Source organism: Methylobacterium oryzisoli (assembly GCF_046557895.1).
Classification (GTDB): domain Bacteria; phylum Pseudomonadota; class Alphaproteobacteria; order Rhizobiales; family Beijerinckiaceae; genus Methylobacterium; species Methylobacterium oryzisoli.
Map to the genome: position 1 here is coordinate 1,856 of NZ_JBKIBX010000016.1, position 55,681 is coordinate 57,536.

The 55,681-nt window shown below is 73.2% G+C and carries 49 protein-coding genes (1 of these 49 only partly in view); 23 read left to right on the forward strand and 26 right to left on the reverse strand.

Going from position 1 to position 55,681, the window contains the following annotated elements; translation table 11 throughout:
- Positions 1-162: 162 nt before the first annotated feature.
- The 3 genes from ACKUB9_RS16840 to ACKUB9_RS16850 form a co-directional block, all read right to left on the reverse strand.
- Positions 163-1,992 (reverse strand): DEAD/DEAH box helicase, encoded by a 1,830-nt coding sequence (locus tag ACKUB9_RS16840; RefSeq protein ID WP_407524645.1) that lies wholly within the window; start codon positions 1,990-1,992, stop codon positions 163-165.
- Positions 1,993-2,079: 87 nt separating this feature from the next.
- Positions 2,080-2,730 carry an OmpA family protein gene (locus ACKUB9_RS16845; protein ID WP_407524643.1) on the reverse strand — a complete coding sequence of 217 codons (651 nt, stop codon included), beginning with the start codon at positions 2,728-2,730 and terminating at the stop codon, positions 2,080-2,082.
- Between the two features lie 363 nt (positions 2,731-3,093).
- Positions 3,094-3,498: a helix-turn-helix domain-containing protein gene (locus ACKUB9_RS16850; protein ID WP_407524641.1), complete on the reverse strand. Its 405-nt coding sequence runs from the start codon at positions 3,496-3,498 to the stop codon at positions 3,094-3,096.
- A gap of 431 nt (positions 3,499-3,929) precedes the next feature.
- On the opposite strand from ACKUB9_RS16850, the gene hmuQ reads away from it, so the two are divergent.
- On the forward strand, positions 3,930-4,259 hold the full coding sequence (gene hmuQ / locus ACKUB9_RS16855) for a heme-degrading protein HmuQ (RefSeq protein WP_407524639.1): 330 nt from the start codon (positions 3,930-3,932) through the stop codon (positions 4,257-4,259).
- Between the two features lie 163 nt (positions 4,260-4,422).
- On the opposite strand, the gene ACKUB9_RS16860 is transcribed toward hmuQ, so the two are convergent.
- Entirely contained in the window at positions 4,423-5,664 is a 1,242-nt protein-coding gene (locus ACKUB9_RS16860; RefSeq protein ID WP_407524637.1) for an MFS transporter, read from the reverse strand.
- A 220-nt stretch (positions 5,665-5,884) separates the two neighbouring features.
- Between ACKUB9_RS16860 and ACKUB9_RS16865 the strand changes: the two genes are divergently transcribed.
- Positions 5,885-7,381: an undecaprenyl-phosphate glucose phosphotransferase gene (locus ACKUB9_RS16865; RefSeq protein ID WP_407524635.1), complete on the forward strand. Its 1,497-nt coding sequence runs from the start codon at positions 5,885-5,887 to the stop codon at positions 7,379-7,381.
- Positions 7,382-7,460: 79 nt separating this feature from the next.
- Positions 7,461-9,182, forward strand: coding sequence for a calcineurin-like phosphoesterase C-terminal domain-containing protein (locus ACKUB9_RS16870; RefSeq protein ID WP_407524633.1), 1,722 nt, complete (start codon positions 7,461-7,463; stop codon positions 9,180-9,182).
- A gap of 336 nt (positions 9,183-9,518) precedes the next feature.
- Here the strand turns inward: ACKUB9_RS16870 and ACKUB9_RS16875 are convergent, their stop codons facing one another.
- Positions 9,519-10,367, reverse strand: a complete 849-nt coding sequence (locus ACKUB9_RS16875; RefSeq protein WP_407524631.1) for a chemotaxis protein CheA — start codon at positions 10,365-10,367, stop codon at positions 9,519-9,521.
- A gap of 182 nt (positions 10,368-10,549) precedes the next feature.
- On the opposite strand from ACKUB9_RS16875, the gene recO reads away from it, so the two are divergent.
- Both recO and parC read left to right on the forward strand, forming a co-directional pair.
- Positions 10,550-11,290, forward strand: coding sequence for a DNA repair protein RecO (gene recO / locus ACKUB9_RS16880; protein WP_407524629.1), 741 nt, complete (start codon positions 10,550-10,552; stop codon positions 11,288-11,290).
- A 54-nt stretch (positions 11,291-11,344) separates the two neighbouring features.
- Positions 11,345-13,591, forward strand: coding sequence for a DNA topoisomerase IV subunit A (parC, locus tag ACKUB9_RS16885; protein ID WP_407524627.1), 2,247 nt, complete (start codon positions 11,345-11,347; stop codon positions 13,589-13,591).
- A 120-nt stretch (positions 13,592-13,711) separates the two neighbouring features.
- Here the strand turns inward: parC and rpe are convergent, their stop codons facing one another.
- The 9 genes from rpe to ACKUB9_RS16930 all read right to left on the reverse strand — a co-directional run bounded on the left by rpe (position 13,712) and on the right by ACKUB9_RS16930 (position 21,300).
- Positions 13,712-14,395, reverse strand: a complete 684-nt coding sequence (gene rpe, locus ACKUB9_RS16890) for a ribulose-phosphate 3-epimerase (RefSeq protein ID WP_407524625.1) — start codon at positions 14,393-14,395, stop codon at positions 13,712-13,714.
- Positions 14,396-14,471: 76 nt separating this feature from the next.
- Positions 14,472-14,750 (reverse strand): translation initiation factor IF-1, encoded by a 279-nt coding sequence (gene infA, locus ACKUB9_RS16895; RefSeq protein WP_012335131.1) that lies wholly within the window; start codon positions 14,748-14,750, stop codon positions 14,472-14,474.
- A 345-nt stretch (positions 14,751-15,095) separates the two neighbouring features.
- Positions 15,096-16,226 carry a branched-chain amino acid ABC transporter substrate-binding protein gene (locus ACKUB9_RS16900; RefSeq protein WP_407524623.1) on the reverse strand — a complete coding sequence of 377 codons (1,131 nt, stop codon included), beginning with the start codon at positions 16,224-16,226 and terminating at the stop codon, positions 15,096-15,098.
- Positions 16,227-16,353: 127 nt separating this feature from the next.
- A complete protein-coding gene (locus tag ACKUB9_RS16905) occupies positions 16,354-16,707 on the reverse strand; it encodes a DUF6867 family protein (RefSeq protein ID WP_407524621.1) in 354 nt (117 codons plus the stop codon).
- Between the two features lie 28 nt (positions 16,708-16,735).
- Positions 16,736-17,512: an ABC transporter ATP-binding protein gene (locus tag ACKUB9_RS16910; protein WP_407524619.1), complete on the reverse strand. Its 777-nt coding sequence runs from the start codon at positions 17,510-17,512 to the stop codon at positions 16,736-16,738.
- Positions 17,509-18,123, reverse strand: a complete 615-nt coding sequence (locus ACKUB9_RS16915) for a LysE family translocator (protein WP_407524617.1) — start codon at positions 18,121-18,123, stop codon at positions 17,509-17,511. The genes ACKUB9_RS16910 and ACKUB9_RS16915 overlap by 4 nt, the downstream gene beginning before the upstream one ends.
- Positions 18,120-18,968 (reverse strand): ABC transporter ATP-binding protein, encoded by an 849-nt coding sequence (locus ACKUB9_RS16920; protein WP_407524615.1) that lies wholly within the window; start codon positions 18,966-18,968, stop codon positions 18,120-18,122. Before ACKUB9_RS16920 ends, ACKUB9_RS16915 begins: the two co-directional genes overlap by 4 nt.
- Complete coding sequence (livM, locus tag ACKUB9_RS16925) at positions 18,968-20,383, reverse strand: high-affinity branched-chain amino acid ABC transporter permease LivM (protein WP_407524613.1); 1,416 nt, start codon at positions 20,381-20,383, stop codon at positions 18,968-18,970. The genes ACKUB9_RS16920 and livM overlap by 1 nt, the downstream gene beginning before the upstream one ends.
- Entirely contained in the window at positions 20,383-21,300 is a 918-nt protein-coding gene (locus ACKUB9_RS16930) for a branched-chain amino acid ABC transporter permease (RefSeq protein WP_407524611.1), read from the reverse strand. The genes livM and ACKUB9_RS16930 overlap by 1 nt, the downstream gene beginning before the upstream one ends.
- Before the next feature lie 255 nt (positions 21,301-21,555).
- Here ACKUB9_RS16930 and ACKUB9_RS16935 point away from each other — a divergent pair, with 255 nt between their 5' ends.
- Positions 21,556-22,008, forward strand: a complete 453-nt coding sequence (locus ACKUB9_RS16935; protein ID WP_407524609.1) for an SRPBCC family protein — start codon at positions 21,556-21,558, stop codon at positions 22,006-22,008.
- A gap of 437 nt (positions 22,009-22,445) precedes the next feature.
- On the opposite strand, the gene ACKUB9_RS16940 is transcribed toward ACKUB9_RS16935, so the two are convergent.
- Genes ACKUB9_RS16940 through ACKUB9_RS16950 form a run of 3 tightly spaced genes read right to left on the reverse strand, consistent with a single transcriptional unit; the run spans position 22,446 to position 29,178 of the window.
- Entirely contained in the window at positions 22,446-23,414 is a 969-nt protein-coding gene (locus tag ACKUB9_RS16940; protein WP_407524607.1) for a transglutaminase family protein, read from the reverse strand.
- Entirely contained in the window at positions 23,411-25,936 is a 2,526-nt protein-coding gene (locus tag ACKUB9_RS16945) for a circularly permuted type 2 ATP-grasp protein (RefSeq protein ID WP_407524605.1), read from the reverse strand. Before ACKUB9_RS16945 ends, ACKUB9_RS16940 begins: the two co-directional genes overlap by 4 nt.
- A complete protein-coding gene (locus tag ACKUB9_RS16950; RefSeq protein ID WP_407524603.1) occupies positions 25,933-29,178 on the reverse strand; it encodes a transglutaminase family protein in 3,246 nt (1,081 codons plus the stop codon). Before ACKUB9_RS16950 ends, ACKUB9_RS16945 begins: the two co-directional genes overlap by 4 nt.
- Positions 29,179-29,438: 260 nt before the next feature.
- Between ACKUB9_RS16950 and ACKUB9_RS16955 the strand changes: the two genes are divergently transcribed.
- From ACKUB9_RS16955 to ACKUB9_RS16965, 3 genes are all read left to right on the forward strand, one after another.
- The gene (locus tag ACKUB9_RS16955) at positions 29,439-30,572 is read left to right on the forward strand and encodes a zinc-binding metallopeptidase family protein (protein WP_407524601.1); all 1,134 of its coding nucleotides are present in this window, start codon (positions 29,439-29,441) and stop codon (positions 30,570-30,572) included.
- 358 nt (positions 30,573-30,930) lie between these two features.
- On the forward strand, positions 30,931-32,664 hold the full coding sequence (gene ilvD, locus ACKUB9_RS16960) for a dihydroxy-acid dehydratase (protein WP_407524599.1): 1,734 nt from the start codon (positions 30,931-30,933) through the stop codon (positions 32,662-32,664).
- Positions 32,651-33,523 (forward strand): tetratricopeptide repeat protein, encoded by an 873-nt coding sequence (locus tag ACKUB9_RS16965; RefSeq protein ID WP_407524596.1) that lies wholly within the window; start codon positions 32,651-32,653, stop codon positions 33,521-33,523. Before ilvD ends, ACKUB9_RS16965 begins: the two co-directional genes overlap by 14 nt.
- Positions 33,524-33,556: 33 nt before the next feature.
- Here ACKUB9_RS16965 and ACKUB9_RS16970 read toward each other — a convergent pair whose 3' ends face one another.
- A complete protein-coding gene (locus tag ACKUB9_RS16970) occupies positions 33,557-34,180 on the reverse strand; it encodes a glutathione S-transferase family protein (protein WP_407524594.1) in 624 nt (207 codons plus the stop codon).
- A 243-nt stretch (positions 34,181-34,423) separates the two neighbouring features.
- Here ACKUB9_RS16970 and fliF point away from each other — a divergent pair, with 243 nt between their 5' ends.
- Genes fliF through ACKUB9_RS17000 form a run of 6 tightly spaced genes read left to right on the forward strand, consistent with a single transcriptional unit; the run spans position 34,424 to position 41,517 of the window.
- Entirely contained in the window at positions 34,424-36,139 is a 1,716-nt protein-coding gene (gene fliF, locus ACKUB9_RS16975; protein WP_407524592.1) for a flagellar basal-body MS-ring/collar protein FliF, read from the forward strand.
- Positions 36,139-36,807 (forward strand): hypothetical protein, encoded by a 669-nt coding sequence (locus tag ACKUB9_RS16980; protein ID WP_407524590.1) that lies wholly within the window; start codon positions 36,139-36,141, stop codon positions 36,805-36,807. Before fliF ends, ACKUB9_RS16980 begins: the two co-directional genes overlap by 1 nt.
- A gap of 1 nt (position 36,808) precedes the next feature.
- Positions 36,809-38,092 (forward strand): MotB family protein, encoded by a 1,284-nt coding sequence (locus tag ACKUB9_RS16985; RefSeq protein ID WP_407524588.1) that lies wholly within the window; start codon positions 36,809-36,811, stop codon positions 38,090-38,092.
- A 56-nt stretch (positions 38,093-38,148) separates the two neighbouring features.
- Complete coding sequence (locus ACKUB9_RS16990) at positions 38,149-39,333, forward strand: chemotaxis protein MotC (protein WP_407524659.1); 1,185 nt, start codon at positions 38,149-38,151, stop codon at positions 39,331-39,333.
- Between the two features lie 2 nt (positions 39,334-39,335).
- Positions 39,336-41,009: a flagellar hook-length control protein FliK gene (fliK, locus tag ACKUB9_RS16995; protein ID WP_407524657.1), complete on the forward strand. Its 1,674-nt coding sequence runs from the start codon at positions 39,336-39,338 to the stop codon at positions 41,007-41,009.
- Positions 40,960-41,517 (forward strand): transglycosylase SLT domain-containing protein, encoded by a 558-nt coding sequence (locus ACKUB9_RS17000; protein WP_407524586.1) that lies wholly within the window; start codon positions 40,960-40,962, stop codon positions 41,515-41,517. Before fliK ends, ACKUB9_RS17000 begins: the two co-directional genes overlap by 50 nt.
- Positions 41,518-41,546: 29 nt before the next feature.
- Here the strand turns inward: ACKUB9_RS17000 and ACKUB9_RS17005 are convergent, their stop codons facing one another.
- Together ACKUB9_RS17005 and ACKUB9_RS17010 are read right to left on the reverse strand one after the other, a co-directional pair.
- The gene (locus tag ACKUB9_RS17005; RefSeq protein ID WP_407524584.1) at positions 41,547-42,224 is read right to left on the reverse strand and encodes a response regulator transcription factor; all 678 of its coding nucleotides are present in this window, start codon (positions 42,222-42,224) and stop codon (positions 41,547-41,549) included.
- Between the two features lie 395 nt (positions 42,225-42,619).
- Positions 42,620-42,829: a hypothetical protein gene (locus tag ACKUB9_RS17010; RefSeq protein WP_407524582.1), complete on the reverse strand. Its 210-nt coding sequence runs from the start codon at positions 42,827-42,829 to the stop codon at positions 42,620-42,622.
- Positions 42,830-43,008: 179 nt separating this feature from the next.
- Between ACKUB9_RS17010 and ACKUB9_RS17015 the strand changes: the two genes are divergently transcribed.
- From ACKUB9_RS17015 to ACKUB9_RS17025, 3 genes are all read left to right on the forward strand, one after another.
- Entirely contained in the window at positions 43,009-44,214 is a 1,206-nt protein-coding gene (locus tag ACKUB9_RS17015; protein WP_407524580.1) for a hypothetical protein, read from the forward strand.
- A 114-nt stretch (positions 44,215-44,328) separates the two neighbouring features.
- Positions 44,329-44,898, forward strand: a complete 570-nt coding sequence (locus ACKUB9_RS17020) for a DUF4865 family protein (protein WP_407524578.1) — start codon at positions 44,329-44,331, stop codon at positions 44,896-44,898.
- A gap of 293 nt (positions 44,899-45,191) precedes the next feature.
- The gene (locus ACKUB9_RS17025; protein WP_407524576.1) at positions 45,192-45,989 is read left to right on the forward strand and encodes an SGNH/GDSL hydrolase family protein; all 798 of its coding nucleotides are present in this window, start codon (positions 45,192-45,194) and stop codon (positions 45,987-45,989) included.
- A gap of 3 nt (positions 45,990-45,992) precedes the next feature.
- Here the strand turns inward: ACKUB9_RS17025 and ACKUB9_RS17030 are convergent, their stop codons facing one another.
- Positions 45,993-46,784, reverse strand: coding sequence for a GntR family transcriptional regulator (locus ACKUB9_RS17030; protein WP_407524574.1), 792 nt, complete (start codon positions 46,782-46,784; stop codon positions 45,993-45,995).
- Positions 46,785-46,893: 109 nt separating this feature from the next.
- Between ACKUB9_RS17030 and ACKUB9_RS17035 the strand changes: the two genes are divergently transcribed.
- Both ACKUB9_RS17035 and ACKUB9_RS17040 read left to right on the forward strand, forming a co-directional pair.
- Entirely contained in the window at positions 46,894-47,826 is a 933-nt protein-coding gene (locus ACKUB9_RS17035) for a ribokinase (RefSeq protein WP_407524655.1), read from the forward strand.
- Between the two features lie 30 nt (positions 47,827-47,856).
- Positions 47,857-49,098 (forward strand): adenosylmethionine--8-amino-7-oxononanoate transaminase, encoded by a 1,242-nt coding sequence (locus ACKUB9_RS17040; protein WP_407524572.1) that lies wholly within the window; start codon positions 47,857-47,859, stop codon positions 49,096-49,098.
- A 17-nt stretch (positions 49,099-49,115) separates the two neighbouring features.
- Here ACKUB9_RS17040 and ACKUB9_RS17045 read toward each other — a convergent pair whose 3' ends face one another.
- Positions 49,116-49,772 carry an HAD hydrolase-like protein gene (locus tag ACKUB9_RS17045; RefSeq protein ID WP_407524570.1) on the reverse strand — a complete coding sequence of 219 codons (657 nt, stop codon included), beginning with the start codon at positions 49,770-49,772 and terminating at the stop codon, positions 49,116-49,118.
- Positions 49,769-50,392 (reverse strand): hypothetical protein, encoded by a 624-nt coding sequence (locus tag ACKUB9_RS17050; protein WP_407524568.1) that lies wholly within the window; start codon positions 50,390-50,392, stop codon positions 49,769-49,771. The genes ACKUB9_RS17045 and ACKUB9_RS17050 overlap by 4 nt, the downstream gene beginning before the upstream one ends.
- A gap of 238 nt (positions 50,393-50,630) precedes the next feature.
- Between ACKUB9_RS17050 and ACKUB9_RS17055 the strand changes: the two genes are divergently transcribed.
- Positions 50,631-51,338, forward strand: coding sequence for an NAD-dependent deacylase (locus ACKUB9_RS17055; RefSeq protein WP_407524566.1), 708 nt, complete (start codon positions 50,631-50,633; stop codon positions 51,336-51,338).
- 65 nt (positions 51,339-51,403) lie between these two features.
- On the opposite strand, the gene ACKUB9_RS17060 is transcribed toward ACKUB9_RS17055, so the two are convergent.
- Together ACKUB9_RS17060 and ACKUB9_RS17065 are read right to left on the reverse strand one after the other, a co-directional pair.
- Entirely contained in the window at positions 51,404-51,643 is a 240-nt protein-coding gene (locus ACKUB9_RS17060) for a hypothetical protein (RefSeq protein WP_407524564.1), read from the reverse strand.
- Positions 51,625-52,209 carry an RNA polymerase sigma factor gene (locus ACKUB9_RS17065; protein WP_407524562.1) on the reverse strand — a complete coding sequence of 195 codons (585 nt, stop codon included), beginning with the start codon at positions 52,207-52,209 and terminating at the stop codon, positions 51,625-51,627. The genes ACKUB9_RS17060 and ACKUB9_RS17065 overlap by 19 nt, the downstream gene beginning before the upstream one ends.
- Before the next feature lie 147 nt (positions 52,210-52,356).
- On the opposite strand from ACKUB9_RS17065, the gene ACKUB9_RS17070 reads away from it, so the two are divergent.
- Entirely contained in the window at positions 52,357-53,208 is an 852-nt protein-coding gene (locus ACKUB9_RS17070) for a protein-L-isoaspartate O-methyltransferase family protein (protein ID WP_407524560.1), read from the forward strand.
- 6 nt (positions 53,209-53,214) lie between these two features.
- On the opposite strand, the gene ACKUB9_RS17075 is transcribed toward ACKUB9_RS17070, so the two are convergent.
- Positions 53,215-54,945: an AsmA family protein gene (locus ACKUB9_RS17075; protein WP_407524558.1), complete on the reverse strand. Its 1,731-nt coding sequence runs from the start codon at positions 54,943-54,945 to the stop codon at positions 53,215-53,217.
- A gap of 346 nt (positions 54,946-55,291) precedes the next feature.
- On the opposite strand from ACKUB9_RS17075, the gene ACKUB9_RS17080 reads away from it, so the two are divergent.
- Positions 55,292-55,681: the 5' portion of a CoA transferase subunit A gene (locus ACKUB9_RS17080; protein WP_407524556.1), read on the forward strand. Its footprint extends 348 nt past the window's final position; only the first 390 of its 738 coding nucleotides appear in the window; it begins with the start codon at positions 55,292-55,294; the stop codon falls past the right edge of the window.

Sequence of the window (55,681 nt, forward strand, 5' to 3'; positions counted from 1 at the left end):
CCGCCGCGGCCCTGCGCAGGGCCGCCGAGGAACTGGTCGAGGAGGCGCTTGGCGTCGAACATCGGGATCGGGCTCCGGCACTGGCGTTCGGGAGGTTCGAACGTGGGATGCCGGGGCGCCCGGACAAGGGCGGGATTCCGGGGCCGCGGCGGCGCCCTGCGGTCAGCGGGCGGCCGTCCGGCGCTCCCCGGCCCAGCGGCGCCGGGCCGTCCAGGCGTAGCGCGCGTCCCCCTCCAGGAGGTGGAGGTGGTCGCCGAGGCGGTTGCGCTCCAGCCACGCCAGCGCGGCTTCGAGGTCCTCGGCCGTCATCGCGGCCCGGGCCTTGTTGCCGGAGAGGCGCTTGAGCACGGCGTTGTAGCGGTGGGCGAGGCGCCCGCCCGCCGGGGCGCGCAGCTCCGCCTCGTCCTCCACCGCCTGGGCGGTGACCATCGCGGCGACGCGGGCGCGCAGGTGCCGCTCCACGGCGGAAGGGGGCAGGGCCGGGGCGGGCACGGCCTCGGGGCGCACCAGCGCCAGGGCGGGGCCGGGCCGCAGCATGGCGTAGCGCAGGCCGAGCGCATTGCTCTCCAGGGGGACGATGCCCTCGTCGGTCTCCGGCATCGGGCGGGGCTCGCGCGCCGCGCCCGGGCGCTCCGCTTTCGGGCGCCGCAGGGCGGTCAGCTGCTCGGCCTCGATCCGGTCGCGGAAGCGCGCGAACAGGGGATCGTCCGGGTGGAAGACCAGCGCGTGCTGGTCCTCGTAGGGGCCGGCCTGCGGATCGACGCGGGTGGCCCGGGCGATCATCTGTTCGAGCCAGGGCCGACTGCGGATGTGAGTGAGGGCGGCCACCACCGCCACCTCGGGCGCGTCCAGCCCCTCGTAGGCCATCGCCACGGTGACGAGCACGGCGGGCTCGGGCGTCAGGCGGAAGGCCGCGAGAGCCGCGGCGGCGTCGGGCTCCGAGGAGACGGCGAGGCGCACGTCGCGCTCCGCCTGGGGGCCCGGCATCCAGCCCCGCAGCATCGCGCAGTAGCGCTGCGCGCTCGCTTGGTCGGGGGCGACGACGAGGAGCTTGCCGAGGCCGCGCGCCGGCTCGGCGGCGGGCAGCCCCCGGGCGAGGCGCCGCGCGGCGCGCAGCCGGCGCGTGGCGAGGAAGGCCTCGTGCAGGAGGTCGCGGGCGAAGCCCGTGCGCAGGGCGGTGAACAGGGCCGGGCGCGTGGTCGGGCCGGGGACGGGGCCCGAGAGGCGGTGGGGGCCGACCCGCGCCTGCCCGTCCGCCCGGCCGCCCTCCAGCCAGCTCGCCTCGCCGTCGAGCGCGCCGAAATTGACCGGCAGCACCGCCCGCTCGGCGAGCGCCTGCGCCCGCGAGTAGCCGATCACCGCCCAGCCGGGCGCCGCGATGTCCGGCACGGGTGCCCGGCCCGGCTCGTCCCGGTAGGGCAGCCAGAGGATGCGCCGGCCGTCGGCCCGCTCCAGGGTGCCGGAGAGGAGGAGGCGCAGGCTTGCGTGGCGCAGGAGGGGCGCCAGCGCCCGGCTCCAGGCCGTGGCCTCGCTCGCCGGGTCGCCCTCCGCCAGCGCCGGCAGATGGTGGATCTCGTCCACGACGAGGAGCGTGCGGCGGCGGGTGATCTCGGCAAGGTGGAGCGCGGGGGCGGCGGCCACCGCCTGGTAGGTCGTGACGTAGCCGGCCAGCCCCCGGGCGGGATCGGGCGAATTGTCGGCGGCCCGCACCGAGAGGGCGTGGCCGAGGGCGGCCCGCCAGAGCGGATCGGCGAAGGCTTCTTCGGCCTGGAGGCGCAGGGAATCGCGCGGCACCACCCAGACGACGCGTTCGACCACGCCCGCCGCCATGAGCCGCGCCGCCGCGATCACCGGCAGCAGCGATTTGCCGCCGCCCGGCGTGACGGCGGCCAGGATGTCGGAGACGCCGCCGGCCTCGCCGCGCGCGAGGGCGGCGACGAGTTCGGCGAGGCTGCGCTGGTGGCTGCGCAGGGGACGGGACGGGGCGCTCACGGCGCGGCGACGCGATTCATCCCCGCCAGCATGGCGAAGCCCGCCGCGCTTGTGAATCCCGTGACGCGCGCGCCGGGAGGGTAGGCCTCAATCGCGCGAGGCCGACTTCACGCTCGACAGGTTGACCGCGACGACGCGGCGGTTCCTGGCCGCGAGCGGGTCGCCCGCGTCCTTCGGCCGGCTCTTACCGTAGCCGATGCTGATCAGGTTGGCGGCGGGCACGCCGTAATTCTCGACGATGTAGCGCTTCACCGCGATCGCGCGTCGCTCGGACAGGACCTGATTGCCCCGGTCCGAGCCCTTGCCGTCGGTGTGCCCGGCGATCAGGAAGGTGCTGCCGCTCAGCTCGCGCCGGGCGAGGGTCGCACCCAGCATCTTGACCACCGGCAGCGCCTTGGCGTCGAGGCGGGAGGAGTTGAACGCGAAGGGCACGTCGAGGTCGATGTGGGGCCGGCCGTCGGAGGCGGCGGCGAGCTGCTCGCGCTCCAGCGCCGAAAAAGAGGTCCGGTTGCGGAAGAGCTCCAGCCGGGGCGGCTCGTCGGCGCCGTTGCGGATCGCCGTGGACAGGCTGCGGGTCTGCGCCGGGGGCAGCAGCGCGCGCAGGATGTCCTCCTCGGTGAGCGCCTGAGCCCGCGCGCCGACCGCAGATCCGGCCAGCGCCGCGCCGGCCACGATCAGACCGAGGAGCCCGTGACGGGCGAGGAGGCGGGGGATCGGCAGGCCGGCGAATCCAGTCACGGGACGCTCCTGTGCAGAACCTGCGGCGCGGACGCGCCTCCGGTCCACCCTAGCACCATGTCACGGCGGACACGGCGCGCATGTGCGTCAGCGCACGCGAGGGGCGCCCGTGCAGGATCCGGCTCGGATCGGCTCAGCACCCGCCCTTGCATTGGACGCGCGCTTCGGCCGGCACGGACGCGCCCGTGAGGGCGGTTCCGGCCCCGAGGCCCAGGAGCGCGAGGACGAACAGCAGACGGACGCGACGCATGACCAGGGCCTCCGGCGCGGGGTGGAGCGGGTCGGCCCAGCGCCGACGGTGTGGCAGCCAGTAAGCCCGCCCGTCCGCCGGCCGGCAGTGCGTCCCCGCACCCGGCACGCCCGCTACTCGGCGGAGAGGACGTCCGGGGCCTGCGGGCGGCTCAGGCGCGCGGCGGATCGCACGATGGCCAGCACCTCGCGGCGCAGCTGGTCGTCCTCGATCTGCACGTAGGCGCGCAGCACGTCGATGGCGCCCTGCGTGCTCAGGAAGCCGAACACGTTGTCGTCGCGGCCTGACCCGTCGCCGGGCTCCTCGAAGAACGCGGAGACCGGCACCTCCAGGAGGCGGGCGATCTCGCGCAGGCGGCCGGCGCCGACGCGATTCTGGCCCTTCTCGTACTTCTGGACCTGCTGGAAGGTCACGCCCACGGCATTGCCGAGGGCGGTCTGACTCAGCCCCTTCGCCTTGCGCAACGCGGTGATGCGGATGCCGACGAGGCGATCGACCTCGGTAGTCTGCTTAGGCATAGAATCCCGACACCCTGTCCCACAGTCCGCACGGCACTGCCGCCGGCCTTCCGAAACCCTGCCGCGCCTCAACGGATCCCGCGAGCCGGCGCGGAATCATACGTCCCGCGCCGATGCCGGATTCGGTCGCCGCCTCGGCCCCGCCGCGACCCGATGCCGCCTGCACGGTCCGGGATATCCGCCCGCCGCGCCAAGCTCCGCCTCGATGGATCTGCCATGCAACCTAGCCTCCGTCTACACGCGACGGGTGAATTCCCAAGAGGAATACTCCCGAAAAACTACCGAGGCGACCGCTGCCGGGCGAGTCAGCCTTGACGGGGGCCGCCCGGAACCCGGCGCAATGGCCGCTTGATCGACCGAGCGGAATCGCCTTGATTCGCCCGCACCCGGGACGCGACCGTCAAGCTTCGCTCCCGCGAAGGAGAAACGCGATGTTCATCGCCATGAACCGGTTCAAGGTCTACAAGGACGCCACGGCGGAGTTCGAGCAGGTCTGGCTCGGCCGCGACAGCCATCTCGGCGAGATGCCGGGCTTCGTGAAATTCCACCTGCTGCGCGGGCCGGAGCACGACGATCACGTGCTCTACGCCTCGCACACGGTCTGGGCCTCGCGCGCGGATTTCGAGGCCTGGACCCGCTCCGAGCAGTTCCGCAAGGCGCACAGCCGGGCGCCCAGCACCAAGCCGCTCTACCTGTCGCATCCCCAGTTCGAGGGGTTCGAGGCGGTGCAGACCCTCGGCAGCGCCGCGGCGGCCGAGTAGCGCGCGGCCCCGCGCCGCCGCGCCGAGAGCGGGTCCGCTCGATCGAGCGGACCCGGTGACATACGAAATCCGATTGATCGCTTCGCGATGCGGATTTCGGCTTCGCTCAGGCGCCGCGCTGGCTGCCTGATACGAGATCCGAACTGATCGTCCGGATGTCGTATCAGGCGACCCGCGGCGGCGCGATTCGCGGCAGGAAGACCGCCAGGAGGCCGATCGCCGGCAGGAAGGCGCATAAGGCGTAGACCTGCTCGATGCCGACGCGGTCGGCGAGTTCGCCGAGCAGCGCCGCGCCCAGCCCGCCCATGCCGAAGGCGAAGCCGAAGAACAGCCCGCCGACCAGCCCGACCCGGCCGGGCAGCAGTTCCTGCGCGTAGACCAGGATCGCCGGCATGGCCGAGGCGAGGGTCAGGCCGATCGGCACCGTGAGCAGCACGGTCCAGAGAAGGTTCGCGTGCGGCAGCGCCACCGTGAAGGGCAGCACGCCCACGATCGAGATCCAGATGACCACCTTGCGCCCGAAGCGGTCGCCGATCGGCCCGCCCAGCACGGTGCCGGCCGCCACGGCGCCCAGGAAGACGAACAGGTAGATCTGCGCCTCCTGCACCGACACTCCGAAGCGATGCAAAAGATAGAACGTATAGTAGGACGTGAAACTCGCCATGTAGAAGTATTTCGAGAAGATCAGCCCCAGCAGGATCGCCACCGTGCCAACGATCCGGCCGCGCGACAACGCACCCTGGGGGCTCGCCCCGCTCCGGCGCAAGCGGGATGCGCCGCGGGCGAGGCGATCGCGGTACCAGCGCCCGACGAGGCTCAGCACCACGAAGCCGGCGAGCGCCGCGAGGGCGAAGAGCGCGATGCTGCGCTGGCCGTGCGGCACCACGATGAAGGCCGCCAGGAGCGGACCGAGCGCCGTCCCGGCATTGCCGCCGACCTGGAACACCGACTGCGCGAGACCGTAGCGCCCGCCCGAGGCGAGGCGGGCCACCCGCGACGCCTCGGGATGGAAGATCGCCGAGCCGGTGCCGACCAGCGCCGCCGCCGCGAGCAGGACCGCGAAGCTCGACGCTTGCGAGAGGAGCAGCAGCCCCGAGAGCGAGACCAGCATGCCGCAGGCGAGCGAGAACGGCAGCGGGTGCCGGTCCGTGAGCAGCCCGACCATCGGCTGGAGCAGCGAGGAGGTGAGCTGGAAGCCGAGCGTCAGCAGGCCGATCTGGCCGAAATCGAGGGCATAGGCCTGCTTGAGCAGCGGATAGATCGCCGGCAGAAGCGACTGGACCAGGTCGTTGAGGAGATGCGACAGGCTCAGGCCCGCGAGCACCGCGGCGGCCGGACCGGCCGGTGGCGGCGGCGACGCCCGCACCTCGCCCGGCATCCCGCCCCCGCTCGCCCGCGCATCCATCCGACAACCGCCCCTCTCGCGATCCTCCGACCCGGCTTCTCTACACCGGCGGCGCCCCTCGGGCTCCGCTGGCCGCCGCAGGGCAGGGTTGCCGCGCGCGGCACAGCCGTCGCGGCCCGGCGCTTGCCCCGATGGTTCCGCCCGGCCGGCGCGACCCGCGAAAGCGTCCTGTTTCGGCACGGGCGGCCCAGCGCGGCACAGCAGGCAGACGACGCGGCCCATGCGACACGAGCGGTTCCCGACCTTCGTCACACCCGGCCCGACCAGGCCCGAGCGGCGCGCCATCTGGACCGCGCTGCTGCCGCGCCGCCGCCGCGGCGCCAAGCGGCTCGCCATCGGTGGCGCGGCGGCGCTGGCCGACCTCGCGGTGATCGTCGCGACGGGTCTGGCGGCCCACCTCCTCTATCACCTGCCCTTCGCCGAAGGGGCGGTTCCGCTCGCCTCGACCCTGCAGGTCGCCCTGCTCCTCGGCCTGCTCGTCCTCGTGCCCAACGTGGCGCGCGGGGAGTACAGCATCGAGGCCTGCCTGTCGGGCCAGCCGCACCTGCGCCGCACCGCCACCCTGTGGCTCGTCGCCTGGACGCTGGTGCTCCTCGTCGGCTTCCTCACCAAGACGAGCGGCGAGTTCTCGCGGGTGGTAGCGGTGGCCTATTGCCTGGCCGGACTGCCGCTGCTGCTCGGCACCCGGATCCTGACCCTGCGCCTCGTGCAGCGCCTCGTCACGGCGCGCTCGGACACGGCCCGCCGCGTCCACTTGGTCGGCTACGAGGACGACATCCGGAGTTTTTACGCGACCCACGACAGCGCGGCGCTCGGCCTGCGGGTGATCGGGGCGAGCTACCTGCGCGCGCCGCCCCCCGGCGCGGACGAGGCGGCGCGCCGTCGCCAGTTCGGCGAGGACCTCGACCTCGCGGTGTCGGTGGTGCGCTTCCTGCGCCCCGACGACCTCTTCGTCCTCGTGCCCTGGAGCGACGGCGAGGACGTGGAGCGCTGCGTCGACGCCTTCCTGCGCGTCCCGGCCGCGCTCCACCTGCGGCCCGGACGGGTGATGGACCGGTTCGCGGATCTGCGCCTCGCGCGGGTCGGGCGGCTCACCGGCATCAATGTCGGGGGGGCGCCCCTGAGCCTGCTCGACGTGGCGCTCAAGCGCGCCTTCGACCTCGTCCTGGCGAGCACCGGGCTGGTGCTGCTCTCACCGCTGCTGATGCTGATCGCGATCCTGATCCGGCTCGACAGCCCCGGCCCCTGCCTCTTCCGGCAGAAGCGCCACGGCTTCAACCAAGAGGCGTTCTCGGTGTTCAAGTTCCGCAGCATGCGGACCGAGGCGGGCGCGACCTTCCGGCAGGCGACCCGGGGCGACGACCGCATCACCCGGGTGGGCCGCTTCCTGCGCCGCTCCAACCTCGACGAGCTGCCCCAGCTCCTCAACGTGATCCGGGGCGACATGTCCCTCGTCGGCCCGCGGCCCCACGCGCTCGCCCACGACCGCAGCTTCGAGCGGCGCATCGCGCTCTACGCCCGGCGCCACAACGTGCGCCCCGGCATCACCGGCTGGGCGCAGGTCAACGGCCTGCGCGGCGAGACCCTCACCGATGCCGACATGCAGCGCCGCGTCGAGCACGACCTCCACTACATCGACAACTGGTCGCTCTGGTTCGACATCCAGATCATCGCGATGACGGTCTTCGCCCGCAGCGCCTTCCGCAACGCCTACTGAGGGCGTCCCGTCACGGGACGGTCAAGGAACTCTGGTTCATACTCGACCCCTCCGGCGGATGACGACCAGGGGGACGACCATGAGCGAGCGGATGACCCTGACGCGGCGCGAGACCGTGGCGGGCGCCGCCGCCCTCGCGCTGCTGCCGCAGGGCGCGGGAGCGCAGGGCGCCGGACCAGTCACCGGCCAAGTCACCGGAATCGTCTACGAGGACCGCGGCGGCCTCGGCCGGCAGGGACCGGGCGATCCCGGCATCCCGGACGTGCTGGTGTCGAACGGGCGCGAGGTGGCGCGCACGGACGCCGAGGGGCGCTACACGCTGCCGGTGACGGACGAGACGGTGATCTTCGTGATCAAGCCCACCGGCTACGCCCTGCCGTGCGACGCCGACAACATCCCGCGCTTCTCCTACATCCACCAGCCGGCCGGCAGCCCGGCCTCCCTGAACCTGCGCTACCGCGGCATCGCGCCCACCGGGCCGCTGCCGGCCTCCGTCGATTTCGGCCTCACGCGCAGCGAGGAGCGCGGCGACTTCGACGTGATCCTGTTCACCGACCCGCAGCCGGAGAGCCACGCCGAGCTCGGCTTCGTGCGCGACACGGCGGTCACCCGCGCGCTCGGGCTCGGCGCCGCCTTCGGGATGACCACCGGGGACGTGCTGTTCGACGACCTCTCGCTCTACCCGCGCCAGAACCGGATCGTCGGGCGGGTCGGCATCCCGTGGTTCCACATCGGCGGCAACCACGACCTCAACTTCGAGGCGCCGGACGCCCGCCACAGCCGCGAGACCTTCAAGCGGGTCTTCGGCGCGCCGGCCTACGCCTTCCAGTACGGCGGCGTGCTCTTCCTGATGCTCGACAACGTGAACTACCTGGGTGCTGCCACCGGCACCCCGGCGCGGGGCGGGCGCTACGAGGGCCGCATCGGCGAGCGGCAGCTCGCCTTCGTGGAGGCGGTGCTGCGCGAGACGCCCCGCGACCGGCTGGTCGTGGTGGCGATGCACGTGCCGCTCCTCACCGACATGGATCCCGACAGCCCCGGGATCAACACGGTGGACCGGGCGGCCCTGCTGCGGCTGCTCGCGGACCGGCTGAGCTTCAGCGTGGCGGGCCACACTCACACGACCGAGCACCACTACCTCGACGCGTCGGGCCGGCGCGTGGCGGAGGGCGCGGACGGACACCACCACCACGTGCTCACCGCCGTCTCCGGCTCGTGGTGGAGCGGCCCGGCCGACCGGCGCGGCATCGCCACCGCCGACAGCCGCGACGGCACCCCGCACGGCTTCCACGTGCTCAGCATCACGGGGGCGGCGACCTACACCACCCGCTACGTGCCGGCGAGCGACGATGCCGGCCGCCAGATGCGGATCCTGCTGGAGAGCCAGTTCCACACGGACGACCTCGGGCGGCTGCCCGAGACGCGGCTCAACGAGCTTTTTGGCTCGCCCGTGCCGGCCGAGAGCGTGGGCGCCACCGACCTCGTCGTGAACCTCTTCGACGGCGGCCCGCGCAGCCGGGTGCGCTACCGGATCGCCGACGGCCCGTGGCAGGCGATGACGCGGGTGCGCCGGACGGACCCGTTCGTCGCGGCGCTCTACGCGCGCTTCGCGGCGAGCAAGAAATCCTGGGTGAAGGCCGAGCCGTCCTCCCACATCTGGACCGCCCGCCTGCCCGCCGGCGTGACGCCGGGCTGCCACCGCCTCACCGTGGAAGCCACCGACGAGTACGGCCGCCTCCATCGGGACGGGATGGTGCTGGAGTTGTCGGGCGGGGAGGGGATGCCCGGCCGCAGGACCTGAGGGCGGGCTCCGACAGACCTCCGCCGCCGCCTCAGCCACCGCCGGATGGACAGGGGCGGAGAACCCTTCTCCCGTGCGGGAGAAGGGCATGGGGATCGAAGATCCCACATGAGGGTCCCGGGAGGGAGCCGCAGTGAAGTGCTGAGGGTAGTGAGGGGAGCGGGACGGTTCTGATTCAAGCACGTTGTGTCGTGCTGGTCGCGGCAGCGTTCCGCCTTCCTGCGCCCCCCTCCCGGGACCCTCACGCGGGATCTTCGATCCCCTACCTCTCTCCCGCACGGGAGAGGGGATCCCGCGCTACCCGCGTGTCCTGGAACGTGCCGACGACGAGTCGCTCTACAGCCGCTTGGGGAAGTTGATCACCGCGTCACCGACGGCGTCCACCGTCTCCTTGATGGCGCGCCCGGCCGGCGCGAAGTCGGGGACCGGGAGGCCCAGGAAGGTCTTCTGCTCGGGCTCGGCCGGTGCCACGGGAGCGGTGGGCTCCGCCGAGGCGGTCTTGGTGCGCTCGGGCGCGGGCTTCTCGCGGCGCGCGACCGGCTTCGCCGCGGGTTTCGGCGCAGGCTTCGGATCGGCCTTGGCGGCCACCGCCTTCGCGGGCTTGGCGGGTGCCGGCTCGGCCGCCGCCTCGACGGGCCTGGCGGGCGCCGGTTCGGGCGCCGCGGCAGCAGGCGGAACCGGGGGCATCTCGACGGGCGCGATGGCGGCGGCCTTGACGGCCGGGGCGGGCGGCGGAACGGCGGCCTCGCTGCGCGCCACCGGAGGCGCGGGCGGATCCTTGGGCGCGACGGGCTCGGGCTTGGGAGGCGCGACGGTGCCGGTCACGAGGCCGTCCGGCGGGCTCGCGGGGGCCGGGGCTGCGGCAGGGGACGGCAGAGAAGGGGGCGGCGGAGCCGCGGAAGCGGGCGTCGCGGGCGGGATCGCCACCACGCGCACCGGGGTCTCGCCCTTGAGGGCCGGCAGCCCGTCCTTGATCTCGGGCATCTCGGCCACCGGCCCGATGCGGATGCCGGGGTTCGGCGGCGCCAACATGGTCTTCACCGCCGGGTAGGCGGCGAGCGCGATCCCGCCGCAGGCGGCCAGCCCGAGTCCGGCCATCGCGGCCAACAGCGCAGGGCGGCGCGACATGGGCCGCTCCAGCGCCTGCGCGCGCCGCTCCGACGGATCGATCTCGACGGACATCATGCTCCGCTCCCGTATCTCGTCTACCGCACCGAAGACAGGCGCGGCGAATCAGGCGCGAATTTGTCAAGAACCGCCCGATTGTCGGGAAATAGCCGTGACAACTCACGAATTCGTTAGCGATCGGGCTCGGCGGCGCGTCCGGGGCGTTCAACCCGGGCCTGTCCGCCCCTATCTTGCGTCGTATGCAATGGACGGACGAGGGCCTCGTGCTCGGGGCGCGGCGGCACGGGGAGACGAGCGTCGTCCTCGAACTGATGACGGCCGAGCACGGACGGCATCTCGGCCTCGTGCATGGCGGACGCTCGCGCCGGATGCAGCCGGTGCTGCAGCCCGGCAACCTCGTGCGGGCGGTGTGGCGGGCGCGCCTCGACGAGAGCCTGGGCCAGTTCACGGTCGAGCCGCTGGAGAGCGCGGCCGGGCGGCTGATGGCGTCGCGGCTCGCCCTCTACGGCCTGTCGCACGCGGCCGGGCTGCTGCGGCTGCTGCCGGAGCGAGACCCGCATCCGGGCCTGTTCGCGGCCGCCCGCATCCTCGTCGCGCACCTGCACGATGCCGGCATCGCGCCGCCCCTGATGGTGCGGTTCGAGCTCGCGGTCCTGGCCGAGCTCGGCTACGGGCTCGACTTATCGGCCTGCGCGGCCACCGGCTCCAACGCCTACCTCGCCTACGTCTCGCCCCGGAGCGGGCGCGCGGTGAGCGCGGCGGCGGGCGAGCCCTGGCGCGACCGGCTGCTGGCGCTGCCCGACTTCCTCGTCGACCGCGAGGCGGGCGGCACCGGTGCCACGCCGACGCCGCGCGACGTTCGTCAGGGATTTACCTTGACGGGATATTTCCTCGATCAGCACGTCTGGCAGCCGCGCGGCCTCACGGCTCCGGAGGAGCGGGAGCGATTCGTCGCACTCGGGACCGCAGAAGCGGGCTGATGTTCGTGTTATGTTCCGGCTTTCCAGCCGACCACTGACAAGTAGACGGGTTTCATGGGCAAGCCGTTCGAGCCGCCGTCCGACCGCGACGGAATCGAGAACGTCGCGCTGAAGGCGGCGCTGGAGGAGCGCTACCTCGCCTACGCGCTCTCGACGATCATGCACCGCGCGCTGCCGGACGCGCGCGACGGGCTCAAGCCCGTGCACCGGCGCATCCTCTACGGGATGCGCCTGCTGCGCCTCGACCCGACCGCCGCGTTCAAGAAATGCGCGAAGATCGTCGGCGACGTCATGGGCGACTTCCATCCCCACGGCGACCAAGCGATCTACGACGCCCTGGTGCGCCTCTCGCAGGATTTCGCGCAGCGCTACCCGCTCGTCGACGGCCAGGGCAATTTCGGCAACATCGACGGGGACGGACCGGCCGCCTACCGCTACACCGAGGCGCGCCTGACGGAAGTGGCGCGGCTCCTCCTCGATGGCATCGACGAGGACACGGTCGATTTCCGCCCGAGCTACAACGGCGAGAAGGACGAGCCGGTCGTCCTGCCGGCGGCCTTTCCGAACCTGCTCGCCAACGGCTCGCAGGGCATCGCGGTCGGCATGGCGACCTCGATCCCGCCCCACAACGCCGCCGAACTCTGCGACGCGGCGCTCTACCTGATCACGCATCCGGCCGCGACCTCCGAGCAGCTCACCACCTTCGTGAAGGGGCCCGACTTCCCCACCGGCGGCATCGTGGTGGATTCGGCCGCGTCGATCGCCGAGGCCTACCGCACCGGCCGCGGCTCCTTCCGGGTGCGGGCGCGCTGGACCAGGGAGGATCTCGGTCGCGGCGCCTGGAACGTGATCGTCACGGAGATCCCCTACGGGGTGCCGAAGGCGCGGCTCATCGAGAAGATGGCCGAGCTTCTCACCGAGAAGAAGCTGCCGCTGCTCGCCGACGTGCGGGACGAATCCGCCGAGGACGTGCGGGTCGTGCTGGAGCCGCGCTCGCGCACGGTCGATCCCGTCGTGCTGATGGAGTCGCTCTTCCGGCTCACCGAGCTGGAGAGCCGCTTCTCCCTCAACATGAACGTGCTGATGAACGGGCAGGTGCCCCGGGTCGTCGGCCTGGCGGAGGTGCTGCGCGAGTGGCTGGACCATCGCCGCTCCGTGCTGCAGCGGCGCTCGCGCTTCCGCCTCGGCCAGATCGAGCGGCGCCTGGAGATCCTGGGCGGGTTGCTCATCGTCTATCTCGACCTCGACCGGGTGATCCAGATCATCCGCGAGGAGGACGAGCCGAAGGCCGAGCTGATGCGGGTCTTCACCCTCACGGAGCTGCAGGCCAACGCCATCCTGGACACCCGGCTGCGCTCCCTGCGCAAGCTGGAGGAGATGGAGCTGAAGCGCGAGCACACGGCGCTGACGGCCGAGAAGGCCGAGATCGACGCGCTGCTCGGGTCCGACGCGCTGCAATGGAAGGCGATCACCGCGCAGGTCCGGGCGGTGAAGAAAACCTTCGGCCCCGAGACCGCGCTCGGGCGCCGCCGCACGACGCTGGAAAACCCGCCCGACACCTCCGACATCGACCTCGCCGAGGCGATGATCGAGCGCGAACCGGTCACCGTGATCGTCTCGCAGAAGGGCTGGATCCGGGCGCTCAAGGGGCACGTCGCCGACCTGTCGGGCGTGCAGTTCAAGGGCGACGACGCGCTGAAGCTGAGCTTCCCGACCGAGACCACCGCCAAGATCTTGGTCCTGTCCTCAAACGGCAAGGTCTTCACACTCGACGCCGCCAAGCTCCCGGGCGGACGCGGCTTCGGCGACCCGATCCGCCTGATGGCGGATCTCGACGACGGGGCCGAGATCGTGACGGCGTGGCCCTACCGGGCGGGCGCCAAGCTGCTCATCGGCACGAGCGACGGGCGCGGCTTCACCACCGCCTCGGACGGGCTCGTGGCCAACACCCGCAAGGGCAAGCAGGTCGTGGCCCTCGACGGCGCCGCGGTCACGACCCACTGCGTCGAGGTGGGGGAGGGGGACCACGTCGCGGCCTGCGGCGAGAACCGCCTGCTGGTGGTCTTCCCTCTCACCGAGATTCCCGAGATGGCCCGCGGCAAGGGCGTGCGCCTGCAGCGCTACCGCGAGAGCAGCCTCGCCTACCTGTCGGTGATCAAGCTCGCCGACGGGCTGACCTGGCCCGACAGCGCCGGGCGCACCCGCACCGTGGTGGGCGAGGAACTGGCCAAGTGGGTCGGCCACCGCGGCACGATCGGCGCCATGGCGCCGCGCGGCTTCCCGCGCAGCAACCGGCCGTAGGGTGGGACGCATGTCCCGCCCGCGCGGCGCATTCGTAGAGCGTGGGAATCCCTCTCCCTTGCGGGAGAGGGATTCCCACGCTTCATGTGGAGAGGCTGGCGATATCCGCCTGCAGGTCCGTCAGACCCAGGCGCCGCGCGCATCCTCCGCCGCCTGGCGGATCGCCGCGATGTTCGACGCGTAGGCGGCGGGACCGCCCTTGAAGGTGGCGGAGCCCGCGACCAGCGCGTTGGCGCCGGCCCGCACCACGGCGGGCGCGGTCTCGGCCGTGACGCCGCCATCGACCTCGATGTCGATGTCGCGCCCGCCCACCATCGCCCGCACCCGCGCCACGGTCTCGCAGACGGAGGGAATGAAGCTCTGGCCGCCGAAGCCCGGGTTGACGGTCATGCACAGCACGAGGTCGGCCATGTCGAGCACCGGCTCGACGAGGCTCGCGGGCGAGCCCGGGTTGATCGCCACACCCGCGCGCTTGCCCAGCGCCCGGATGGTCTGGAGCGAGCGGTGGAGATGGGGACCGGCCTCGGCATGGACCGTGATGATGTCGGCGCCGGCTTCCGCGAAGGCTTCGAGGTAGGGGTCCGCCGGTGCGATCATCAGGTGGACGTCGAAGACCGCATCGGTATGCGGGCGCAGGGCCTTCACCACGGCCGGACCGATGGTGAGGTTGGGCACGAAATGCCCGTCCATGACGTCGACATGCACCCAGTCGGCGCCGGCCGCGACCACGGCGCGGGTCTCCTCGCCGAGCCGGGCGAAGTCGGCCGAGAGGATCGAGGGGGCGATGACGAGGGGACGGAGCATGGGCGGGGCCTCCGCGCCGCCGACGGGCCTGGGACCGGCGCGCCCCGGCCCGGCCGATCGGCGCCGAACGGTCGGATCAGCGGCGGCGGAACTGGCTGCCACCGCGGAACGGCGGGCGCGGGCCGGACGAACGCTCATCCTTGTGACGGAAGACGAGCCGTCCCTTTTCCAGGTCGTAGGGCGACATCTCGACGGTGACGCGGTCGCCGGCCAGAGTCTTGATGCGGTTCTTCTTCATCTTGCCGGCCGTGTAGGCCACGATCTCGTGACCCTGGTCGAGTTGCACGCGGTAGCGCGCGTCCGGCAGGATCTCGAGCACGAGACCCTCGAACTGCATCAGCTCTTCCTTCGCCATCCATACTCTCCACCCGGCGGCCGTCGCGTGCGGCGCTCCGGGAGCGATCAATCGAAATCCAGCGCGAGGCGGTCGAGGCGAGGAGCACGGCACGGGGGAGCCGGAGGCTTGAGGCCTGCGAACGCGACTGTGCATGTAAGGTGGGGCGCAGGCTCGCGCAAGCCATGCCGGTGAGGTATCCGGCCGGCTGTCAACACCTGTTCAATCCGAGGTGGAAGAGCGCGGACAGCTTGGGGAACCCTTCTCCCGTGCGGGAGAAGGGCATGGGGATCGAAGATCCCGCACGGGATCAGAGATCCCCTGCCCCTCTCCCGCAAGGGAGAGGGGTTCCGGTGCGCTATGAGCTTACTGGGTCGGGATCTCGTTCCCAGTGTAGTCGATGCGGCCGTCGTTGCCCTTCTTCCACATGTACATCACGTAGTCGGGACGGGTGATGTCGCCCTTCTTGTCGTACGAGATGTCGCCGATCACGGTCCTGAACGCCTTGCCCGAGTGCATGACGTCGGCGACCTTCTTGCCATCGGTGGACTTGGCGTCCTCCATCGCCTGCTTGAGGATCTGCACGGCGGCGTAGGAGTAGAGCGTGTAGGCCTCGGGGTCGTAGTTGCGGGCCTTGAAGGCCGCGACCACGTCCTTGGCGTTGGGATTCTTGCGGGCGTCGGGCGAGAAGGTCATCAGCGTGCCGTCCGAGCCCGGGCCGGCGATCTGCGCGAACTCCTTGTCGGTGATGCCGTCGCCGCTCATCAGCGGGGCGTTGAGGCCCTGGTCGCGCATCTGGCGCACGATCAGGCCAGCTTCGGTGTGCAGGCCGCCGAAATACACCACGTCGGCCTTGGCCTGCTTCAGCTTCGAGACCAGGGCCGAATAATCCTTCTCGCCCGGGTTGATGCCCTCGAACAGCACGTCCTTGCCGCCCTTGGCCTTCAGCGACTTCAGGGTCTCGTCGGCGAGGCCGCGGCCGTAGGGCGTCTTGTCGTGCACGAAGGCGATGTTCTTGCCCTTGAAGTTCTGGGCGAGGTAGCCGCCCGCCACCGCGCCCTGCTGGTCGTCGCGGCCGCAGGTGCGGAAGGTGTTCCAGAGCTTGCGCTCGGTGAATTTCGGGTTGGTCGAGGCCGGGGTGATCTGCACGATGCCGGATTCGGCGTAGATCTCGGAGGCCGGGATCGACACGCCCGAGTTGAAGTGGCCGACCACCGCCTTGACGCCCTCGGCCGCGAACTTGTTGGCCACCGAGACGCCCTGCTTGGGATCGGCCGCGTCGTCGGCGACCACGAGCGTGATCTTCTGCCCGTTGATGCCCCCGGCCTTGTTGATGTCGGCCACCGCCTGCTCGGCGCCGTTCTTGAGCTGCGCGCCGAAGGCGGCGCTGGAGCCCGTCAGCGGGCCGGCGACCCCGATCTTGATTTGCGCCTGAGCCGTGCCCGCCCAGGCAAGGCCGGCCGCCAGGGCGAGACCGGGCAACAGCGTGCGTTTCATCGGTGTACTCCTCTGGATCAGACGTCTCGGTCTTGGTGGGCCGCCTCGCGGCCGTGGGCCCGGAGATTCCCCCGGAACTCGTGAAGTCTCGCGCGCCGCAGGCCCGAAGTCACGGCGGAAATCGGCCTCAGGCGGAGGCGCGCGGGCGCCAGCCGAAAAGGCCCGCGCGCTCGTAGAGCCAGCGGTACTGCGTGGTCATCTGGCGGGCGCGCGTGGCGCGGAAGCCCGCCGAGCCGATGAGGAGCAGCACCGCCGCGTCGACCGCGTAGAAGTGCGGCGACACGAACGTGCCCTGGAACAGGGCGAAGTGGATGAAGCGCACCGCGACCCCGAGCAGGAGCAGCGCCAGCACGCATTGCCAGTAGGGCCGCCAGCCCAGCGCGATGCCGCGCGCCATCATCCAGGCGGCCCAGCCCCCCATCACCACCGTGACGAGGAGGAAGAGCCAGATCGTGCTCTCCTCGTAGAGAATGCCCTGCACGGTACTCACCCTGCTGCGGATGCGAGGCTCAATGCCGGCCGCCTTCGAGGTAGGCAGCCTTCACGGAGGGATCGTCGAGGAGCTGGCGCCCGGTGCCGCTCATGGTGATCGTGCCCGTCACCATCACGTAGCCGCGGTGCGCGAGCTTGAGCGCGTGGTAGGCGTTCTGCTCGACGAGGAAGACCGTCATGCCGTCGCGCTCGTTGAGGTCCTTGATCACCGAGAAGATCTGCTTGACCACGAGCGGCGCGAGGCCGAGCGAGGGCTCGTCGAGGAGCAGCAGCCGCGGCCGGCTCATCAGCGCGCGGGCGATGGCGAGCATCTGCTGCTCGCCGCCCGACATGGTGCCGCCGCGCTGGTGCAGGCGCTCCTTCAGGCGCGGGAAGAGGGCGCAGACCCGCTCCAGATCCTGCGCGAAATGCGCCCCGCCGTTCACGGCGGCCCCCATCTGCAGGTTCTCGTAGACGGTCATGCGCGGGAAAATCCGCCGGCCCTCGGGCGATTGCGCGAGGTTGAGCCGGGCGATCTCGTGGGTCGGCATCCGGGTGATGTCCCGGCCCGCATAGGTGATGCTGCCCTCGCGCGCCCGCGGGTTGCCGAAGATCGTCATCATCAGGGTCGACTTGCCGGCCCCGTTCGCGCCGATGAGGGTGACGATCTCGCCCTCGTTCACGTCGAGGTCGACGCCCTTGAGGGCGATGATGTTGCCGTAGAAGGTCTTCACGCCCCGCACGCTGAGCAGCGGGGTGCTGGCGCCGGAGGCGAAGGCGGGCCGGTCGGCCGGCAGCGGCGTGGCGGCGCTCACGGGGCGGACCTCGCGGTGGCGATCCCGGCGCCGATCAGCAGGCTGCCGCCGAGCCGGTTGAACAGCCGCACCCGGTCCGCCCGGCCGAACAGGAAGCGGGCGCGCCCGGCCAGGACCGCGTACGCGAGGGCGTTGAGGCTGGCGATGGCCAGGAAGGTGGCCTCGAAGACCGCCATCTGGGACACGAGATCGCTCCGCGGATCGAGGAACTGGGGCAGGAAGGCGATGAAGAAGGTGAGGCTCTTGGGGTTGAGCGCCGTCACCAGCCAGACATGGGCGGCCATGCGCAGGGCCGGCCCGCCCTCACGCGGGTGCGCCTCCAGCCGGCCGCCCGCCCGCCAGAGCCGGAGGCCGAGCCAGACGAGGTAGGCCGCGCCGAGCCACTTGAGCAGCGTGAACAGGGTCGCGGAGGCGGCGAGCACCGCGCCGAGACCGAGCAGCGAGAGCGTCATGGCGGTGGCGTCGCCGAGCGCGACCCCGGCCACCGCCGGCAAGGCCGTGCGCCAGCCGCGCCCGAGCGCGTAGGACACGACCAGCAAAATGGTCGGCCCGGGGATCATCACCAGGACGGCCGAGGCCGCCGCGAAGGCCAGCCACGTCTCGACGCTCATACGCCCACCTCGGCCTCGACGGCCTCGACCTCCTCGTCCTCGACGCCGAGATAGGCGGCGATGACGCTCTGGTCGCTCTGCACCTCGGCGGGGGTGCCGTCCGCGATCTTGGTGCCGTAATCGAGCACCACGACGTGGTCGGAGATCTCCATCACCACCGACATGTCGTGCTCGATCAAGAGCACCGAGGTGTCGTCGTCGCGGATCGAGCGCAGCAGGTCGTTGAGCTGGCCCGATTCGCGCGGGTTGAGGCCGGCAGCGGGCTCGTCGAGGCAGAGCAGCACCGGGTCGGTGCACATGGCCCGCGCGATCTCCAGCCGGCGCTGGTCGCCGTAGGGCAGGTCGCCCGCCGGGTCGTCGGCCCGGTGCAGCAGGTTGATGCGGGTGAGCCACCCCACCGCCTTCTCGACGGCGGCGGCTTGCGCCCGGCGGAAGCCCGGCAGGCCGATGAGCCCCGCCAAGGTGTAGCCGGAGGCCAGCATCAAGGGGTTGTGCTGCGCGACGAGCAGGTTCTCGAGCACCGTCATGCCGGTGAACAGCCGGATGTTCTGGAAGGTGCGGGCCACCCGCGCGCGGCGGTTCACCTGGAACCCCGGCTGGCGCTCCAGCAGGTACTCCGCCCCGTCGCGGTGGCGGAGCGTCATCATGCCCTCGGTCGGCTTGTAGAAGCCGGTGATGCAGTTGAAGACCGTGGTCTTGCCGGCACCGTTGGGGCCGATCAGCCCGGTGATGTCGCCGCGCCCGACCCGGAACGAGAGGTCGTTGACGGCCACGAGGCCGCCGAAGCGCATGGTGAGGTGCTCGACGGTCAGCACCGGGTCGGCGAGCCGGGGAGAGGCGCTCATCAGCCGTGCCCCTCCTTCACGAGCGAGCCCGAGATGGCCTTGCGCTCCTTGAGCACCACCGAGGGCGAGCGTTCGGAGATCAGGCCGCGCGGGCGCCAGATCATCATCACCACCATGGCGAGGCCGAACAGCAGCAGGCGGTACTCGTTGGGGTCGAAATGGTCGCCGAACACGGGCTTGAGGAAGTCGAGGTTGCGCAGGAGTTCCGGGCCGCCGACCATCGCGACCGCGGCGATCGCCACGCCGATCTGGCTGCCCATGCCGCCGAGCACCACGATGGCGAGGATGATCGCGCTCTCCAGGAAGTTGAAGCTCTCCGGGCTGACGAAGCTCTGGCGCACCGCGAAGAACGAGCCCGCGAAGCCCCCGAACATGGCGCCGAGCGCGAAGGCGGTGAGCTTGGTGTTGGTGGTGTTGATGCCGAGGGAGCGGCAGGCGATCTCGTCCTCGCGCAGGGCCTCCCAGGCCCGGCCGATCGGCAGACGGCGCAGGCGCAGCGTCACGAGGTTCGTGACGAGCGCCAGCACGAGGATGAGGTAGTAGAGGAAGACCACCCGGTGCATCGGGCTGAACTCGATGCCCAGCGCCGACGCGAACCCGCCCTCGCCCGCCGTGAAGGGCAGGCCGAAGAAGGTGATGCGCGGGATCGACGAGATGCCGGCCGCGCCGCCGGAGAAATCCGACCAGTTGATGAGCACGAGGCGGATGATCTCGCCGAAGGCGAGGGTCACGATGGCGAGGTAGTCGCCGCGCAGCCGCAGGACCGGGAAGCCGAGGATCATGCCCCAGAGCGCCGCGAACAGGCCGGCGAGCGGCAGGCAGATCCAGAACGACAGGCCGAAGGTGGTGGAGAGCAGCGCGTACGAGTAGGCGCCCACTGCGTAGAAGGCGACGTAGCCGAGGTCGAGGAGCCCGGCGAGGCCCACCACGATGTTGAGGCCCCAGCCCAGCATCACGTAGGTGAGGATCAGGATGCCGAGGTCGATCCAGTAGCGCGACTCGCTCAAGCCCCCGGTGCCGAGCGTGGCGAGCAGCGGGAAGGTCAGCGCCACGCCGAGGAAGAGCGGCAGGCCGAAGCGGGAGAGGGATTGGGCGGCGTTCGGCGCCGCATCGACCGCCTCGGTGGCCTGCCGGGGCGAAGGCGTCAGCGCCCGGCGCGCGTCGCGGTTGGCCAGGATCAGGCGCTGCGCGAGGCGGGCGACGAAGACGATGCCACACAGGATCGTTACCAGCCCCCAGCGCGGGGTGAGGTCGAGGGCGCTCGTGGCGCTCAGGTCCGTGCGGTAGGCCACGATCGGGACGCAGAGCCCGAAGGTGACGAGCGCGAAGAGCAGCGCGTCCTTGACGATGGCCTGGAGGTCGAGGGCCGGGCGGGCGGCGGGGGCCGCCGCGAGGGCGGGGGCGGGGGCGCTCATCAGACCTTCTCGACCTCGGGCCGGCCGAGGATGCCGGAGGGCATGAAGATCAGCACGATGGCGAGGATCGAGAACGCCGCCACGTCCTTGTACTCGATGGAGAAGTAGGCCGACCAGAAGGTCTCCACGAGGCCGATGATCAGCCCGCCGAGCACCGCGCCCGGCAGGCTGCCGATGCCGCCCAGCACCGCCGCCGTGAAGGCCTTCACGCCGGGCACGAACCCGTCCGAGAACGACACCACGCCGTAGTAGAGGAGGTAGAGGGTGCCGGCGACGGCGGCGAGCGCGGCGCCGAGCACGAAGGTGAGCGAGATGGTGCGGTCGACGTCGATGCCGAGCAGCGCCGCCATCTTGCGGTCCTGCTCGCAGGCGCGCTGCGCGCGGCCGAGCGAGGTGTGCTGCACGAGGTACCAGAAGCCCGCGAGCAGCACGGCGGTCGTCACCATGATGACGATCTGCCGGTAGGAGAGGGCGACCGCGTAGCCGTTGCGCTCGAACAGCACGATCACCTCCCGCATCATCGGCGGGGTCGGCTTGTTGCGGGCGCCCTGCACCACCTGCACGAAGTTCGACAGGAAGATCGAGACGCCGATGGCCGAGATCAGCGGCGCGAGGCGGAACGAGCCGCGCAGGGGGCGATAGGCGATGCGCTCGATCGACCAGCCCCAGAGCGCGGTGAGCGCCATCGCGATGATCATCACCAGGATCAGCGCCACCACCACCGAGGCGATGCCCAGGAACGTGGTCAGGATCAGAAAGGCGATCAGCGCGATGAAGGCGGAGAGCATGAACACGTCGCCGTGCGCGAAGTTGATCATGCCGATGATGCCGAACACCATCGTGTACCCGATGGCGATGAGGCCGTAGATCGACCCGAGCGTCAGCCCGTTGATGAGCTGCTGCGCGAAGACCTCCATGCGGATACACGCTCCCGTCCGGTCCGCCGCAGCGAACGCGCCTCCCGAGACCCTGGCCTCCGGCCCCTTCCCCGAGGGCCGGTATCGCTCAGGGGATTGTTCTGGCCGGAATTCTTGGCCTCGAGGAATTCCTTAGCAAGCGGCGCACCACTCCAGCAAGCGGCGCACCACTCCACAATCTGGCGAGGGCGGGGCGGCTGGCTTGGGCTTGGCCGCTTCGCTATCGTCGGACCAGACCCGCGGGGGAGACGCGCGATGGCGATGACGATGAACGGCGAGGTGGTGCTGCCTGCCGACCAGCAGACGGTGTGGGAAAAACTCAACGATCCCGAGGTGTTGAAGCGCTGCATCCCGGGCTGCGAGAGCCTGGAGAAGGTGGGGGACACCGAGCTGCAGGCCTCGGCCAAGATCGCGGTCGGCCCCGTCAAGGCGACCTTCAAGGGCAAGGTCACGCTCTCCGACATCGACCCGCCGAACGGCTACCGCATCTCGGGCGAAGGGCAGGGGGGTGTCGCGGGCTTCGCCAAGGGCGGCGCGGCGGTGCGGCTGGAGACGGTCGAGGGCGGCCAGACCAAGATGACCTACGACGTGGATGCCAGCGTCGGCGGCAAGCTCGCGCAGCTCGGCGGCCGGCTGATCAACGGCGTGGCCAAGAAGTACGCGGACACGTTCTTCGAGACCTTCGCCAAGGAGGTTCAGGGGGGCTGAAGCGAAGGCAGCCCCGTCTCGTGGGTGAGCGTCGGTCCCGTTCGCGCGACCGTGACGATCAAGGCGCGGGATCTCCTCTCCCCGCGTGCGGGGAGAGGGCTGCTTGCACGATAAGGTGCAAGCAGCGAGCCCGCAGGGCGAGGGTGAGGGGGCGTCTCAGGACAGAGCGCACCCAGAACCGCCCCCTCACCTTCGGCTGCCGCCTCGCTCTGCCGACGACAAGGTCGGCAGAGCCCTCTCCCCGCATGCGGGGAGAGGAGAACGTGCACGACCCGACGTGTGAATCCGCAAGCCCGTGCGGGAGAGGGGTAGGGGATCGAAGATCCCGCGTGAGGGTCCCGGGAGGGGGCAGCAAGTAGGCGGGACGCTGCCGCTACCAGCACTGAGGCTGGTTGCCGAACCTGAACTCTTCCGATCCCCTCACCGCGCTTTCCGCTTCACTGCGGCTCCCTCCCGGGACCCTCACACGGGATCTCCGATCCCCTGCCCCTCTCCCGCACGGGAGAGGGGTTCCCCGCGCTAGCCGCAGCCTCCTCGTCCTCCGGCACCACGTCCACCGCCACCTGCAGCGTCTGCGCGCCCGACCCGGCGATGATGCCCGCCACGGGGGCGACGTCGGCGTAGTCGCGCCCGCGGGCCACCACCACGTGGTCGTCCTCAACGCCGACGGCGTTGGTGGGGTCGAGGCCGTGCCAGCCGTCGCCGCACCACACCGAGACCCAGGCGTGGCTCGCATCCGCGCCCAAGAGGCGCGCCATGCCGGGCGGGGGCTTCGTGCGCAGGTAGCCGCTGACATAGGCCGCCGGCAGGCCGAGCCCGCGCAGGCCCGCGATCATGATGTGCGCGAAATCCTGGCAGACGCCGCGCCGGTGGGCAAAGGCGTCGGCGAGCGGGGTCGCCACGTCAGTGGCGGTGGCGTCGAAGGCGAAATCGGCCCGGATGCGCCGCATCAGGTCGACCGCCCCCGCATAGGCGCCCCCGCCCGGCGAAAAACTCGCCCGCGCGTAGTCGGTCACCTCCGGCACCACCGGCACGCGCCGGCTGGGGTTGGTGAAGTGCACCGGCGCGTCCGGGCCGAGGCTCGGAAAGGCGAGCGCCCGCTCGCGCACCGCCTCCCAGGACAGGCCCGAGGCGAGGTCCGGCAGCTGCCTGCGCTCCACCTCGACGCGCGAGAGCGCCTCGATGCGGAAGGCGTGGTGGGGCGCCTCCACGGCGAGGGACAGGGTGGCGTTGCCGAAGAAGTCGCGGCCGGTCTCGCGCCGGTGCGGGGCCGGGTCGATGGCGATCCGGTGAGAGAGCACCCGCTGCCCGTCGCCCTCGGCGGGGGTGAGCCGCAGGAGGCAGCGGGCCTGGGTCACCGGGTTGCGGTAGGCGTAGGCGGTGACGTGGCGCAGCCGGTAGATCACGCGAGAACCACCAGTCGCTCGGGCCGGGCGGCCTCCGAGCCGCCGGGAAAGTAGCGGGTCTCCACCGCCTCGGCGATCGCCCACAGGCGCTCCTCCCAGGCGGTCGCCACGTCCGGTCCGAGCGCGGCGGCCTCGGTGCCGGCGATCTCGCCCGCGAGGCTGCGCACCAGCCGGGTCTGGGGCTCGGGCAGCCCGTCCTGGCGCAGGGCCGGCAGGCCCGCGAGGTGCTCGGCGAGGCGCTCGACCTGGAACGCCACCGAGCGCGGGTTGTAGGGATCGAGCAGCACCATGTCGCGCACGGGGGCGAGCGCGACGCCGAGCAGGTAGCGCGCCCCGTAGGAGATGCGCGAATCGGCGAGATGCAGCAGCAGGCCGAGATCGTCCGCGGTGGCGTCCTGCGCCGCGAAGGTGCCGGCGAAGCGGCAGGTGTTGATCGCCCGTTCGAGGCGCCGGCCGATGTCGACGAAGGGCCAGCCGCCGGCCCGGTTCATGTTTTCCTGGGCGAGGCCCGAGAGGGCGGCGCCGAGTTCGAGCGCCCGCTCGGCCCGGTCCAGCCACTCGGCCTCCGAGCCGGCGGCCTCGGGCCGGTCGAGCACGTCGAGGAGCGCGCTCAGGCACCGCCACATCTCGACCGAGAGGCGCTCGCGCAGCGAGGCGGCGTTGCGCCGCGCCGCGAGCACGTGCGTGCGCGCCGAGCCCCAGGCCTCGCGGCCCGAGAGGGCGTGCGCGGCGAGCGCGGCGGCGGGCCCCGCCACCGTCGGCACCGCCCCCCAATCGTGCAGGAGGCCGCGCAGGCGCCGGCCCGTGCCCGCATCCGCCTCCGAGAGCGGCACCGTCCCGGCACCGCTGAGCAGGCAGACCGTGAGGCGCACCATCGCCTCGGCGCGCTCCAGGTAGCGCCCGAGCCAGAAGAGGCTGTCGGCGGCCCGGCTCGGCAGCAGGCCCGAGACGCGGCGCACCGGCGCCTGCTCCAGGCGCGGCAGCGGGGCGGTGGCCGGATCGGACGGCGCGTCGGCCAGCACCCAGACGTCGGCGGCCCGCACGCCCGTGCCCATCGCCACGGGCTGCACGTCCGGCTGCTCGGAGACCCGGCAGAAGCCCCCCGGCATCACCGCCCAGCCGCCCGGCGTGGCGGCGGCGAAGACCCGCAGCACGAAGGGGCGCGGCACCAGCCCCGGCCCGTCCCAGGCCGGGGCGGTGGAGAGCTGCACCGGCTCCTGGGCCACGAGGTCGCCCGGCCGGTCGTGCAGGATGGCGAGGAGGCGCGCGGTCTCCTCCGGGTCCCGCCTCCCGAAGGCGCGGGTGGTGAAGGCCCCCTGAGCGGGCGCGCTCGCGGGGCGCAGCGTCAGCGTGTCGGCCTGCGCCAGCACCGCGGCGCGCTGGGCGGGGTCGCCGCACCACCACGTGGCGAGGCCGGGCAGCCGCAGGGGCTCGCCGAACAGGTGCTCGGCCAGAGCCGGCAGGCAGGAGGCGAGCCAGCCGCCCTCGACGAGGCCCGCGCCCGGCATGTTGCCCATCACGCAGGCGCCGGCCTTCAGCGCCTCGACGAGGCCCGGCACGCCGAGCCGCGAGGCCGGGTTGAGGGAGAGCGGGTCGACGAAGTCGCCGTCGACGCGCCGCCACAGTACGTCGGCGCGCTTCAGCCCGGCCACCGTGCGGATGAAGAGCCGGCCGTCCTGCACCGCGAGGTCGTCGCCCTCGACCAGCGCGAAGCCGAGGTAGCGGGCGAGCACCGCCTGCTCGACGTAGGTGTCGCCGTAGGGGCCGGAGGTGAGCAGCGCGATGCGCGGCTCCGCCCGCTCGGCCGCCGCCGCGAGCCCGTTCCGGAAGGCCTGGAAGAACGGGGCGAGCGGGCGCACCGCCAGCGCCCCGTGCACCTCCGGCAGGGCGCGGGCCAGCACCATCCGGTTCTCCAGCGCGTAGCCGGTGCCGGAGGGGGCCTGGGTGCGGTCGGCGAGCACCCGCCAGCGCCCGTCCGGCCCGCGCGACAGGTCGGCGGCGTAGAGGTGGAGCTGGCGCCCGCCGCCGGGCTGGCGCACCCCGTGCAGGGGGCGCAGGAATTCCGGGCTCGCCGCCACCGCGGCGGCCGGGATCAGGCCGGCGGCGACGAGGTGGGCCTCGCCGTAGAGGTCGGCGAGCACGGTCTCCAGCAGGCTCGCGCGCTGCGCCACGCCCGCGGCGATCTCGGCCCACTCGCGGCCCTCGATCAGGAGCGGCAGCACGCCGAGCGGCCAGTCGCGCTCGGCGGCCTCGCCGTAGACGCGGTAGGCCATGCCGGAATTGTGGATGTGGCGCTCGGCCGCCGCGAAGCGGGCCGACACCTCGTCCTCGGCGAGGTCCGCGAGCCGGTCCAGAAATCGGTCCCAGGCCGGGCGGACCGCGCCGTCCGGGCCGACCATCTCGTCCGGCACGCCGGGCAGCGGCCGATAGGCCGCGCACCAGCGCGCGCGCCGCTCCTGCCGGGTCGCGTCGCCCGACGCCTCGCCGGTCTCCCGCAGGGCGAGCGGCGCGGCGGCGCTCATCGCGGCGTCGGCGTCCGCAGGTCGAGGGTGAGGGGAAATTCCCGCCGCGGCTCCTCCGGCGCCAGCGTCACGCGGCCCGGGGTGTGGCCGTGCTCTTGGAACCGGGCGAGGCGGCGCCCCTCGGCCTCGTAGGTGTTGACCGGGAAGGTCTCGTAGTTGCGCCCGCCCGGATGGGCGACGTGGTAGGTGCAGCCGCCGATCGCCCGCCCGCTCCAGGTATCGACGATGTCGAAGGTGAGCGGCGAGTGCACCGGAATCGTGGGGTGCAGGGCGGAGGCCGGCTGCCACGCCTTGAAGCGCAGGCCAGCCACCGCCTCGCCGGAGCGGCCGGTCTCGGTGAGCGGCAGGCGCCGGCCGTTGCAGGTGACCACGTGCCGGCTCGGCACGAGGCCCTCGACGCGCACCTGCAGGCGCTCGACCGAGGAATCGACGTAGCGCACGGTGCCGCCCGAGCCGCCCTCTTCACCCAGGACGTGCCAGGGTTCGAGCGCTTGACGCAGTTCGAGCGTCACGCCCCCGTGCGCGACGGAGCCGTAGCGCGGGAAGCGGAACTCGGCCTGCGCCTCGTACCACGCCGGATCGAAGGCGTAGCCCGCCCCGCGCAGGTCATCGAGGACGTCCAGAAAATCCTGCCAGAGGTAGTGGGGCAGCATGAAGCGGTCGTGGAGCGCCGTTCCCCAGCGCACGAACCCGCCCTCCTGCGGCTCGCGCCACAGCCACGCGACGATGGCGCGCAGGAGCAGTTGCTGGGCGAGGCTCATGCGCGGATCGGGGGGCATCTCGAAGGAGCGGAATTCGAGCAGCCCGAGGCGTCCGGTCGGCCCGTCCGGCGAGTAGAGCTTGTCGATGCAGATCTCGGACCGGTGGGTGTTGCCCGTGACGTCGACGAGGACGTTGCGGAAGAGCCGGTCGACCAACCAGAGCGGCACCTCGGGCCCGCCGGGCGCGGGCACCTGCGCGAGCGCGATCTCCAGCTCGTAGAGCCCGTCGTGGCGCGCCTCGTCCATGCGCGGCGCCTGACTGGTCGGGCCGATGTAGAGGCCCGCGAACAGGTAGGACAGCGCGGGGTGGCGCTGCCAGTAGAGCACGAGGCTCTTGAGCAGGTCGGGCCGGCGCAGGAAGGGCGAATCGGTCGCGCTGGCGCCGCCCATCACCACGTGGTTGCCGCCGCCCGTGCCGGTGTGGCGCCCGTCGATCATGAATTTCTGGGCGCCGAGCCGCGTCTCGCGGGCGTCCTGGTAGAGGCCCGTGGTGATCTCCACCGCCTCGCGCCAGGACCGGGCCGGGTGGACGTTGACCTCGATCACGCCCGGGTCGGGCGTGACCTTGATGACCCCGAGGCGCGGATCGTAGGGCGGCTCGTAGCCCTCGACGTGGATCGGGGTGCCGACTTCGGCGGCGGTGTCTTCCAGCAGGGCGAGGAGCTGCACGTACTCGTCCGCGCGCTCCAGCGGCGGCATGAACACGCAGAGGGCGCCCTCGCGCGGCTCGACCGTGAGCGCGGTGCGCACGGCGACGCCGCTCGGGCGCCGCGCAATGCGCTGCGGGCCCGCCTCCGAGAGCGGCGGGCGCTCCTCCAACGGGTCCTGCGGGACGTAGTAGGGGTAGGATTCCGGCGGGACGTGGGGCAGGGCGCCGAGCGGCAGGCGGAAGCCCGCGGGGGAATCGCCGGGCGCGAGGTGGAGCGCCCCGCGCCGCGTCTCCCAGGCCTCCGAGACCCAGTGGCGCTCCGATCCCACCGCGAGGTTGGCGAGCGGCAGCACGTAGCAGACCGGCGTGCCGAGGCCGCGGTCGAAGACCCGGGCCATGCGCGCCTGGGACTCGGCGTCGCCGACCTTCGACTGCTGGGGCGTGACGTTGACGGGAAGCTCCGCCTCCTTGCGCTCCCAGTACTCCCGGTCCTCGTAGGCGGGCTGCACGAAGCCGTCGAGGTGAAGGCGCCGGGCCAGCCCCCGGGCCAGCGCCTCGGCTTGGCCGATCGTGACCTCGCGCGGCCCGGCCTCGCGGGCGATCAGGGCGGCGTCGCGCCAGATCGGCTGCCCGTCCTTGCGCCAGTAGAGCGCGAAGGCCCAGCGCGGCAGGCTCTCGCCCGGATACCACTTGCCCTGCCCGTAATGCAGCAGGCCGCCTTCCCCGAAGCGCGCGCGCAGGCGCCGGATCAGCTGGTCGGCGAGGCCGCGCTTCGTCGGCCCGACCGCGGCGGTGTTCCACTCGGGCGATTCGAAATCGTCAACCGACACGAAGGTCGGCTCGCCGCCCATGGTCAGGCGCACGTCCTGGGCGGCGAGGTCGCGGTCGATGCGGTCGCCGAGCGCGTCCATCGCGCCCCAGGCCTCGTCCGAGAAGGGTTTGGTCACCCGCGGCGCCTCGGCCACGCGCGAGACGTGCATGGCGAAGCCGAAATCGACCTCGGCGGGGTCGGCGAGGCCGGAGATCGGCGCGGCCGAGCGGTAATGCGGCGTGGCGGCAAGCGGGATGTGACCCTCGCCGCAGAGGAGCCCCGAGGTGGCGTCGAGGCCGATCCAGCCCGCGCCCGGCACGTAGACCTCGGCCCAGGCGTGCAGGTCGGTGAAGTCCTTCGCGGTGCCGGCCGGGCCGTCCACCGCCGTGGTGTCGGGCACGAGCTGGATCAGGTAGCCGGAGACGAACCGGGCCGCGAGCTTGAGGCGGCGCAGCACCTGCACGAGGAGCCACGCGGAATCGCGGCAGGAGCCGCTGGCGTTCTCCAGGGTCTCGTCGGGCGTCTGCACGCCCGGCTCCATGCGCACCACGTAGGCCACGCTGTCGCGCACCAGCTGGTTGAGCGCGACGAGGAACAACACCGTGTTCGTCTCGGCCGGCAGGCGCTCCATGAGCGCGTCGAGGCGCGCGCCGCCCTCGCTCGGCACGAGGTAGGGGGCGAGTTCCTCCTGCAGCTCCGGCGGATAGCCGAAGGGCAGCGTCTGGGCGTACTCCTCCACGAAGAAGTCGAACGGGTTGATCACCGCCATGTCGGCCGTGATGTCGACCTCGATGCGGAACTGGGTGGTCTTCTCGGGAAAGACGAACCGCGCCAGCCAGTTGCCGCTCGGGTCCTGCTGCCAGTTCACGAAGTGGTTCCCCGGCGTGACCTTGAGCGAGTAGCTCAGGATCCGGGTGCGCGTGTGCGGCGCCGGGCGCAGGCGCACGACCTGCGGGCCGAGGGAGATCGGCCTGTCGTAGGTGTAGGAGGTGACGTGGTGCAGGGCGGCCTTGATCGACACGGTCTCTCCGGAAGTCTCGCTGCGGCTCTGCCCCGCCGGATCGTCGACAACGCTCCGACGGCGGTTTGTACACGGCCCGGGCCGGCCCGTCAGCCGCGCTGCGGCAGGACGGCCCCGAGCAACTGAAATCTGCCCATGTTTGAGGCAAGTCCCGTGCCGTGCGGAACTCCGGCAGGGCTCGCCCCTTGTGGAGCAGGGCCGGCCGTGCGGCGTTCGGCAAGGAACCGCTCCACAGCGGCGTCTCGGCGGCGAATCGAGCGATGAAGATCTTCCAGTGCCAAGCCTGCAGCCAGCCGCTCCACTTCGAGCACGCGCGCTGCGAGAGCTGCGGGCGGCGAGTCGGCTACGACCCGCAGGCCGGGTCCATCGCGGCGCTGACGGAGGCGGAGGGCGCCTGGGCGGCGTTCGGCGCGCCGGAGCGGCGCTACCGCTTCTGCGCCAACGCGGGCTTCGAGGCCTGCAACTGGCTGGTCGCGGCCGATTCGCCCGAGAGCTACTGCGTCGCCTGCCGCCACAACCGCACGGTGCCGGACCTGTCGGTGCCCTGGAACCTCACGCGCTGGCGCCAGATCGAGACGGCCAAGCGCCGCCTGTTCTACTCGCTGCTGCGGATGGGGCTGCCGCTCGCCCTGCGCCGCGACGACCCCGAGGGTCTGTCCTTCGATTTCCTGGTCGATCCGGCGGAGGCGCAGGCCTGGGGGCCGGCGGTCCTGACCGGGCATCACCACGGCCTCATCACCCTCAACATCGCGGAGGCCGACGACGTCGAGCGCGAACGCCGGCGCACCCAGTTCGGCGAGCCGTACCGCACGCTGCTCGGCCATTTCCGGCACGAGATCGGCCACTATTACTGGAACGTGCTGGTGCGCCACGACCCGAGCCTCGCGGTCTTCCGCGCGATCTTCGGCGACGAGCGCGCCGATTACGGACAGGCGCTCGCCCGCCACTACGCCGAGGGACCGCCGGAGGGCTGGCAGGAGCATTTCGTCTCGGCCTACGCCGCCTCCCACCCGTGGGAGGATTTCGCCGAGACCTGGGCGCATTACCTGCACATCGTCGACACCCTGGAGACCGCCAGCAGCTTCGGCCTGCGGGTGCGCCCGCAGGCCCTCGATCTCGCCGCCACGATGGACTTCGATCCCCACCATGCCCCCGACCTCGGGCGCCTGATCGAGGCGTGGCTGCCGCTGACCTTCGCGATGAACTCGCTCAACCGCAGCATGGGGCAGGCCGACCTCTACCCGTTCCGCCTGACCCCCACGGTGATCGGCAAGCTGGCCTTCGTGCACGAGCGCATCCACGCGGGCAGCGACGCGCGGGACGCCGCGACGGCGACCCTGAAGGCGGTGATCGCCGGGCTGCGCACGCCCGTCGCCGCCCCGCATCACGGCTGACTCCGAAGCCCTGCTACGCCACGTCCGGAGGGCCTCGCGGCGCCCGGCCGGCAAGCTTAGCTGTGGCGGGGTCGCAACACCCTGAAACCATCCCAGCTTTGCCCCGAACCGCCCCCTGTGCCGCCCCGATCCCGCCATAAACCGGCAGCACTTCAACGGCCACGTTAAACGACTGTCCCGACAACGATTTACCGCGATGAACCCGGGCACACGGGGGACCGCGGGCGGTGCTGGCGGGTTATCCTCAAGAGGTGTCGTTCAGCGTCGTCGTTCGGCCTCCAAAAGGGCGCACGGCGCGAGGATCACCTTGAAGTCGGACGAACCGACCGATCCGCCGAGAGTGAGTACGGGACAGGCCATGGACGCGCGTCACACCATCGACAAGTCGAAGCTGCCCAGCCGCCACGTGACGGAGGGCCCCGCCCGGGCGCCGCACCGCTCGTATCTGTACGCGATGGGCCTGACGCGCGAGCAGATCCACCAGCCGCTGGTGGGCGTCGCCTCGTGCTGGAACGAGGCGGCTCCCTGCAACATCTCGCTGATGCGCCAGGCGCAGGCGGTGAAGAAGGGCGTCGCCGCCGCGGCCGGCACACCGCGCGAGTTCTGCACCATCACGGTGACGGACGGCATTGCCATGGGCCACCGCGGCATGCGCGCCTCGCTGCCCTCCCGCGAGGTGATCGCCGATTCGGTCGAACTGACCATGCGCGGCCACGCCTACGACGCGCTCGTGGGGCTCGCCGGCTGCGACAAGTCCCTGCCCGGCATGATGATGGCGATGGTGCGCCTCAACGTGCCGTCGATCTTCATCTACGGCGGCTCGATCCTGCCCGGCACCTTCCGCGGCAAGCCCGTCACCGTGCAGGACCTGTTCGAGGCGGTGGGCAAGCACTCGGTCGGCGCCATGAGCGACGACGACCTCGACGAGCTGGAGCAGGTCGCCTGCCCGTCGGCCGGCGCCTGCGGGGCGCAGTTCACGGCCAACACCATGGCGACGGTCTCGGAGGCGATCGGTCTCGCGCTGCCCTACTCGGCCGGCGCGCCCGCGCCCTACGAGATCCGCGACAAGTTCTGCGCCGCGGCCGGCGAGATGGTGATGGACCTGCTGGCCAAAAAAATCCGGCCGCGCGACATCGTCACTCGCCGGGCGCTGGAGAACGCCGCCACCGTGGTGGCGGCCTCGGGCGGCTCGACCAACGCGGCTTTGCACCTGCCGGCGATCGCCCACGAGGCCGGGATCAGCTTCGACCTGTTCGACGTGGCCGAGATCTTCCGGCGCACGCCCTACATCGCCGACCTCAAGCCCGGCGGGCGCTATGTCGCCAAGGACCTGTTCGAGGTCGGCGGCATCCCGCTCCTGATGAAGACGCTGCTCGACCACGGCTTCCTGCACGGCGACTGCCTGACCGTGACCGGCCGCACCATCGCCGAGAACCTCACGAAGGTGGCCTGGAACGACGAACAGGACGTGGTGCGGCAGGCCAACGCCCCGATCACCCCGACCGGCGGCGTCGTCGGGCTCAAGGGCAACCTCGCCCCCGAGGGCGCGATCGTGAAGGTCGCCGGCATGCCCGCCGAACGCCAAGTCTTCGCCGGCCCGGCCCGCGTCTTCGACAACGAGGAGGCCTGCTTCGAGGCGGTGACGCAGCGCCAGTACAAGGAGGGCGACGTCCTGGTCATCCGCTACGAGGGCCCGAAGGGCGGTCCCGGCATGCGCGAGATGCTGGCGACGACGGCGGCCCTCTACGGCCAGGGCATGGGCGACAAGGTCGCCCTCATCACCGACGGGCGCTTCTCGGGCGCCACACGCGGCTTCTGCGTCGGCCATGTCGGCCCCGAGGCGGCGGTGGGCGGCCCGATCGGGCTCCTCAAGGACGGCGACATCATCCGGCTGGATGCCATCCAGGGCACCCTGTCGGTCGACCTCTCGGACGAGGAGCTCGCCGAGCGCCGCAAGGCCTGGGCGCCGCGGGGCAACGAGGCGACCTCCGGCTATCTCTGGAAATACGCGCAGACCGTCGGCCCGGCCGTGACGGGCGCCGTGACCCACCCGGGCGGTGCCCAGGAGACGCTCGCCTATGCGGACATCTAGGGACGGCCTCTCGCCCTCCCGGGCGGGCCTCCGGCGCCTCGCGGGCGCGCTCCTCGTCGGGGGGGCGCTCCTGGGCGCGGTGCTCCCGGCGGGCAGCCCCGCCGCGGCGCTCGATGCGGCCGTGCGCACGCCGGTGCCGGCGAGCGGCTACCGCAACGCCCGCGAGGCGGTGCGCTCGGGCGTGCGCGACTACAATGCGGGCGACAAGGAGGGCGCCGCCCGCGCCCTCGAATACGCGGCGGGCCAGGGCCACGCCCTCGCGCTGTGGAAGCTCGGCCGCATGTACGCGGAGGGCGACGGGGTTCCGCACGACGACCTCAAGGCCTTCGAGTTCTTCTCGAAGATCGCCGACGAGAACGCCGATGACGGTCCCGATTCCGCCAACGCCACCGTGGTGGCAAGCGCCTTCACGGCGCTCGGCCGCTACTTCCTCGACGGGATCAAGGGCTCCTACGTGCGCCCGAACGTCGAGCGCGCCTACGAGATGTTCAACTACGCGGCCTCGTACTACGGGGACCCGAACGCGCAGTACAACCTCGCCCGACTCTACCTCGACGGGACGGGCGTGTCGCAGGACGTCCGGCAGGCGGCGCGCTGGTTCAACCTCGCGGCCGAGAAGGGGCATCCGGCGGCGCAGGCGCTGCTCGGCCAGATGCTGATCAACGGCCAGGGCGTGCCGACCCAGCGGGCGCGGGGCCTCGCGTGGCTGACGCTCGCGCGCGACGCCGCGGAGGTGCCGAAGGACCAGTGGATCGTGAGCCTGCAGGAGCAGGCGCTCGCCGCCGCGACCGAGCGCGACCGCGCCGAGGCCCAGGCCCAGGTGGACGGGTTCTACCGCCGCAGCGCCCGGGCGCGCTGAGGCCCGGGCCTAACAGCTGATCCGGACACCGGATCAGCCCTTCGGGGCGGCGACCGCCGCCTTGAAGGAGGGGCGCTCCAGCGTGCTGTCGACCCAGCCGGCGAGCTTGGGCCAGCGCGCGGAATCCACCGCCTCCTTGGCGATGCGCAGGTTCACGAACCCGGTCGCCACTGCGATGTCCGCGAGGCTGAACGCCTCGCCGACGAGATGGGGGCCGGCGATCTGCGCCTCCAAGTAGGTGAACAGCGGCGGCAGATCCTCTGTGAGCGCCTTCTGCACCACCGCCTCGTCGCCGGGCAGGTTGAGGACGCGCGGGCGCACGATCCGGTGCACGAAGGGGCGCAGCAGCGGACCCATCAGCTCGGTGTCGGCGAACTTGTCGAACCAGATCACGCGCCCGGCCTGGCGCGGCTCGGCCGGGAGCAGGGCTGGCGCGGGATGCTTGCGCTCGAGGTAGTGCACGATCGCCGAGGAATCGGCGAGGCGGAAATCCCCGTCGCGCAGGGCCGGGATCTTGCCGAGCGGGCTCGCCGCCTGGAACTCGCGGTCGGGATCGTGGAAGCGCAGCGGCACGTGATCGAACGGCACCGCCTTCTCGGCGAGCGCGACCAGGACCTTGCGGACGAAGGGCGACAGGCTGCTGCCGTAGAGCTTCATGGACGGTTCTCCCCTGTGAGGCCGCCTGCTTAGGGCTGCATCTGATCGCCACGCAACCGAAGGCAGCCCCGGTTCTCTCGTTCTTCGCCCGCTCGTGCGCCGAACCGGCGTCCCGATCGGCGCGGAGCGCTCCGGCACGCCGCGGCGTCAGCGCGCGCCGTCCCCGCAATCTCCGCGCAAGGCTCACCGGCAACATGGCGCCCGGACGGATCCCCGTCGCCAGTCGTGGAGAGCGCTTCCCCGATGTCCGGTCGCGAGCACGCCGAGAGACTCTGGAGCAACATCGTCGAGCTGGGCACCCGCCGCCTCGCGGCCCTGGGGGTCATCGGCCTGACCGTGTTCCTGGCGGTGGGGCTCGGGGCCTACTATCTCAGCCGGCCCGCGCAGGAGACGCTCTACACGGGCCTCAACCGCGAGGACATCGGCCGCATCGGCGCGGTGCTCAAGGACGCCAACGTCCCCTTCGATGTCAGCTCGGACGGCACGGCGGTGCTGGTCGCCTACGGGCACACCGCCCAGGCGCGCATGCTGCTGGCCGAGAAGGGCCTGCCGCAGAGCTCGAAGTCGGGCTACGAGCTGTTCAACGACCTCGGTTCGCTGGGCCTCACCTCCTTCATGCAGGAGGTGACGCGGGTGCGGGCGCTGGAGGGCGAGATCGCCCGCACCATCCAGACCATGAAGGGCGTGCGGGCCGCGCGCGTCCACATCGTGCTGCCCGACCGCGGGTCCTTCCGGCGCGAGCAGCAGCCGCCCTCGGCCTCCGTGGTGGTGCGCACCGAACCCGCCGACGACGCGAGCGGCGCGCAGGCGATCCGCCACCTCGTCGCCTCGGCGATCCCCGGCATGAAGCCCGAGCGCGTCACCGTGATCGGCACCGACGGGACCCTGCTCCTGTCGGGGGACGACGGCGCCAACGCCCCCACCGGCAAGATGGCGGGCCTGGAAAAGCTCGTGAACCGCGAGATCCAGGACAACATCCGCCGGACCCTCACCCCCTATCTCGGCATCGGCAACTTCGAGATCAGCGTCGCGGCCCGGCTCAACACCGACAAGACCAGCACCAACGAGACGATCTTCAACCCCGATCAAAGGGTTGAGCGCTCGGTGCGGGCGGTGCGCGAGAACGAGAACGCGCAGAACCGCGCCTCCCAGCGCCCGACGAGCACACAGCAGAACCTGCCCGACCAGCGCACCCGCTCGGACGGCAACGACACGTCGAGCAGCGAATCGCAGAAGCGCGAGGACCTGACGAACTACGAGATCTCCTCCAAGACCGTCCAGACCGTCAGCGACGGCTACGGCATCCGGCACATCTCGGTGGCGGTGCTGGTCAACCGCTCGCGGCTCGCCGCCCTGGCCGGGCCGGACGCGAAGGGGGGCATCGAGGCGCAGATCGCCGAGATCGAGCAGCTCGTCGGCTCGGCGGCCGGCTTCAGCAAGGAGCGGGGCGACCACGTCAAGGTGGCGGCGGTGGGCTTCGTCAACGACGGCCAGCCGCTGGAGCCGGTGCCGCCGCTGAGCCTCAGCGAGGTGCTGATGCGCCAGTCCGCGACGCTTATCAACGCCGCCACCATCCTAGTGGTGGCCGGGCTCCTGATCTGGTTCGGCCTGCGGCCGGCCCTGCGGGCGATCCTCGACGTGCCCGGGCCCGAGCAGGAGGAGACGGCGCAGCTCGCCGCCCCGGCCGTGGCGCTCACGGCCGGCGCGGAGGGCGTGCCCGCCCTCGAGGGACCGGCCGGCGCGGCCGGGGCGGCGGCCACGGCCGCGGCCGGCCTGCTCGCCGCCGGCGCGCCCGGCACCCCGGCGGTCGCCACCCCGGTGATGGCGAGCCTGATCGACGACCTCACCGACCGGATGAACCGCTCGCCGCAGAAGAAGCTGGAGCAGATGATCGAGTTCGACGAGGAGCAGGCGGCCACGATCCTCAAGCGCTGGCTCATGCGTGAGGAGCCGGCCTGATGGCTCCGGTCTTCGCCCGGCACCTGCCGGACTTCTCCGCCGAAGCGCCGGCCGCCCCGGCCGCCGAGCCCCTGGCGGTGCTGCTGCGCTCGGCCCGACGCTCCGCCGAGCCGCCGCCGCCCGCTCCCGCGCCGGCCCCGGAGGATCGCGGGGCGCTGCTGCGCGAGGCCGAGGAGCGCGGGCGCCTGCTCGGCCGGGCCGAGGCGGCCGCCGAGACCGCCGCCGCGCTGGAGGCGGCGCTCGCGCAGGCCGAGGCCGCCGCCGACGAGCGCCTGCGCCTCGCGCGCGACGCCTGGACCCGGGACGAGGCCGTCATCCTGGCCGAGGGCCTCGCCGCCGCGATGCGCGGGCTGGAGGAGCGCCTCACCGACCGCGCCGCGCGGGTACTGCTGCCCGTTCTGGACGAGCGGCTGCGCGCCCAGGCGGTGGACGACCTCAAGGCGGCGCTGGTGCGGCTGACCGCCGACCGCGTCAAGCCGGCGATCCGCGCGAGCGGCCCGCAGGACCTGCTCGCCGCGCTCGCGCGCGCCCTCGGCCCGCTCGCGGAGGGGATCGTCTTCTCGCCGGACGAAGCGCCGGAGGTGCGGGTGACCGCGGACGAGACCGTGATCGAGACGCAGCTCGCGGCCTGGGGCCGGAGCCTGCTCGCCGCCGTCGAGGGCGCCTGAGATGGCCGACCAGCCCCACGAGATCATCATCGTGCGCCGTCACGGCGGCGACGAGGACGGCCACCACGGCGGCGCCTGGAAGATCGCACTCGCCGACTTCATGACCGCCATGATGGCGCTGTTCCTGGTGATGTGGCTGATCAACGCCACCAGCAAGGAGACCAAGACCGCCGTCGCCACCTACTTCAACCCGCTCAAGCTCGCCGAGATGAGCCCGACCCGGAAGGGCCTGCGCGACCCGCAGGCGTCCGAGCCCACCGAGGAGTCCCGTCCCGCATCGAAGCTCCCGGAGGGCAAGGGCACGGGCAAGGGCGAGGCGGCGCCTGGCGCCCCGGGCTCGGCCAGCCGCGCCCGCGAGGCCGCCCTGTTCCAAGACCCCTACGCGGTGCTGGCGCGGCTCGCTGCCGAGGCGGAGCCCGAGCGCCCGGGCGAGGCGGCGACCCCGGACGATCTGCGCACCGAGATCGGCGAGCCCGGCCTCAGCGGCGGCGAGGCGGCGCGCGATCCCTTCGACCCGCTCTACTGGCAGGTCGCGCCCCTGCCCAAGCCCCGCTCGGACACTCCCGGCGCGGCCAACACCGTGACGCCGCTCCCGCGCGAGAGCCGCATCGACGCGCGGGCGCCCGTCGCCCGGGAGACGAAGCCCGCCAAGGAGGCGGCCAAGGAGGCCGCCGCTCAAGCCGGGATGAAGGCCGAGACGCCGAAGCTCGCCGGGCTGCCGGCCAAGGCCGAGTTGGCCAGGACCGAACTCGCCAAACCTGAGCCTGCCAAGGCGGAGGCGCCGAAGGATGCGGCCTCGGCCGCCGAGGCCGCCGAGACGGCCGCCGCGGCCGAGCTGAAGGCCGAGATCGCCCGGGCGGTGCAGCCCCTCGCGACCGCCGCCCCCGCCCCGAAGGTGGAGGTGCGGCGCACCGGCGAAGGCGTGCTCATCAGCATCACCGACGAGCTGAACTTCAGCATGTTCGGCGTCGGCTCGGCGGAGCCGCAGGCGAAGGTCGTCAAGGCGCTGGAGCGGATCGCCAAGATCCTGAGCGCCAAGCCCGGCCGCATCGTGATCCGCGGCCATACCGACGGCCGCCCGTTCCGCTCCGAGACCTACGACAACTGGCGCCTGTCCTCGGCGCGGGCGCAGATGGCCTCGTACATGCTGGTCCGCGGCGGCGTCGACGAGGCGCGCATCGAGCGGATCGAGGGCCATGCCGACCGGCAGCCGCACAACGCGGCCGACCCGAAGGCGGCCGAGAACCGGCGCATCGAGATCCTGCTGCGGGGGCGGCCGGAGTGAGGGGGCGCCGATCGCGGTACGGGGCGCATCTCGCGCCCGGGCTGGTGCTCGCGAGCCTGATCGGGCTCGCCGGGCCGGCGCTCGCCGCCGAGTCGAAGGCCCCCGAACCCGCGGCGCCCGTCGAGCCGCTGCCGGTGGCCAAGCGCGGCCTGCCGGTGGAGCTGCTGCGCACCCTGCAGCTGCTGCAGGACCGGATCGCCCGGGGCGGCACCCAGGCGCACCTCGCGCAGCGCCCGCTCCTCGGGCACATCGAGGGACGGCTCGCGGCGCTCGACCCCGAGACCTGGGGCGAGTCCGCGAACGTGCAGGCGGCGGTGGCCTTCGCGCTCGCGGGCGGCGGGCCGGCGCTGCTGCGCCGCGTTTCCGAGTCGGGCAGGGTCCCCGAGGCGGAGGCGCCGCTCGTGCAGGGCGCGCTGGCCTATCTCGGCGGGCAGGAGGCCGAAGCGCGGCGGCTCCTGGCGAAGATCGACGCGCAAGGGGTGCCGCCGAGCCTCGGCGGGCAGCTCGCCCTGGTCCAGGCGACGCTCGCGGTGCGGGACGATCCGGTGCTGGCGGTGCGCCTGCTCGACCTCGCGCGGCTGATCGCGCCCGGGACGCTGGTGGAGGAGGGGGCGCTGCGCCGCGAGGTCTTCGTGCTGGCGCAGCTGGGTGACATCGCGCGCTTCGAGGCCCTGTCGATCCAGTACCTGCGCCGGTTCCGCCACTCGGTCTACGCGGGCAACTTCCGCCAGCGCTTCGCGGCGGCGCTCACGCGGCTCGAATTCGGCAACGACCGCGGGCGGTTCGCGCGGCTCGACGCGATGCTCAAGGAGATCGAGCCCGAGGGCCGCCGCGACCTCTACCTGCTGGTGGCCCGGGCGGCCCTGGACCAGGGCCGGACCGGAGCGGCGATCTTCGCGGCCGATCAGGCCGAGGCCCTGGCCCCGGGCGGCTCGGTGGAAGCCGCCCAGGCGAGGCTCTACCGGGCCGCCGCGGGCATCGTCGCGCCCGAGCGCTTCGAGGGGGCGCTCGCCGCCCTGCGCGGCGCCGACCGGGCCGCCCTGCCGGGGACGGATGCCGCGCTCCTCGACGCGGCGCTCGCGACCGCCCGGCAGATCCGCGGCGACCTTCCGCCCGCGCCCGCCGCGCCGCCCGAGCCGCCCCCGGACGCCAAGCGGGCGCTTCCGCCCGCCCCCGCCATCGCCCGCGCCCAGGAGGCGATCGGGCGGATCGACGCGATGATGCAGGAAGCCCGACGGTGAGCATGCTCGATTCCTTGCCGCCGGTGGCGCCGCGCAGCGCCGAGGCCCAGGCCGGGCGCCCCGCGCCGGACGATTCGGACGCCTTCGGGGCGGTCCTCGACGCGTTCGCCGGGCGCGAGCGGGAGCGTCCGGCGCCCGGGCAGGCAGGGACGCCGCCGGCTCCGGAGACGCCCGCCGACCGCGCTGCCGGTCAGACACCCGTTCCGGTCGTCCCGCCCGGCGGCGAGGCTTCCGCGGCACTCGCGGCGCTGCTTGCCGCGAGCGCCGGCCTCGCCGGGCCGCCGCCCTCGTCCGGACCGGCCACCGCAGCCGACGCGCCGCGGTCCGGCACGGACGGCACGGGCCCGGCGGCGATCCGGGTGGAGGCCGGGCCGGCCGGCCTCGTGCCGCGCATCACCGTCCTCGCCCGCGAGACCCATTTCGCGCCGGTCATGCCGGCCGGTCCGGGCGCGCCGCCCACGGCTCCGGAGGGGCTGCCGGGTGCGCCGGGTCTCGCCGAGGGCCGGAGCGCTGCGCCGCGTCCCGATTTTCCGGATCCGGCCGGGCCGGCCCCGCACGGCTCACCGCCTCTTCCGGGGATAGCGGGCATCGCGGCCGAGGCCGGCCCCGGACCTGACCCCGCGAGCTCCGCCCGACCGGCCGGACCGCCTGCCGCGCCGGGCGCCGCTGGGGCGACGCCGGGCGGCCCGGCGACCGGGCCTGCGTCGGAGCCGTCCGCGCCCACCCGCCCCGGCGATGCGCCGCCCTCCGCAAGCGCCGCCGCGCAGCCGGACCGTGCGGCCGTCGTCGCCGCGCAGTCGCTCGCCGCATCCGCGGCGCTCCAGCCGCCCGCAGCCGCCGGACCGCGTGAGGGACAGAACCGGGCAAGGTCCCCTGCGGCGACCGGCCCCTCGGCCGCGCCTCAGGCCGCCGCTTCTCCGCCGGCCTCGCTCCCCCTCCCGCCCGAGGGGACCGGGCTCGCGCCGCCGGTCGAGCCCGCCGCCGCGCCGGGGCCGCACGAGGGGCGCAACGGGGCATCCTCGCCCGCCTCGAGCGCCGCCGCGGCCGGGCCGCAGGCCGCCGCCACGGCCGAGCGCATGTCGGCGCATGGCCGCGAGGCGTCCGCGGAGGCGAACCCGCCCGCAGCCCCTCCGCCGCCCGAGGCGGCGCCGGCCGGTTCGGCCCCGGCCGGGACAGCGCGTCCCGCCGAGCCGACCCTGCCCGCCGCAACCCTCCAGGGCCTCGTCCGCTCGATCGCCGCGCAGATGCCGCCCACCGGGCTCGTCCCGGGCGCCGGGCCGCTGCGGATCCTGACTCTGCAGCTGCACCCCGCCGATCTCGGCGCGGTCACGGTGCGCATGCGCCTGCGCGACGGCGACCTGGAGATGAACCTCGGCGCGAGCCGGACCGAGACCGCGGAGCTGCTGCGCAAGGATGCGGGCGTGCTCGCCGACCTCCTGCGCGGCTCGGGCTACCGCCCGGAGATCCTGACCATCCAGGCCGAGCCGCGGGCGGAGGCCGGCCCCCGGACCGCCCCGGGCTTCGCGGATGCGCCCTCCCAGGGCGGGACCGGCGCCGACCATCCGGCGCGGCGCGACCCGCCGGTCCAAGCGGGCGCGGGAGCGCCCTCCTCACGAGACACGTCCGATGACCCGGCACCTCTTCTCGCTCCTCGCCGCAGCGGCGTTTACCTCTAGCCTCGCGGGATCCGCGGCGGCGAATGTCTGCGAGCGGGAGATGTCGCGGGCGGCCGCCAAGCACGGCGTGCCGCTCGGGATGCTCTACGCGGTGGGGCTCACCGAGAGCGGCAAGCGCGGCTCGCTGCAGCCCTTCGCCATGAACATCGAGGGCAAGGCCTATTTCGGCAGCAGCATCGCGGATGTGCGGGCGCGCTTCGAGGAGGCGCGGCGCAGCGGCAAGCGGCTGATCGACCTCGGCTGCATGCAGATCAACCACCATTATCACGGGGCGAAGTTCGCCTCGCTGGAGCGCATGGTCGACCCGGCCGCGAACGTCGAGTACGCGACGCAGTTCCTCAAGGAGCTGAAGACCCGGGAGGGGACCTGGACGCTCGCGGTGGCCCGCTACCACGCCGGCCCCAACAACAACCCGGCCCAGAAGCAGTACGTCTGCCGGGTGATCACCAACATGGTGGCGACCGGCTTCGGCGCCTGGACGCCGGGGGCCAAGACCTTCTGTCAGTGAGAGCTTGGCGACGGAGATCGGGCGCGCCGTCAGCCGACGAAGGTGTAGCCGATGTAGCGCTTGGCCTCGATCGGGTCGTAGCCCAGCCGGCCGCGCAGCTTCTTGCGCAGCTTGCTGACGTGCCCCTCGACGACGCTCTCCTCGACGTCGTTGCTGTAGACGCCGTAGATCGCGTTGAAGATCTGGGCCTTGGTCATGCGCCGCCCGCGGTTGCGCACGAGGTATTCGAGGATGTGGCGCTCGCGGCGGGGGAGCGGCAGCGTCTCGCCGTCGACCTCCGGGTCGCGCCCGTCGAAATGGACCTTGAGGCGCTCCGCCCCCCTGGCGGGGGCCGCGCCGGCCTCGCCGTTCACCCGGCGCCAGATCGCCTCCGAGCGCGCCAGGATCTCCCGCACGTGGACGGGCTTGCCCAGCACGTCGTCGATGCCGGCGGTGAGGAGCTGCAGCGTCGCTTCGAGCGAGCGCACCTCCGAGAGGGCGATGATCGGCGCCCGCGAGTGGCGGCGGATCAGGCCCGCGCAGCCGATGCGGTCCTCGAAATCGCCCAGCAGGAATCCCTGGACGGCGTCGAGGTCGCCGGGCGAGGCCGCCTTGAACCACGTCCGGAATTCATCCGCCACGAGGCCGAGCGAGGACACGCCCTCGCGCTCGAATCCCGCCGCGTAGCCGTTCGTCACCGTCGGCCTGTCGTCGACGAAGATGTACATTCCGATGGACCCCCAAGATGCCGTCTGCGCGGGCATTCTTGATCGTGCCGGTCCCCGCCGGCCGCATCGCATCACGCCCCTGCCGCGCGGGCCGGGACGTCGGTGTGGTGCTGCCTGTCGGGGATCGTGTTGCTGTGCGTGATGATCGCAACTGGTTGTTCACGACTCTGTCGATGCGGACCGATTCGGTCAATGGCGGGAATGCAACACGAGGACGAACTTGCCACACTCGGGTTCGCCCAGGGCGATGCCCGACCGGACCTGCCGCTGCCCCGGCGCCCGGCCGAGCGAGGGCCGCTCCGGCTGTGGCGGCTGTCCCGGGTGTGGATCGGGGCGACATGCGCGATGGGTCGGTGGTTGGCCTCGAATCGGCAATCGCCGCGACGGCGAGCGCCCTACAGCATCCCGCGCGCGCGCAGGTCCCGCAGGCGGGCCGCCCCCACGCGGGCCTCGGGCTGCCGAGGCGTGAGGCGGCGCTCGATGCCGTCGAGCGCGCGGATCTGCAGGCGCATGACGTGCCGCAACGCCTCGATACGGGCGTGGAGCGCCTGGGCGTCCGCGAGCGGATCGTAGGTCGGGGCGGGGGAGGGGGCGTCGTGCGGCATGGAGCCATTCCGGCCCGCCCATGGTTAATCTGCCGTAAAGAGAGGGCGGCCGGCCCGCGCCCGCTCCGCCGCGGCGGGCCGGCGACAGGCGTGCGGCCGCACCTGAGCGTCCCCATCTCATGCCGGATGCCGCACGACTCCCCTTCGCCGAACGACCTTTCGCCGCACGACTTGTCGCCATGACCACCCTGCCGACACCGAGCGACCAATCCGGGGCCTCCCGGCCGTCCCTGCGCCGCCGGGCGGTGGCGGGCCTGCTGCTTGCGGGTCTCGCGGTTGGCCTCGCTGCGGCTGCCCCGGCGGTGCTGCCCGGGGCGTGGCAGGCGTGGCGGCTGCGGCAGGCGGCGGATGATCCCGCCGCCCTCGCGGCTTTGCGGCTGCCCGCCGCCGCGACCGAGGCGCGCCTCGGGGCGGAGATCGACGCGGCCCTGGCCGCCAAGGACGCCGAACTCGGGCGCAGTCTCGTGGCACTGGCCGAGGCCCAGGGCGTGCCGGTGTCGCCGGAGCGTCGGGCGGCGCTCGCCGCCCTGGAGGAGGGCGCCACCGCGCGGGGTTTCGCGGATGCGGCCCGCGGCTTCGCCACCGGCCGGGGCGAGGGGCTGCCGGGAATCGCGGGCGCGGTCGCCGGGGACCTGACGGGTTACGGCGACCTGCGCGACCTCTGGACCGAGGGCGGCAAGCTCCTGCGGCGCGAGCCCTACGACGAGGTGCTGCTCGGCCTCTCGGCGGTGGGACTCGCCCTCACGGGGGTCACCGTGGCCTCGTTCGGCACGGGGGCGGGGGCCAGCGTCCCGGCCCATGCGGGGGCCGCCGCCCTGAAGGTCGCGACCCGCACCGGGCGGCTGTCCAAGGCCCTGGGGGCGACGCTGGCGCGCAGCACCCGCGGCCTCGTGGATGGCGACGCCGCCAAGGCCGCGCTCGCGGCGGCCGGCCGGCTCGACCTCGCGGCGGCCCGGCAGACCCTGCGCGGGGCGCTGCGGCCGGGGGCCGTCCGCACGCTCGGCGAACTCGGGACGGAGGCGGCCGGCGTTCAGGCGCGGCTCGGCGCGCGCGGCACCCTGCAGGCGCTCGCCGTCGCCGAGACCGCCGACGACCTGCGCCGGACGGGCCGGCTCGCGCAGGGCTTCGGCGGGCGCACGCGCGCGGTGCTGGCGCTGCTCGGCCGCGGCGCCCTGGTGCTCGGCTCGGGCCTGCTGGCGCTCGCGCAGGGCCTCTGGCTCGGCCTCGCGTGGTTCCTGGCCGCCGCCCTCTTCTGCCGCCGCCTCGGCACGGCGATCGGCCGGATGATCTGGCGCCGCCCCGTGCGGAGGGGCGCCGCCCGCGCGGCGAAGCCTGTCGCGCAGGAGAGTGGACCGCCGGTCTTGGCGGACGGGCGGGCCGGGTAGGCCGGGTGCGGCAACCATCACGACGCATTATGATAGCTATATCCTGCAATATCTTCCTTTAATCACCGGACCGGAGCAAGGCTGCGCCGCATCCTCGATGCGGGAGAGAGCGTCATGCTGGTCATGCACTACCGCCACCGGCTTCCGGCCGATTATGACATGGGCCGCATCCACGAGCGCGCCCGCACGCGCGGGCCTTCGTGGGACGCCACGCCGGGCCTGGGCTTCAAGGCCTTCGCCGCCCGCGAGCGGGGGCCCGGCGGCGCCCAGGACACCGTCTACGCGTCGTTCTACCTCTGGCTCGATCCGCAGGCCGCCCTCGCCATGCTGACGGATGAGCGCTTCGGGGCCGTGACCGCCACGTTCGGGCGCCCCCGCGTGGACACCCTGCTGCCCCTCGACGCGCGGGTCCGTGGCGAGGCCGCGGACGCCGCGATGCTCCGGCACGAGGACCTGGCCGTCGATCCCGCCACCGACCTCGCCGCCCTGCGCCGGGCGGAGGCGGCGCGGAACGAGGCCGCGATGGCCGAACCGGGCATCCTCGCCCGCGTGTCCGCCCTCGATCCCGCCGGCTGGCGCATGATGCGGCTCACCCTTGCGACCGAGACGGCCGCCGAATCACCCGGCCGGGTCTTCACGGTCCTGCACCTCGCCCGGCCCGGCTGGACGGCCCTGCCTGGCTGAGGCAACCATCGCTCAAGCTTACGGAAGCATCACCGCCGAGACCAGCATCCGACGAACGGCGTACCGGACGCAGCGACCACCCCGGAAGATCTTGCGGACTGCACCGGCTTCACGAGAATTTCCGCTGGAATGCCAGGGATCGTCATGCTACCCGCATGATTGCCCCCCGGGCCAAGAATCCCACCCAAGAACTTCACCCAAGTGTTCCACGCCACACCACGCGACAATCGAAGATGATGCTCCGGTTCGATCTTGGCCGGGCGGTCCGTCGTGCGGATCGCCACGGGCGATGCTTGGCGGCCCTGGCGGTCCTGGCGCTTCTCGGCGGGCCGGCCCTGGCGGGCGCGGAATGCACCGCACCCGGCGGCGCGGCCCTGCTGCGTGAGGCCGTGGCGCTTCCGGCCACCGGAGCGCAGCTGGCCGAGCATCACCCGGTGCGGGTCCTGGCGATCGGCTCCTCCTCCACGGAGGGCGTCGGCGCCTCCTCGCCGGCCCGGTCCTACCCGCGCCAGCTCGAAGAGGACCTGACGCAGGCGTGGCGCGAGGCGCCGGTCGCGGTGGTCAATGCCGGGATCGGCGGCGAGACCGCGGACCAGACGCTGCTGCGCCTGGAGGCCGCCCTGGCGCAGCCCGCCAAGCCCAGCCTCGTGATCTGGCAGGTCGGCACCAACGACGCCGTCCGGGGCGGCGACGAGGGCCGGTTCCGCGGCCTGCTGGAGCGCGGCATCGCCCTCGTGCGCGCGGCGGGCAGCGACCTCATCCTGGTCGATCAGCAATTCTATCCGGCGATCCCCGACCGCGCCCGCTACGAGCGGTTCGTGGGCCTCGTGGCGGCGACGGCGGCGGAGAACGAGGTTCCGGTCTTTTCGCGCTACGCCCTGATGAAGGAATGGGGCCGCCAGGACCCGGCGCTGCTCGCCGGCATGCTGTCGGCGGACGGCTTCCACATGGGCGATCGCGGCTACGATTGCCTCGCCGAGGCGCTCAGCCGCGTCATCGTCAAGGCCGCCGCGCCGGTGCCGGCGGGCGCCGCCGTGGCGCGGGCCAAGCGCCCGGCGCTGCCCGGCCTGCAGGCGACCCGCAAGGGCTGACCGTCAGGCCCGCAGGTCGAGCCGGTAGGCGTAGGCATCGCCGCGGAAGAGCCCTTCCACGTACTCGATCATCTGGTCCTCGCGGTCGTAGGAGCGGCGCTTGATCAGCAGGCAGGGCAGGGGCTCCTCGAAGCCGAACACCGCGCATTCGACGGCATTCGCCATCGCCGCCTCGATGGTCTGCTGGCAGCGCACCAGCGGCACCCCGAAGCTGCCGAGCAGCGCGTAGACGGAGCCGCCGAGATCCGCCTCCGCGAGGGCGGGCGCGGCACCGAGATTGTACCACGCCACCTCCCGCGACAGCGGGATGCCGTCGCCCTTGCGGATGCGCACCAGCTTGAGGAAGGCCACGGTGGAGGGCAGGCCAAAAACCGAGGCGATGGCCCGGTCGTGCACGACCGCCCGCTCGGCGATCTCGGACGAGGGCACCCGGCCGAGCTCCCGCATCTCCTCGGTGAAGCCCTTCAGGCGGTCCATGCCGGGGCTGAGCCGGGTGCGGCCGGCCTCGACCACGAAGCCGAGCCGGCCGTGGGCGCTCAGGAAGCGCTGGCGGCGCAGGGTGTCGTAGCAGCGCTGCACCGTGGTGCGGCTCACCCCCATCGCCTCCGCGAAGGTGCGCTCGGCCGGCAGCGTCGTGCCGCCTGCCAGCGTGCCGTCCTCGATCAGCGCCCGTAGCTGCTCTTCGAGCTGCAGGTAGAGGGGCTTGGCGGTGTCCTGCCGCAGCCGCACGAGGCTCGCGAGACCCGGCGTCTGCACCGCCCGCGCCCGGTCGGGTCCCTGGATTCCGTCAGACATCGGCGGCCGGGTTCCGGACGGCTTCCCTCATGACAACCGCGTCCCGGCGTGATGTCGTGCCGATGCGCGGGATCGCGATCCGGCCGGGGGAAAAGGAACCGTGACCGACATGGGGGAGAATCCGGACCTCTTCGTCTTGGGAAGCTTCGTGGTGGCCTGTTCTGCCACGGTGGCGCGGCTGCCGCGAGCCGGCGAATCCCTGCAGGCCGATTCTTTCCTCGTCGATCCCGGTGGCAAAGGACTGAACCTCGCGGTCGGCGCGCGGCGGCTCGGCGCGCGGGTCGACGGGCTGATCGCGGCGGGCCGGGACTTGTTCGGGGATCTGGCCGAGGCCGCGCTGCGCCGGGCGGATCTGCCGGCCGGGATGCTGTGCCGCGTCGACTGCGCCACCGGTGCCGGCATCGGCTTCATCGACGCCGCGGGCGAAAATTGCCTCGCGGTCTATCCGGGCGCGAACGCGCGGCTCGACGCCACGATGGTCCGCGGGGCGGCGGAGCGGATCGCGCGGGCGCGCTGCGTGCTGGCCCAGTTCGAGATCGGCGACGCGGTGATCGCGGAAGGGTTCCGCCTCGCGCGCAGCGCCGGAGTGGCGACGCTGCTCAACCCCTCGCCCTTCCGCCTGCCTCCGCCCGCGCTGCTGGCCGACACCGACATCCTCGTCGTCAACGCGCCCGAGGCGGAGGCCTGCCGGGCGGGGCTCGGCCTGCCCGAGGCCGATCCGGAGGCGATCATCGCGGCGCTGCTGCGGCGCGGCCCCCGCCTCGTGGTGGTGACGCGCGGGGCGGAGGGCGCGTTCGCCCGCGCGGCGGACGGCCCGCTCCTCGCCCAGCCGGCCTTTTCCGTGACGGCCGTGGACACGATCGGGGCGGGCGACGCCTTCACGGCCGGTCTCGCCGTCTCGCTGGCCGAGGGTCTGCCGCTGGCCGAGAGCCTGCGCCACGCCGCCGCCTGCGGGGCCTGCGTGGTGCGCCGGGCGGGCGTGTTCGACGCGCTGCCCGATCGGGCCGAGCGGGACGCGATGCTGGCGAGCCAGCCCGCTTGACACCGGCGCGCGTTCGTCCCGACTGCCCGCATGAGCGAGCCCCGCACCGACCACCTCTGGCGTCCCTACACGCAGATGAAGACGGCCGCGCCGCCATTGCGGGCGGCGCGCACGCACGGCAGCCGCATCGTGCTGGAGGACGGGCGCGAGTTCGTCGACGGCATCGCCTCGTGGTGGACCGCCTGCCACGGCTACAACCATCCCCACATCCGCGCGGCGGTCGCGGCCCAGCTCGACGCGATGCCGCACGTGATGTTCGGCGGGCTCACCCACGCCCCGGCCGAGGCGCTGGCGCGCCGCCTCGCCGGGCTGCTGCCGGGCGACCTCGACCACGTCTTCTTCTCGGATTCCGGCTCGGTGGCCGTGGAGGTCGCCCTCAAGGCCGCCGCCCAGGTCTGGCTCAACCGCGGCGTCGCCGGCCGCAGCCGCTTCGCGGCCTTCCGCGGCGGCTACCACGGGGACACGATGGGGGCGATGTCGGTCTGCGACCCCGAGGAGGGGATGCACCGCCGCTTCGGGCGCTACCTGCCCGAGCAGCTCTTCTTCGACCTGCCCGACAGCCGCGCGCGGGAGGCGGCGCTCGACGAGGGCCTCGCGCGCCACAGCGACACCCTGGCGGGGGTGATCGTGGAGCCGCTGGTGCAGGGGGCGGGCGGCATGCGCCTGCACGCCCCGGAGGTGCTGGCCACGGTGGCGCGGCTCGCCCGCCGCCACGGCCTGCTGCTGATCCTCGACGAGGTCTTCACCGGCTTCGGGCGCACAGGCACGCTGTTCGCCTGCGAGCAGGCCGGATTGGTGCCGGACCTGATCTGCCTGTCGAAGGCGCTCACCGGGGGCACCCTGCCGCTCGCCGCCACGGTGGCGGGGGCCGAGGTCTTCGCGGCCTTCTGGTCGGACGACCCGGCCGCCGCCCTGATGCACGGCCCGACCTTCATGGCCAACCCGCTCGCCTGCGCGGCGGCCAATGCCAGCCTCGACCTGTTCGCCCGCGAGCCGCGGCTCGCCCAGGCGCGGGCGATCGGCGCGCAGATGGCGGAAGGGCTGGCCCCGCTGCGGGGGCGCCCCGGCGTCGTGGACGTGCGGGTGCTCGGCGCGATCGGTGCGGTGCAGCTCGCGCCGCCCTTCGACCTCGCCGGCCTGAAGCAGGCCTTCTTGGAGCGGGGCGTGTGGGTGCGCCCCTTCGGCGACATCGTCTACCTGACGCCCGCCCTGACGATTCCCGAGGACGACCTCGCCCGGCTCCTCGCCGCGATGCGGGAGGTACTGGGGTAGAATTGCTGGGGTAGGGATCAGCCGACGGTCTGGCGCGCCAGCAGCGCCGCCGTGACGGCCTCCGGCGTTTCGAACAGCCAGGCGGGCCGGGCGAGGCTGAGCGCCTCGGGCGTCGTGTAGCCCCAGGCCACCGCCCCGAAGGCGAGGCCGGCCGCCGCGGCGGCCTGCGCGTCGCGAATCTCGTCGCCGAGGCACAGCACCTGCGCGGGGGCGACCCCGCTCGCCCGCACCACCGCCCGGAACTTGCGCGCCTTGCCGAACAGGGCGGCGCCGCAGGCCGTGTGGGCGACGAGGCCGGTGAGTGCGGGGCCGAGGACGCGGCGGACCGTGTCCTCGCGGTTCGAGGTGACCACCGCGAGCGCGATCCCGCCTGCATGCAGGCGCGCCATCATGGCGGGGATGCCCGGGAAGAGCGTCAGCGCCGCCGCGTCGCGGGCCGCGAGCGCGCGCATGTGCCGGGCGATGAGCGGCACTTTCCAGGGCGCCACCTCCAGGCGGCGCAGGATGTCCCGGGCCGACAGGCCGCGCAGCGATGCGACCTCGTGCGCCGCGACCCGGCGGAAGCCGTAGCGGTCGGCGACGCCGTTCAGTACGCCGCAGAACCACGCGAAGCTGTCCGCGAGGGTGCCGTCGAAATCCAGGATCGCGAGCCGCACCGGGCCCGGTGGGATCACCGGCAGTAGCGGGGGAGACGCCGCTTCCAGCGCTCGCCGACCCGCAGGTCGTCCTCGCGCCGCTTGGGCCGGGCCGCCACGTCGCCGGCTTGGCGCAGGGCCGCGGCGAGCGCGACCTGCGCGGGAGCCGTCACGGCCTGGGCCGGCACCGGCTGGGCCGGCACCGGCTTGGCCGACGGCGGGGCAGGCGGCTCGTCGGGCCAGTCCTCGGGCCAGACGAAGCCCTGCGGCGCCGGAGCCGGGGCGGCCTTGCGCACCACGGGCCGGCGGCGACGGAAGACGGGCTCCTCCTCCACCATCGGCTCCGGCTCGGGGGCGGGCGGCTCCGGCGGCGCGATCAGGCTCGGCAGGACGCGCCGGGCGGGGGCGCCGCCCGCAACCACGCGGCGCTGCGGCGGGGTCGGGGGAGGGGTGACCGCCTCGTCGAAGCGGCCGGACTGGGTCGCGGCCTGCGCCTCCTCGATCAGCCCGGTGCCGGCCCACAGGCTGCGGCCGGCGGGCTTCGGGGCGGGCTCGCTCGGGAGCGGGAGGCCGCCGGACTCGCCGGGGCCGGCGATGGGGGAGTTGCGGGTACGTTTGATCTCGACCGTGAACGACGGTCTCGCGCGATAGCGCGTCATCGAATGTCCTGAAGCGATCTGTTCGGGATGGGGCCACGCGCTCGCGGCGCCGACCCCTCTCCCTCACTTAGGATGAGACACCCGAGTTGTCCATGCTAGGAATTGATAAACCGTCAACGCGGATGATCAGGATCATGGCCAGACCATCTTGTGGTGCGCGGATTCGCGAACCCGCAAGTTCTCATGGTGTTGTCGCGGCCCTCACACGGGTCCGCGACCGTTCGGGAAGCGACCCGGCATGAACATCTTCGTGCTCACCGGGGCCGGGATCTCGGCCGAGAGCGGGCTCGGAACCTTCCGGGACCGCGGCGGCCTGTGGAGCCGATTCGATCCGGCCCGCCTCGCCACGCCGGAGGCGTTCGCGGCGGATCCCGACGAGGTCCACGCCTTCTACAACCTGCGCCGCCAGGGCGTGCGCGCCGCCGCGCCCAACGCCGCGCACCGGGCGCTGGCGCGGCTGCAGGCGGACCTCGCGGGGCGGGGCGGCCGGATCTTCCTGTGCACGCAGAACGTCGACGACCTGCACGAGCGCGGGGGCGCCGCGGCGGTGGTGCACATGCACGGCGAGATCCTGCGGGCGCGCTGCCTCGCCTGCACGGCCGCGACGCCCTGGGCGGAGGATCTCTCCGTCGCCACGCCCTGCCCGTCCTGCGGGCAACGCGGCGGGATGCGGCCGGACGTGGTCTGGTTCGGGGAGGTGCCGCTGCATCTCGACGCCATCGAGGAGGCGCTGTCGGAGAGCGACCTGTTCGTCGCCATCGGCACCTCGGGGGCGGTCTACCCGGCGGCGGGCTTCGTGGCGCGGGCGCGCCGCCTCGGCCTGCCGACGCACGAGATCAACCTCGCCCCCTCGGACACCGCCGATGCCTTCGACACCGCCGATCACGGCCCGGCCACCGAGACGGTGCCGGCCTGGGTCGAGAGGGTGCTGGCGCGAGGGCGGTAGGGCAGCCCCCGTGGTGGACCGCGGGTTCGGCATCGGCGCGCCGAATTCGTCGGAGGAACGGAGCGCTACTCCCGGCGAGCCGCCGGCAGGGAGCCCGGTGTGTTGCCGCCCAGGGACACGCCCTGCACGGCTTGCGTGAGGGCCGACGTGACGGCGCGGCGCGCCGCGCCGGGTTCTTCGCCGGCCAGGGGGCGCGGGATCTCGGCTTCGGGCGCGGCGAGAATGTCCGCCTCCAGGGCGATCATCAGCCGCTCGAGGGAGCGGTCGGGCCGCCAGCGCGGCGGCGTCATGGACGTGCGTCCCACGGGCGGGTCCCTCCGGCGGTGAGGCGGAGCAGGGCGCGGCGCATCCGCTTGCGGGCGTTGTCGTACTCGGTCTCGGAGAGGCCGTGCCGGGCCCGGATCTCCGGTGGCGGCAGGCCGTCCGCGAGACCGCCGAGGATCGCCAGGACGGCGCCGTCACCCCGGAAGAGGGCGAAGAGCGATTGCAGCGCCTGGGACGCCGCCAGGATCCGCTCCGGATCGGCGTGCGGCCCGGGATCGACCTCGTCCTCGACCCCGGCCGCGTCGCCTGCGGTCAGGATCTGCCGCTCGCGCCGCAGGCGCCGCCAGTGCTCGTTGCAGAGGCTGCGCATGCACCCGGCGAGAAAGACCGGGAGGGGAAGGCCCGGCGGTCGGCGCCGCGTCCCTTCGAGCGCGCGCAGCACCGCCTCGTGCAGCAGGTCCGACCAGTCCAGGCCGGGCAGTGCCCGCACCCGCAGCCGCGCCACCGCTTCGAGCCGCGCGAGGTCGGCATCCGAGAGGGCCGCGAGCGCATCGGCCATGCTCGGCTCGATCGCCTCGGGCTCCTCGACGGCCGGGTCAATGCGCAAGGGTCTCACCCCGGGATCGTCCTCCGCTGCCTCCTCAGGCGCTCGGCGGGCTTCCCCGCGGACAGGCGCAAGAAAAGAAATCGCCCGCGTCCGCACCGCGGCCGGCGCTGCGCCCTCCTGGCCGGGGCGGCATCCGGGACAAACGCGATGATGACGAACGAAGAACGGCGCGTGGCGCGCCGGGTCTACGCCAAGCAGGTGGCTCACGCCGCCAGAACCGACGACCCGCGCCTGGAGGCGGCGCTGGCGGACCTGCCGCGGGAGCGGTTCCTGCCGCCCGGCCCCTGGCATCTGGCGCAAGGCCCCGGCGGCTATCGCCCGACGCCCGATGCCGACCCGATCCATCTCTACCAGGATTGCCCCGTGGCGCTGAAGCCGGAATGCCGGCTCAACACCGGACAGCCCTCGTTCCTGGTCTCGCTGATCGCACGCGCGGAGGTCGCGGAGGGAAACAGCATCGTCCATGTCGGCTGCGGCACCGGCTACTACACGGCGATCCTCAGCCGCCTCGCCGGCGCAGCCGGCCGCGTGCTGGCGATCGAGCACGACGCGGATCTCGCGGCCCATGCCGCAGCCGCGCTCTCCGGGATGGGGAATGTGCGGGTCGCGGCGGGTGACGGCACGGCGATGCCGCTGCCCTGCGCCGACGTGATCCTCGTGAATGCCGGCGCGTCGCGCCCGGCCGAGCCGTGGCTCGACGCCCTCAAGCCCAGGGGACGCCTGATCCTGCCGCTCACCGTTCCTCGCGACGACGGACCGATCACGGATGGGATCATCCTCCTCATCACGCGCCGCGGAGAACGCTATGCGGCCCGCGCCATCTCCGGCACCCGGATCTACCCCTGTGCCGGTGCGCGGGACGCGGCCTCGGACGCCGCCCTCGCGGCGGCGTTCGCCCGCGGTGGCGCGGAGCGGGTGACGACGCTGCGCCGGGACGGCGACGCGCCGGAGGCGGCCTGCTGGCTGCGCGGACCGGGATGGTCTCTCACCTGCGAGTGACCGGCCTCACGGCACGTAGGCGCTCGCCGCGGTCGGCAGGGCGGGGCCGGGGCGCTGCGGGGCCAGCGCGCGGGTGCGCAGGGCGGTCCAGGGTCCGGCGATCTCGTACGGGCGCGCCTCGGCGGCCGGGCGCAGCGGGTCGGGGCTGCGAGGCTCGATCTCAGCCTGGGCGGCGAGGCGCCGCTCGGCGAGAAACACCCGGCCGCGCAGGGTGGCGGCGGAGCTGGAGGTGCGCACCTGTCCGGCCGTGATCTCGGCCACGCCACCGGCAAGCCCGAGGGTCGCCTGCGCGCGCTCGAAGGCGAGGCGACCGCCGCGGCGCAGCTGCGGCTCCGCGCCCTCCGCGAGGCTGACGCCGATCAGCTCGCCGCCCTCCACCGTCAGGGCGGCCCGGCCGGCGAGGCGCCGGCCCATCTCGGCGAGGTCGGCGCCCGCGGTGTCCAGCACCAGCGAGCCCTGCGCCCGGCCGCCGACCCACCGCGGCCCTTCGAGATCGGCGACGAGCGCCCCGAGATCGATCCGGTCGGCCGTGCCCTGAAGCCGGAGGTCGATTCCGGCGCCCCGCGCCGCGAGCGCGGCCCGGCCCTTCACGGTGCCGCCCGCCACGGTGGCGCGCCCGAGCGTCGCCTCGACGGCGCCGGCGCGGATCATCAGGCCGGCGCCGACGTCGTCGGCCTGCAGGGTCCCGAGCCGGGCTGAGGCGGCCGAGAGCCGCAGGTCTAGGTCGCCGCGGGTGAAGGCGTCGAGCGCCGGGGCCGGATGGCTCCAGGCCGCCGCGGCGTCGAGCAGGGCCGAGAGGTCGATCCGCTCCGCTGCCAGCGTGCCCGAGAGGGCGAGGCGGCCCTCGCTCAGCACCCCGGCGCCCGCCCCTTCGAGCCGGGTGTCGGCGACGTCGAGGCGCAGGGCCGGCATCGCCACCGCGCCCGGCTCGGCCTCGAAGCGGCCCTCCAGCGCGACGCGGCCGAGGAGGGGCGCGAGCGGGGCCGCGGTGCCGAGCCATGCCAGGGTCGCGGGGAGGGCAGCGGACCCGCGGGCCTCGCCCGCGAGGCGCGGGCCGTCCTTCAGGGAGCCGGTCCCGTCGAGATCGAGGGAGCCCGCAGGCCAGGTGAGCGCGGCCGTGAAGGGGCTCGTACCGCCCGCCGCGAGGGCGAGGGGGTGCGCGGCCGTGAGCCTCACGGTGGCGGGCAGGCCCCGCCACGTGCCGCGCCCGGAGAGTTCGAGGGCCGCGCCCGCCCGCGGCCACGTCAGCGCGACCGCGAGATCGGCGATCCGGTCGGGCGCGCCGGGCTCGGGGGCGGTCACGCGGGCGCCGTCGAGGACGAGGCGGCGAAGGGGGCGGACGCCCTCGCCGAGGCGGGCGGTGATCCGTGCGAGCGGAGCGGCCCAGCGGTCGTCGCCCTCCGCCCAGACGAGGCGGGCGCCCGACAGACTCAGCGCCGCCGCCTCGGCGCGGCCCGTCAGCAGGCCGCCGAGCCCGAGTTGCACGTCGAGACTGCGGCTCTCGGCGAGCAGGCGCCCGTCATGGAGCAGGCGGGCGCCGCCGAAGCGGAGGCGCGGCGCGGGCAGCAGGGTGAGGGTGGTCGGCCCGTCCGCCTCGAAGGCGAGGCCGTAGGCGCCGGCCAAGTGCCTGCCCACGAAGGCCGACGCCGCCGGCGTGGCCACGGACCAGGAATGGCTGGCGGTCGCGAGCACGATGAGCGACGCGCCGCAGAGGCCCAGGATGGATCGGCGCGACATCGCTCCCCGGCAATGCGTGAGACACAAACGGCCGCCCCCGACGAGGCGCCGCGCCTCGCCTCGCGGCCGGCGCACGCCCCATCCCCCGGCCTCACCCTTAAACGCTCCGATCCGGTTTGTCTTCAACCCTGGCCGCGTCCCGGCCCGGCGGCGGGGGACAACCACCCGGGCGCGGGGGCGAGAACGCGCCCGGGGCGAGACCCGCCCGACGCTTTTCGCATGCGACCCCGTGACCCGCCGCCCGAACGATGCTTAAGAGGGCGACGATCGAGCGCCCGGTTCGCCGGAGCGTCGGTGCGGCCGGCGGCGGATCCGACGAAGACCCGCCGCCCAGGAGAGGGACGACATGAAGAAGGTATATCCCGACGCCACCGCGGCCCTGGCGGGGCTCCTGCGGGACGGCATGACGATCATGGCCGGCGGCTTCGGCCTGTGCGGCATCCCGGACGTGCTCATCGACGCCGTGCGCGAGAGCGGCGTGAAGGGCCTCACCGTCATCTCGAACAACGCCGGCATCGACGGGGTCGGCCTCGGCGTCCTGCTCGAGACGCGCCAGATCGCCAAGATGATCTCGTCCTACGTCGGCGAGAACAAGACCTTCGCCAAGCAGTATCTCGGCGGCGAACTGGAGATCGAGTTCAACCCGCAGGGCACGCTCGCCGAGCGCATCCGCGCGGGCGGCGCGGGCGTCCCGGCCTTCTTCACCAAGACCGGCGTCGGCACGCTGATCGCCGAG

What these genes read in the sequence shown, in the direction of transcription:
- fliF (WP_407524592.1), top strand. Translation starts at nt 34,424, where the DNA reads ATGTCCGGTCGCGAGCACGCCGAGAGACTCTGGAGCAACATCGTCGAG.
- parC (WP_407524627.1), top strand. Translation starts at nt 11,345, where the DNA reads ATGGGCAAGCCGTTCGAGCCGCCGTCCGACCGCGACGGAATCGAGAAC.
- ACKUB9_RS17020 (WP_407524578.1), top strand. Translation starts at nt 44,329, where the DNA reads ATGCTGGTCATGCACTACCGCCACCGGCTTCCGGCCGATTATGACATG.
- ACKUB9_RS16980 (WP_407524590.1), top strand. Translation starts at nt 36,139, where the DNA reads ATGGCTCCGGTCTTCGCCCGGCACCTGCCGGACTTCTCCGCCGAAGCG.
- ACKUB9_RS16955 (WP_407524601.1), top strand. Translation starts at nt 29,439, where the DNA reads ATGAAGATCTTCCAGTGCCAAGCCTGCAGCCAGCCGCTCCACTTCGAG.
- rpe (WP_407524625.1), bottom strand. Translation starts at nt 14,395, where the DNA reads ATGCTCCGTCCCCTCGTCATCGCCCCCTCGATCCTCTCGGCCGACTTC.
- ACKUB9_RS17070 (WP_407524560.1), top strand. Translation starts at nt 52,357, where the DNA reads ATGATGACGAACGAAGAACGGCGCGTGGCGCGCCGGGTCTACGCCAAG.
- ACKUB9_RS16930 (WP_407524611.1), bottom strand. Translation starts at nt 21,300, where the DNA reads ATGGAGGTCTTCGCGCAGCAGCTCATCAACGGGCTGACGCTCGGGTCG.
- ACKUB9_RS17040 (WP_407524572.1), top strand. Translation starts at nt 47,857, where the DNA reads ATGAGCGAGCCCCGCACCGACCACCTCTGGCGTCCCTACACGCAGATG.
- ACKUB9_RS17005 (WP_407524584.1), bottom strand. Translation starts at nt 42,224, where the DNA reads ATGTACATCTTCGTCGACGACAGGCCGACGGTGACGAACGGCTACGCG.
- ilvD (WP_407524599.1), top strand. Translation starts at nt 30,931, where the DNA reads ATGGACGCGCGTCACACCATCGACAAGTCGAAGCTGCCCAGCCGCCAC.
- ACKUB9_RS17030 (WP_407524574.1), bottom strand. Translation starts at nt 46,784, where the DNA reads ATGTCTGACGGAATCCAGGGACCCGACCGGGCGCGGGCGGTGCAGACG.
- ACKUB9_RS16985 (WP_407524588.1), top strand. Translation starts at nt 36,809, where the DNA reads ATGGCCGACCAGCCCCACGAGATCATCATCGTGCGCCGTCACGGCGGC.
- ACKUB9_RS17075 (WP_407524558.1), bottom strand. Translation starts at nt 54,945, where the DNA reads ATGTCGCGCCGATCCATCCTGGGCCTCTGCGGCGCGTCGCTCATCGTG.
- ACKUB9_RS16965 (WP_407524596.1), top strand. Translation starts at nt 32,651, where the DNA reads ATGCGGACATCTAGGGACGGCCTCTCGCCCTCCCGGGCGGGCCTCCGG.
- ACKUB9_RS16870 (WP_407524633.1), top strand. Translation starts at nt 7,461, where the DNA reads ATGAGCGAGCGGATGACCCTGACGCGGCGCGAGACCGTGGCGGGCGCC.
- ACKUB9_RS16860 (WP_407524637.1), bottom strand. Translation starts at nt 5,664, where the DNA reads ATGGATGCGCGGGCGAGCGGGGGCGGGATGCCGGGCGAGGTGCGGGCG.
- ACKUB9_RS17010 (WP_407524582.1), bottom strand. Translation starts at nt 42,829, where the DNA reads ATGCCGCACGACGCCCCCTCCCCCGCCCCGACCTACGATCCGCTCGCG.
- fliK (WP_407524657.1), top strand. Translation starts at nt 39,336, where the DNA reads ATGCTCGATTCCTTGCCGCCGGTGGCGCCGCGCAGCGCCGAGGCCCAG.
- ACKUB9_RS16900 (WP_407524623.1), bottom strand. Translation starts at nt 16,226, where the DNA reads ATGAAACGCACGCTGTTGCCCGGTCTCGCCCTGGCGGCCGGCCTTGCC.
- ACKUB9_RS16945 (WP_407524605.1), bottom strand. Translation starts at nt 25,936, where the DNA reads ATGAGCGCCGCCGCGCCGCTCGCCCTGCGGGAGACCGGCGAGGCGTCG.
- ACKUB9_RS17055 (WP_407524566.1), top strand. Translation starts at nt 50,631, where the DNA reads ATGAACATCTTCGTGCTCACCGGGGCCGGGATCTCGGCCGAGAGCGGG.
- hmuQ (WP_407524639.1), top strand. Translation starts at nt 3,930, where the DNA reads ATGTTCATCGCCATGAACCGGTTCAAGGTCTACAAGGACGCCACGGCG.
- livM (WP_407524613.1), bottom strand. Translation starts at nt 20,383, where the DNA reads ATGAGCGCCCCCGCCCCCGCCCTCGCGGCGGCCCCCGCCGCCCGCCCG.
- ACKUB9_RS16915 (WP_407524617.1), bottom strand. Translation starts at nt 18,123, where the DNA reads ATGAGCGTCGAGACGTGGCTGGCCTTCGCGGCGGCCTCGGCCGTCCTG.
- ACKUB9_RS17000 (WP_407524586.1), top strand. Translation starts at nt 40,960, where the DNA reads ATGACCCGGCACCTCTTCTCGCTCCTCGCCGCAGCGGCGTTTACCTCT.
- ACKUB9_RS16875 (WP_407524631.1), bottom strand. Translation starts at nt 10,367, where the DNA reads ATGATGTCCGTCGAGATCGATCCGTCGGAGCGGCGCGCGCAGGCGCTG.
- infA (WP_012335131.1), bottom strand. Translation starts at nt 14,750, where the DNA reads ATGGCGAAGGAAGAGCTGATGCAGTTCGAGGGTCTCGTGCTCGAGATC.
- ACKUB9_RS16935 (WP_407524609.1), top strand. Translation starts at nt 21,556, where the DNA reads ATGGCGATGACGATGAACGGCGAGGTGGTGCTGCCTGCCGACCAGCAG.
- ACKUB9_RS17015 (WP_407524580.1), top strand. Translation starts at nt 43,009, where the DNA reads ATGACCACCCTGCCGACACCGAGCGACCAATCCGGGGCCTCCCGGCCG.
- ACKUB9_RS16850 (WP_407524641.1), bottom strand. Translation starts at nt 3,498, where the DNA reads ATGCCTAAGCAGACTACCGAGGTCGATCGCCTCGTCGGCATCCGCATC.
- ACKUB9_RS17050 (WP_407524568.1), bottom strand. Translation starts at nt 50,392, where the DNA reads ATGACGCGCTATCGCGCGAGACCGTCGTTCACGGTCGAGATCAAACGT.
- recO (WP_407524629.1), top strand. Translation starts at nt 10,550, where the DNA reads ATGCAATGGACGGACGAGGGCCTCGTGCTCGGGGCGCGGCGGCACGGG.
- ACKUB9_RS17035 (WP_407524655.1), top strand. Translation starts at nt 46,894, where the DNA reads ATGGGGGAGAATCCGGACCTCTTCGTCTTGGGAAGCTTCGTGGTGGCC.
- ACKUB9_RS16865 (WP_407524635.1), top strand. Translation starts at nt 5,885, where the DNA reads ATGCGACACGAGCGGTTCCCGACCTTCGTCACACCCGGCCCGACCAGG.
- ACKUB9_RS16920 (WP_407524615.1), bottom strand. Translation starts at nt 18,968, where the DNA reads ATGAGCGCCTCTCCCCGGCTCGCCGACCCGGTGCTGACCGTCGAGCAC.
- ACKUB9_RS16970 (WP_407524594.1), bottom strand. Translation starts at nt 34,180, where the DNA reads ATGAAGCTCTACGGCAGCAGCCTGTCGCCCTTCGTCCGCAAGGTCCTG.